The sequence below is a fragment of the Stenotrophomonas sp. YJH_SMC_65 genome, from assembly GCF_059369475.1.
This window is the reverse complement of record NZ_JCAFSR010000001.1, coordinates 567,500-623,840: the sequence shown is the minus strand read 5'-3', so window position 1 is coordinate 623,840 and position 56,341 is coordinate 567,500. Positions and strand designations below refer to the sequence as shown.

At 66.6% G+C, this 56,341-nt stretch carries 50 protein-coding genes, 1 tRNA gene and 1 pseudogene (1 of these 52 only partly in view); 23 read left to right on the top strand and 29 right to left on the bottom strand.

The window, feature by feature from the left end:
• The 3 genes from acuI to AC5P7A_RS02805 all read left to right on the top strand — a co-directional run.
• Nucleotides 1-529 carry the 3' portion of an acrylyl-CoA reductase (NADPH) gene (gene acuI, locus AC5P7A_RS02815; protein ID WP_014647607.1) on the top strand. The gene continues 461 nt to the left of window position 1, outside the view, so the window shows 529 of its 990 coding nt (coding positions 462-990); its start codon lies beyond the left edge, outside the window; the stop codon is at nt 527-529.
• A gap of 150 nt (nt 530-679) precedes the next feature.
• Nucleotides 680-3,433 carry a UvrD-helicase domain-containing protein gene (locus AC5P7A_RS02810; protein ID WP_495219866.1) on the top strand — a complete coding sequence of 918 codons (2,754 nt, stop codon included), beginning with the start codon at nt 680-682 and terminating at the stop codon, nt 3,431-3,433.
• 127 nt (nt 3,434-3,560) lie between these two features.
• Nucleotides 3,561-3,947, top strand: coding sequence for a DUF6713 family protein (locus AC5P7A_RS02805; protein WP_111207074.1), 387 nt, complete (start codon nt 3,561-3,563; stop codon nt 3,945-3,947).
• A gap of 43 nt (nt 3,948-3,990) precedes the next feature.
• Here the strand turns inward: AC5P7A_RS02805 and AC5P7A_RS02800 are convergent.
• A tRNA-Ser gene (locus AC5P7A_RS02800) sits at nt 3,991-4,080 on the bottom strand.
• A 150-nt stretch (nt 4,081-4,230) separates the two neighbouring features.
• On the opposite strand from AC5P7A_RS02800, the gene AC5P7A_RS02795 reads away from it, so the two are divergent.
• Nucleotides 4,231-5,577, top strand: a complete 1,347-nt coding sequence (locus tag AC5P7A_RS02795; protein WP_111207054.1) for a DUF7256 domain-containing protein — start codon at nt 4,231-4,233, stop codon at nt 5,575-5,577.
• Between the two features lie 72 nt (nt 5,578-5,649).
• Here the strand turns inward: AC5P7A_RS02795 and AC5P7A_RS02790 are convergent, their stop codons facing one another.
• A complete protein-coding gene (locus AC5P7A_RS02790) occupies nt 5,650-6,642 on the bottom strand; it encodes a LysR family transcriptional regulator (protein WP_005410175.1) in 993 nt (330 codons plus the stop codon).
• 128 nt (nt 6,643-6,770) lie between these two features.
• Between AC5P7A_RS02790 and AC5P7A_RS02785 the strand changes: the two genes are divergently transcribed.
• Together AC5P7A_RS02785 and AC5P7A_RS02780 are read left to right on the top strand one after the other, a co-directional pair.
• Nucleotides 6,771-7,358 (top strand): FMN-dependent NADH-azoreductase, encoded by a 588-nt coding sequence (locus tag AC5P7A_RS02785; RefSeq protein WP_481452836.1) that lies wholly within the window; start codon nt 6,771-6,773, stop codon nt 7,356-7,358.
• Between the two features lie 136 nt (nt 7,359-7,494).
• Nucleotides 7,495-7,857 (top strand): SH3 domain-containing protein, encoded by a 363-nt coding sequence (locus AC5P7A_RS02780; protein ID WP_134809051.1) that lies wholly within the window; start codon nt 7,495-7,497, stop codon nt 7,855-7,857.
• Nucleotides 7,858-7,923: 66 nt separating this feature from the next.
• On the opposite strand, the gene serS is transcribed toward AC5P7A_RS02780, so the two are convergent.
• The gene (serS, locus tag AC5P7A_RS02775; protein ID WP_014647612.1) at nt 7,924-9,204 is read right to left on the bottom strand and encodes a serine--tRNA ligase; all 1,281 of its coding nucleotides are present in this window, start codon (nt 9,202-9,204) and stop codon (nt 7,924-7,926) included.
• Between the two features lie 113 nt (nt 9,205-9,317).
• On the opposite strand from serS, the gene AC5P7A_RS02770 reads away from it, so the two are divergent.
• Nucleotides 9,318-9,956: an energy transducer TonB gene (locus AC5P7A_RS02770; RefSeq protein ID WP_111207052.1), complete on the top strand. Its 639-nt coding sequence runs from the start codon at nt 9,318-9,320 to the stop codon at nt 9,954-9,956.
• A gap of 119 nt (nt 9,957-10,075) precedes the next feature.
• A complete protein-coding gene (locus tag AC5P7A_RS02765) occupies nt 10,076-10,648 on the top strand; it encodes an energy transducer TonB (RefSeq protein ID WP_046431429.1) in 573 nt (190 codons plus the stop codon).
• 186 nt (nt 10,649-10,834) lie between these two features.
• Here the strand turns inward: AC5P7A_RS02765 and aroA are convergent, their stop codons facing one another.
• The 4 genes from aroA to AC5P7A_RS02745 all read right to left on the bottom strand — a co-directional run bounded on the left by aroA (nt 10,835) and on the right by AC5P7A_RS02745 (nt 15,834).
• On the bottom strand, nt 10,835-12,142 hold the full coding sequence (aroA, locus tag AC5P7A_RS02760) for a 3-phosphoshikimate 1-carboxyvinyltransferase (protein ID WP_032961653.1): 1,308 nt from the start codon (nt 12,140-12,142) through the stop codon (nt 10,835-10,837).
• A gap of 76 nt (nt 12,143-12,218) precedes the next feature.
• Nucleotides 12,219-13,418 carry a prephenate dehydratase gene (pheA, locus tag AC5P7A_RS02755; protein WP_111207050.1) on the bottom strand — a complete coding sequence of 400 codons (1,200 nt, stop codon included), beginning with the start codon at nt 13,416-13,418 and terminating at the stop codon, nt 12,219-12,221.
• A gap of 51 nt (nt 13,419-13,469) precedes the next feature.
• Complete coding sequence (gene serC, locus AC5P7A_RS02750) at nt 13,470-14,555, bottom strand: 3-phosphoserine/phosphohydroxythreonine transaminase (protein WP_014647617.1); 1,086 nt, start codon at nt 14,553-14,555, stop codon at nt 13,470-13,472.
• Nucleotides 14,556-15,027: 472 nt separating this feature from the next.
• A complete protein-coding gene (locus tag AC5P7A_RS02745; protein WP_495219865.1) occupies nt 15,028-15,834 on the bottom strand; it encodes an FHA domain-containing protein in 807 nt (268 codons plus the stop codon).
• Between the two features lie 125 nt (nt 15,835-15,959).
• Between AC5P7A_RS02745 and AC5P7A_RS02740 the strand changes: the two genes are divergently transcribed.
• The 3 genes from AC5P7A_RS02740 (at nt 15,960) to AC5P7A_RS02730 (ending at nt 18,048) form a co-directional block, all read left to right on the top strand.
• A complete protein-coding gene (locus tag AC5P7A_RS02740; protein WP_005417302.1) occupies nt 15,960-16,235 on the top strand; it encodes a polyhydroxyalkanoic acid system family protein in 276 nt (91 codons plus the stop codon).
• Nucleotides 16,236-16,315: 80 nt separating this feature from the next.
• The gene (locus AC5P7A_RS02735) at nt 16,316-16,807 is read left to right on the top strand and encodes a phasin family protein (RefSeq protein WP_241887394.1); all 492 of its coding nucleotides are present in this window, start codon (nt 16,316-16,318) and stop codon (nt 16,805-16,807) included.
• Between the two features lie 236 nt (nt 16,808-17,043).
• Nucleotides 17,044-18,048 carry a restriction endonuclease gene (locus tag AC5P7A_RS02730; RefSeq protein ID WP_495219864.1) on the top strand — a complete coding sequence of 335 codons (1,005 nt, stop codon included), beginning with the start codon at nt 17,044-17,046 and terminating at the stop codon, nt 18,046-18,048.
• A gap of 146 nt (nt 18,049-18,194) precedes the next feature.
• On the opposite strand, the gene AC5P7A_RS02725 is transcribed toward AC5P7A_RS02730, so the two are convergent.
• The 4 genes from AC5P7A_RS02725 to AC5P7A_RS02710 all read right to left on the bottom strand — a co-directional run bounded on the left by AC5P7A_RS02725 (nt 18,195) and on the right by AC5P7A_RS02710 (nt 21,000).
• Nucleotides 18,195-18,587: a type II toxin-antitoxin system HicB family antitoxin gene (locus tag AC5P7A_RS02725; protein ID WP_041863589.1), complete on the bottom strand. Its 393-nt coding sequence runs from the start codon at nt 18,585-18,587 to the stop codon at nt 18,195-18,197.
• Between the two features lie 8 nt (nt 18,588-18,595).
• A complete protein-coding gene (locus AC5P7A_RS02720) occupies nt 18,596-18,778 on the bottom strand; it encodes a type II toxin-antitoxin system HicA family toxin (protein ID WP_495219863.1) in 183 nt (60 codons plus the stop codon).
• 94 nt (nt 18,779-18,872) lie between these two features.
• Nucleotides 18,873-19,601, bottom strand: coding sequence for a histidine utilization transcriptional repressor HutC (hutC, locus tag AC5P7A_RS02715; protein WP_032957259.1), 729 nt, complete (start codon nt 19,599-19,601; stop codon nt 18,873-18,875).
• 28 nt (nt 19,602-19,629) lie between these two features.
• Entirely contained in the window at nt 19,630-21,000 is a 1,371-nt protein-coding gene (locus tag AC5P7A_RS02710; RefSeq protein ID WP_049442480.1) for a formimidoylglutamate deiminase, read from the bottom strand.
• A gap of 67 nt (nt 21,001-21,067) precedes the next feature.
• Here AC5P7A_RS02710 and hutI point away from each other — a divergent pair, with 67 nt between their 5' ends.
• The 4 genes from hutI to hutU are packed head-to-tail and all read left to right on the top strand — an operon-like array spanning nt 21,068 to nt 26,344.
• Nucleotides 21,068-22,291, top strand: a complete 1,224-nt coding sequence (gene hutI / locus AC5P7A_RS02705) for an imidazolonepropionase (RefSeq protein WP_046431452.1) — start codon at nt 21,068-21,070, stop codon at nt 22,289-22,291.
• Nucleotides 22,288-23,829, top strand: a complete 1,542-nt coding sequence (gene hutH, locus AC5P7A_RS02700) for a histidine ammonia-lyase (RefSeq protein ID WP_495219862.1) — start codon at nt 22,288-22,290, stop codon at nt 23,827-23,829. Before hutI ends, hutH begins: the two co-directional genes overlap by 4 nt.
• On the top strand, nt 23,826-24,680 hold the full coding sequence (gene hutG, locus AC5P7A_RS02695) for an N-formylglutamate deformylase (RefSeq protein WP_049442479.1): 855 nt from the start codon (nt 23,826-23,828) through the stop codon (nt 24,678-24,680). The genes hutH and hutG overlap by 4 nt, the downstream gene beginning before the upstream one ends.
• Entirely contained in the window at nt 24,677-26,344 is a 1,668-nt protein-coding gene (gene hutU, locus AC5P7A_RS02690; protein WP_262224705.1) for a urocanate hydratase, read from the top strand. The genes hutG and hutU overlap by 4 nt, the downstream gene beginning before the upstream one ends.
• A 130-nt stretch (nt 26,345-26,474) precedes the next feature.
• On the opposite strand, the gene AC5P7A_RS02685 is transcribed toward hutU, so the two are convergent.
• Nucleotides 26,475-27,068 carry an Imm30 family immunity protein gene (locus AC5P7A_RS02685; RefSeq protein WP_141098640.1) on the bottom strand — a complete coding sequence of 198 codons (594 nt, stop codon included), beginning with the start codon at nt 27,066-27,068 and terminating at the stop codon, nt 26,475-26,477.
• A 224-nt stretch (nt 27,069-27,292) separates the two neighbouring features.
• Between AC5P7A_RS02685 and AC5P7A_RS02680 the strand changes: the two genes are divergently transcribed.
• Together AC5P7A_RS02680 and AC5P7A_RS02675 are read left to right on the top strand one after the other, a co-directional pair.
• The gene (locus AC5P7A_RS02680) at nt 27,293-28,729 is read left to right on the top strand and encodes a serine hydrolase (RefSeq protein ID WP_262224706.1); all 1,437 of its coding nucleotides are present in this window, start codon (nt 27,293-27,295) and stop codon (nt 28,727-28,729) included.
• A 194-nt stretch (nt 28,730-28,923) separates the two neighbouring features.
• The gene (locus AC5P7A_RS02675; protein WP_495219861.1) at nt 28,924-31,035 is read left to right on the top strand and encodes a TonB-dependent receptor family protein; all 2,112 of its coding nucleotides are present in this window, start codon (nt 28,924-28,926) and stop codon (nt 31,033-31,035) included.
• Between the two features lie 46 nt (nt 31,036-31,081).
• Here AC5P7A_RS02675 and AC5P7A_RS02670 read toward each other — a convergent pair whose 3' ends face one another.
• Both AC5P7A_RS02670 and AC5P7A_RS02665 read right to left on the bottom strand, forming a co-directional pair.
• Nucleotides 31,082-31,600, bottom strand: a complete 519-nt coding sequence (locus tag AC5P7A_RS02670) for a hypothetical protein (RefSeq protein ID WP_014647630.1) — start codon at nt 31,598-31,600, stop codon at nt 31,082-31,084.
• A gap of 204 nt (nt 31,601-31,804) precedes the next feature.
• Nucleotides 31,805-32,286: pseudogene (locus AC5P7A_RS02665) on the bottom strand (hypothetical protein); the annotation flags it as partial.
• 205 nt (nt 32,287-32,491) lie between these two features.
• On the opposite strand from AC5P7A_RS02665, the gene AC5P7A_RS02660 reads away from it, so the two are divergent.
• Nucleotides 32,492-32,815, top strand: coding sequence for a hypothetical protein (locus tag AC5P7A_RS02660; protein WP_075076612.1), 324 nt, complete (start codon nt 32,492-32,494; stop codon nt 32,813-32,815).
• 34 nt (nt 32,816-32,849) lie between these two features.
• On the opposite strand, the gene AC5P7A_RS02655 is transcribed toward AC5P7A_RS02660, so the two are convergent.
• Nucleotides 32,850-33,425 (bottom strand): TetR/AcrR family transcriptional regulator, encoded by a 576-nt coding sequence (locus tag AC5P7A_RS02655; protein WP_495219860.1) that lies wholly within the window; start codon nt 33,423-33,425, stop codon nt 32,850-32,852.
• 69 nt (nt 33,426-33,494) lie between these two features.
• On the opposite strand from AC5P7A_RS02655, the gene AC5P7A_RS02650 reads away from it, so the two are divergent.
• Complete coding sequence (locus AC5P7A_RS02650; protein WP_012511531.1) at nt 33,495-34,040, top strand: thioesterase family protein; 546 nt, start codon at nt 33,495-33,497, stop codon at nt 34,038-34,040.
• Nucleotides 34,041-34,043: 3 nt separating this feature from the next.
• On the opposite strand, the gene AC5P7A_RS02645 is transcribed toward AC5P7A_RS02650, so the two are convergent.
• The 3 genes from AC5P7A_RS02645 to AC5P7A_RS02635 form a co-directional block, all read right to left on the bottom strand.
• On the bottom strand, nt 34,044-34,721 hold the full coding sequence (locus tag AC5P7A_RS02645; RefSeq protein ID WP_495219859.1) for a hypothetical protein: 678 nt from the start codon (nt 34,719-34,721) through the stop codon (nt 34,044-34,046).
• Between the two features lie 139 nt (nt 34,722-34,860).
• Nucleotides 34,861-35,643, bottom strand: coding sequence for an SGNH/GDSL hydrolase family protein (locus AC5P7A_RS02640; protein ID WP_049442475.1), 783 nt, complete (start codon nt 35,641-35,643; stop codon nt 34,861-34,863).
• Between the two features lie 49 nt (nt 35,644-35,692).
• Nucleotides 35,693-36,658, bottom strand: coding sequence for a DUF2268 domain-containing putative Zn-dependent protease (locus tag AC5P7A_RS02635; RefSeq protein ID WP_049442474.1), 966 nt, complete (start codon nt 36,656-36,658; stop codon nt 35,693-35,695).
• Nucleotides 36,659-36,796: 138 nt separating this feature from the next.
• On the opposite strand from AC5P7A_RS02635, the gene AC5P7A_RS02630 reads away from it, so the two are divergent.
• Nucleotides 36,797-37,780: a hypothetical protein gene (locus tag AC5P7A_RS02630; RefSeq protein ID WP_495219858.1), complete on the top strand. Its 984-nt coding sequence runs from the start codon at nt 36,797-36,799 to the stop codon at nt 37,778-37,780.
• Between the two features lie 13 nt (nt 37,781-37,793).
• Here AC5P7A_RS02630 and AC5P7A_RS02625 read toward each other — a convergent pair whose 3' ends face one another.
• The 4 genes from AC5P7A_RS02625 to AC5P7A_RS02610 form a co-directional block, all read right to left on the bottom strand.
• Entirely contained in the window at nt 37,794-38,114 is a 321-nt protein-coding gene (locus AC5P7A_RS02625; protein ID WP_126411130.1) for a hypothetical protein, read from the bottom strand.
• A 118-nt stretch (nt 38,115-38,232) separates the two neighbouring features.
• Nucleotides 38,233-38,931, bottom strand: a complete 699-nt coding sequence (locus AC5P7A_RS02620; RefSeq protein ID WP_235319615.1) for a hypothetical protein — start codon at nt 38,929-38,931, stop codon at nt 38,233-38,235.
• 169 nt (nt 38,932-39,100) lie between these two features.
• Nucleotides 39,101-41,563: a S9 family peptidase gene (locus tag AC5P7A_RS02615; protein ID WP_111207043.1), complete on the bottom strand. Its 2,463-nt coding sequence runs from the start codon at nt 41,561-41,563 to the stop codon at nt 39,101-39,103.
• Between the two features lie 168 nt (nt 41,564-41,731).
• Nucleotides 41,732-42,061, bottom strand: a complete 330-nt coding sequence (locus AC5P7A_RS02610) for a hypothetical protein (RefSeq protein ID WP_014647641.1) — start codon at nt 42,059-42,061, stop codon at nt 41,732-41,734.
• Between the two features lie 467 nt (nt 42,062-42,528).
• On the opposite strand from AC5P7A_RS02610, the gene AC5P7A_RS02605 reads away from it, so the two are divergent.
• Together AC5P7A_RS02605 and AC5P7A_RS02600 are read left to right on the top strand one after the other, a co-directional pair.
• Complete coding sequence (locus tag AC5P7A_RS02605; protein ID WP_046431494.1) at nt 42,529-43,305, top strand: HipA family kinase; 777 nt, start codon at nt 42,529-42,531, stop codon at nt 43,303-43,305.
• Nucleotides 43,283-43,675 carry a DUF3037 domain-containing protein gene (locus AC5P7A_RS02600; protein ID WP_495219857.1) on the top strand — a complete coding sequence of 131 codons (393 nt, stop codon included), beginning with the start codon at nt 43,283-43,285 and terminating at the stop codon, nt 43,673-43,675. The genes AC5P7A_RS02605 and AC5P7A_RS02600 overlap by 23 nt, the downstream gene beginning before the upstream one ends.
• A 16-nt stretch (nt 43,676-43,691) precedes the next feature.
• Here the strand turns inward: AC5P7A_RS02600 and AC5P7A_RS02595 are convergent, their stop codons facing one another.
• From AC5P7A_RS02595 to AC5P7A_RS02585, 3 genes are all read right to left on the bottom strand, one after another.
• On the bottom strand, nt 43,692-45,068 hold the full coding sequence (locus AC5P7A_RS02595; protein ID WP_229653780.1) for a serine hydrolase domain-containing protein: 1,377 nt from the start codon (nt 45,066-45,068) through the stop codon (nt 43,692-43,694).
• Nucleotides 44,989-45,681, bottom strand: coding sequence for a DUF4952 domain-containing protein (locus AC5P7A_RS02590; protein ID WP_495219856.1), 693 nt, complete (start codon nt 45,679-45,681; stop codon nt 44,989-44,991). The genes AC5P7A_RS02595 and AC5P7A_RS02590 overlap by 80 nt, the downstream gene beginning before the upstream one ends.
• Nucleotides 45,682-45,743: 62 nt before the next feature.
• Nucleotides 45,744-46,649, bottom strand: coding sequence for a LysR family transcriptional regulator (locus AC5P7A_RS02585; protein ID WP_032962018.1), 906 nt, complete (start codon nt 46,647-46,649; stop codon nt 45,744-45,746).
• Nucleotides 46,650-46,767: 118 nt separating this feature from the next.
• Between AC5P7A_RS02585 and AC5P7A_RS02580 the strand changes: the two genes are divergently transcribed.
• Complete coding sequence (locus tag AC5P7A_RS02580) at nt 46,768-47,757, top strand: zinc-dependent alcohol dehydrogenase family protein (protein WP_134966558.1); 990 nt, start codon at nt 46,768-46,770, stop codon at nt 47,755-47,757.
• Between the two features lie 51 nt (nt 47,758-47,808).
• Here AC5P7A_RS02580 and AC5P7A_RS02575 read toward each other — a convergent pair whose 3' ends face one another.
• The 4 genes from AC5P7A_RS02575 to gyrA form a co-directional block, all read right to left on the bottom strand.
• Nucleotides 47,809-49,440, bottom strand: a complete 1,632-nt coding sequence (locus AC5P7A_RS02575; protein WP_142234951.1) for a peptidoglycan-binding domain-containing protein — start codon at nt 49,438-49,440, stop codon at nt 47,809-47,811.
• A 47-nt stretch (nt 49,441-49,487) separates the two neighbouring features.
• Nucleotides 49,488-50,576: a lysozyme inhibitor LprI family protein gene (locus AC5P7A_RS02570; RefSeq protein ID WP_142234952.1), complete on the bottom strand. Its 1,089-nt coding sequence runs from the start codon at nt 50,574-50,576 to the stop codon at nt 49,488-49,490.
• Between the two features lie 124 nt (nt 50,577-50,700).
• Nucleotides 50,701-53,229, bottom strand: a complete 2,529-nt coding sequence (locus tag AC5P7A_RS02565; protein WP_495219855.1) for a membrane-bound PQQ-dependent dehydrogenase, glucose/quinate/shikimate family — start codon at nt 53,227-53,229, stop codon at nt 50,701-50,703.
• A 131-nt stretch (nt 53,230-53,360) separates the two neighbouring features.
• The gene (gene gyrA / locus AC5P7A_RS02560; protein WP_142234954.1) at nt 53,361-56,087 is read right to left on the bottom strand and encodes a DNA gyrase subunit A; all 2,727 of its coding nucleotides are present in this window, start codon (nt 56,085-56,087) and stop codon (nt 53,361-53,363) included.
• Between the last annotated feature and the right edge of the window lie 254 nt (nt 56,088-56,341).

The following is a 56,341-nucleotide window of genomic DNA, read 5'->3' as shown; positions in this document are numbered from 1 at the left end:
TACCGGTGCCAACGGCGGCGTCGGCTCGATTGCGGTGGCGATCCTTTCAAAGCTGGGTTATCGCGTGGTGGCCGCCACCGGGCGGCCGGAGCACGCCGAGTATCTGCACAACCTGGGTGCGGCCGAGATCATCGATCGTGCGCAGCTCTCGGAGCCGCGCGAGCGGCCGGTGAGTGCCGAGCGATGGGCCGGCGTGGTGGATGTGGCCGGCGGCCCAACGCTGGTCAATGCCATCGCCGAAACGAAGTACCGCGGTGCCGTGGCCGCCTGTGGCCTGGCCCAGAGCGATGCACTGCACGGCTCGGTGCTGCCCTTCATCCTGCGCAATGTGACCCTTGCGGGCGTGGATTCGGTGAATGCCCCACAAGAGGTTCGCCAGCGCGCCTGGGATCGGCTCGCGACCGACCTGGACCCGCAGAAGCTGGAAAGCACCGTGCAGCAGATCGGCCTCGCCGAGGTGCTGGATGTCTATGAGCAGATCATCCCCGGCAAGGTGCGTGGCCGCATTGTCGTGGATGTGAACGCCTGACGCCTGCCGCGCCGGCGAGGGTGCAATGCCATCGCTGGCGCGCGTGCGCGAGTGACCGGAATCCCAGCGCGCCATGCCAAGCCGCCTTATCATGGGGCGGCAAGGGCACTTTACGCCCGGTGACGTACGCAAGGCAGTATCTGGATGTCTATGGAATGGCGCCCCTCGGGCTGGGGCCAGCGTGTGACCCGCTCGCCGGACTGGCAGTTGCAGCTGGATGGCGAACAGCTCGCGCTTTTGATCGACGGCAGGCAGTACCGCCAGCAGGTGGCGAACGAACACAGCGTGCGGGTCGTTCGCGGCGTGCTCTGGTCCCGGGTCGAACTGACGACCGAGCACGGTGAAGCACTGTCCGTGGATGGGCTGCCCAACAGCCAGGGCTCCCGGCTTGCGGCTGCCGTGCAGCATATGCTTTTCGCGCGCTCCAGGCGTGGGCGCAAAGCACTGTTTGAGCGCGCTCTGGCGGAGATCCAGGCGTGGCTGGCCGAAGCAGACGCGCTTACCGACCGAGGCACCACCGGCCGCCGCTGGATCACCCACGAACAGCAGCAGGCGTTGCTGGCCGACCGCCCCGCCCTGCCCCTGCCGCCCGCCGAGCTGGAGCAGCTGTTCCTCGACGAGGAGGTGCACGACGACCTGCACGCGCCCGGCCACCGCATGGCGCTGGACGCCCTGCACGACTGGCAGCTGGATTGGCCCGCCGTCTGGGCCGAGGCCAACGCGACCATGGCAGAGCGCGAGCGGGTGCTGGCCAAGGACTTCCTGGACCGGGTCGAGAGCAAGCCCCTGACCGAGGAACAAGCCCACGCCGTCATCTGCTTCGACAACCGGGTACAGGTCGTGGCCGCGGCCGGCTCTGGGAAAACCGCCACAATGGTCGCCAAGGCCGCTTATGCCATCGACCGCGGCTTTGTCGAACCCGAACGGATCGTGATGCTCGCCTTCAACAAGGACGCCGCCCAGGAGCTGGAGGAGCGCGCGCAGCGATGCTTCGACCGGCTCGGCAGGGGCGACACCGTGGTGGAAGCCCGGACTTTCCACGCCCTGGGCCTGGCCATCATCGCCAAAGCCACAGGGCGCAAGCCGGATATCCCGGAATGGGCGATCGACGCCACGCTGGGCTTCAACAAGCTGGCCGAACTGGTGGACGACCTGAAGGACCGCTCGACCCATTTCCGCACCCAGTGGGACATGTTCCGCCTGGTGTTCGGGCGCGACCTGCCGCCGTTCGGTGCCGACATGATGGCCGATGGTTACGACCGCGATGGCACGCCCTACATCCGCACCCTGAAGGGTGAGCGGGTGAAGAGCCTGGAGGAGTGCGTCATCGCCGATTGGCTGTTCTACAACGGCGTGGCGTACGACTACGAGCGGCGCTACGAATTCGATACCGCGACAGACACCCATCGCCAGTATCGCCCGGACTTCTACTATCCGGACGCCCAGCTGTATCACGAGCACTTTGCGCTGGATGCCGATGGCCAGCCGCCGAAGCACTTTGCCAACTACAGCGAAGGGATGCACTGGAAGCGCCAGCAGCATGTGGCGCGCGGCACCGCTCTGGTCGAGACGACGTCGTTTGGCCTGCGCAGTGGACAGGCCCTGCAGCATCTTGCCGAGCGGCTTGGCGCGTCTGATGTCGAGCTCGACCCGAACCCGGACCGCGAGCTGCCTGATCAAGGCGCCAAGCCGATGCCGGACGCAGACCTGATTGGCCTGATGCGCACCTTCATTGCCCATGCCAAGAGCAACTGCCTGACACTGGACGATATGGCGGCGCGCCTGCGGCAGATGCCCGAGGATCAGTTCAAGGAACGCTACCGGCGCTTCCTGGAGATCGCCGGGCCGGTTTTCCAGGCCTGGGACAACGCACTGGCTGACGAGCGCAGCATCGACTTCGAAGACATGCTCAACATGGCGGCCGGGCTGCTGGAACAGGGCCACTATGAATCGCCCTACGAACTGGTGATGGCCGACGAATTCCAGGACGCATCGCGCGCCCGCGCGCGCCTCTGCCGTGCCCTGGTCAGCCAACCGGGCCGCCATCTGTTTGCGGTGGGCGATGACTGGCAATCGATCAATCGCTTCGCTGGCGCCGACGTTGCGGTGATGACTGGATTCCGCGAATGGATGGGCCATGGCCAGGTGCTGAAACTGGAGCAGACGTTCCGCTGCCCACAGGCACTGTGTGATGTGTCCAGCCGCTTCATCAGCCGCAACCCCGCGCAGATCGCCAAAAACGTTCGCTCTGCTGCGCCGACAATGGGCCCGGTGCTGCAGGCGTTCCAGGTGAACCGGCGCGAGGAGGTGCAGGATGGCGTTCGCCAGTTCCTTGCGAAGCTGCACCAGCAACTGTTGTCAGGTGCAGTGCCGCAGGGCCGCACCGGGCGCGTGACGGTCTTTGTTCTGGGGCGGTATCGCGCGGATCGCGGTGCGATGCCTTCGGATTGGAAGACGGCCTTCGGCAGCACGATGGACGTCGAGTTCCTTACCGCACATCGATCGAAGGGGCGCGAGGCGGACTACGTGATCCTGCCGGGCATGATCAACCGCAGCTTCCCGAGCCTGCGCGCGGATGACCCGGTGCTTTCGCTGGCAATGCCGGACGGCGATACCTATCCGCTGAGCGAAGAACGGCGCCTGTTCTATGTCGCGCTGACGCGTGCGCGACGGTCGGTCGCGATGTTCACCCTGCAGGGCAAGCACTCGCCATTCCTGGATGAGCTGGTGAAGGACGGGGCAGTGGAAGTAACCGCGATTTCAGGCGCGGCCATCCACGATGAGCGCTGCCCGGTGTGCAAGGTGGGCGTATTCGTGGACCGGAATGGGCCACATGGGGCTTTCCGGTCGTGCTCGAGTTACCCGTTGTGCCACAACAAGCCTAAGGGCGGGCGTAGGGGGTGAGCGCATTTTCTGCGCTTTCCTGGCGATGTGCGCACTGCCCTCACCGTCACCGTGAGCTTCGCCCAGGCCGGAGATCGACCACTCACTCCGGCTGCTAGACTTTGCCGACATTCAAATGGACGACCCCATGGAACGGTGGTATCTGGCAACACTGCTGGCGTTGGTCCTGCACCAGATTGATGCAGCGTTCTGGCACGAGTGGACCCTGTTCGGCCTTCCCGGCGGCGTCCAGGGGTTTCTGGCTTTCAACCTGATCGCTGTGGGCGCCCTGCTGCATGGCTATCGCCAGGTTGTGCTGGCCAAGCCCTCCGCGCGGGCGTATGCCAGCCTGTGCGGGACAGTTGGCGCCGGCACCGCCATGATTCATGCGGGCTTCGCCGCGGCCGGTCGTGACGAGTTCCTGCTTCCGTTCTCCATCGCAACGTTGGCGGCCTGCCTCGTGGCCGGCGTCGGGCTCCTCATGCAAGGCCGCCGTGCTACCCCGGCTCGCGTGCAGATCGATGGCGTGGACTGACGAGACGAAAAAGCCCCTGAATCCAGGGGCTCTTTGAATCAACTGGCGGAGAGAGTGGGATTCGAACCCACGGAAGGTTTGACCCTTCGCCGGTTTTCAAGACCGGTGCCTTAAACCGCTCGGCCATCTCTCCGTGTCGGCACAGCCTGCTGGCCGGGCACGCATTCTCGCACGGCCGGGCGATTTGCCCAAGACCCCTACGCCACGCCCATCTGCAACTAATCCGATAGCCTTCCCACGCCCCGGCTGGCTAGAGTGACCAATTCCCTCTGGTCCCCACCCCATGGACAACTCCAGCCTCCTGAACATACGCCCGGGCATGCCTTCAAGCGCCCTGGCCCAACTTCTGGGCACCCGATGGAAGGAGCCGGATGAACAAGGTCATCTGACTTGCCTGAGCAAGGACGTTTTCGTTCGACTGGATAGCGATCGAGCCATTGGATACGTCATTTTCGCCTGTTCAATGCCCAAGACGGTGCTGGTCGAGGGCCTGCGTACAGGCATGGCCATCGGCGACGCTCTCGCCAACAATCCTCGCCTCGCTGTACTGCCGGAAGAGCCAGAGGACTCATGCGAGGGATGGGCGACCTTCGGCTTCATCACGGATGACGGATTGCAGGTGGCCGCGAACGTGAACACGCGGGACAACACGGTAAGGAGCATTCGCCTGGAGAACCCGAATGCCACCTACTGTGAACCTGCAGCGCCCATATTCGATCCGACGTTGACCAAGGCCTTTGACATCGCGCTTGGCCCTCAGCGCGTGCTCCCCAAAGCAGGCCGGGGCAGCGAATGGGCCGGAGGCTGGACACTGGGCCTTCCCCCAGGCATCACCGCTGAACAATGGCCTTTGAGTTCCAGCAACGGGCACCCGCTGCGGCACGCCTTTACGTTGCACCTGCCCTCGGAGTACCGAACCAAGGGAAATGAGCTGGTTGCTCTCTCTCTGTTCGTCGACGACCAGCAGGAGGAGCTCTGCACCGTCGAGGAAATCGCGGAATACTTCACCTCTCCCCTTTCCATGACCCCGCCAGAGGGCCGCGACCTGCTTCCCTTCTGGCAGCATCGCCAGGCCAAGCATGCGCACAGCCACAGCATGGAAGACATCCTTGGAACGCAATTCTGCGCCATCTGGCTTACACAGCAGGAGTTTGATGGTGAGCTGAGCCTGCCGCCCAAGCTGAATTCAGCCCTGCTGGGTGCCCCTCCGAGCTGGATCGGACAGGACTACGCGAGCTATTTCTACGAGCGATGGCTGTACACCAGGAACGGAAATGCCGTCATCCCGGGCGCAGGAATCGGAGGCGCCTCCAGCGAGGCCGTTGCATTGCCGATCAGCACAGGCATCCGCGCTGACGATCCCAACGTTGGGAGATCACCGCGGGAGTGGGAAAGCGAATGCGCCATCAGTGGATACATCGAAGCATTCAGCGAGCGCGGTGAGGAACTGAACCTGAGTCGCTGGGATTCCATTGCCCACCTCGGCGGAACAATGCAGCCCCAGCAGGGCTACCCTGAGTTCGGCCCCTACTACCTCGAATTCGAGGAGGGTTTTGGCGGCTTCAATTTCGGTGGCGGCAACGCACAGTTGGATCTGCAGCAGATGAAGATCGACTGGGCGTGCGGATGACACCGTCGCATTGAAGTAAAAAGCCCCGGAACGTCGCCGGGGCTTTTCTTCACGGAAGCGGTGCAGCAGCTCTCAGCCCGCATCCACCGCCAGCGCACCCAGTGCACTGGCCTTGATCCGCTCCTTGGCCTTTTCACAGGCGCCACCGCAATCCAGGCGCGAGGCCTCCAGCTGCGGCGGCAGGTGCTCGGCCAGGAAGTCGATGAACACGCGCACCGCCGGCAGCAGGCCGCGGCGCGAGGCGAACACGGCGTGGCACACGCCCTGCGGCAGCGACCAGTCCGGCAGCACCACTTCCAGCTCGCCATTACGCACGGCGTCGGCGCACACGGTTTCCGGCAGCATGGTGATGCCGAAACCGTCCTTCACCATGCTCTGCAGCAGCGGGAAGTCGAAGCCGGCCACGCGCGGCTGCAGGTCGACCCGGCGCACTTCGCCTTCCGGGCCATGCAGTTCCCAGCGCTGGCGGGCTTCGTCTTCGCTGATGCTGAGGGTCACGTGCTGGGTCAGCTCTTCCGGGTCCTTGGGGCGGCCGGCGCGGTCGAGGTACTTCGGGCTGGCCACCAGCAGTTCCTGCACCTGGCCGAAGCTGCGCATCACCAGGCTGCCGTCGTCGTCCAGGCGCGAACGCACGCGCAGGGCCACGTCGTAGCCTTCGTTGATGATGTCCACGCGGCGGTTGCTGATGTTCAGCTGCAGCCGCACCTTCGGATACTGCTCAAGGAACTTGGGCAGCAGCTTGGGCAGCTGCATCTGCGCCAGTGACACCGGCACGCTGGCGCGCACCACGCCGCGCGGTTCGGCGCTGAGGCGGTCCACCACTTCGCGGGCGGCCTGGGCCTCGGCCAGCATCGTCTGCGCATGCCGGTGCACGCTGGTGCCGACATCGGTGACCGCGAAACGGCGCGTGGAGCGCTGCAGCAGGCGCACGCCCAGGTCGGTTTCCAGCTGGCTGATGCGGCGGCTCAGTCGCGACTTGGGGATGCCCAAAGCGCGCTCGGCGGCGGCGAATCCGCCGTGGTCGACCACCATCGCGAAGTAGTACAGGTCATTCAGGTCATGCATGCCCGAGTTCCATATCTAGAACAATACGTGGCATTCAATCACCTTTATTCCGCCTTTGCAACAACCTATCGTTCTCTCCGTCGGCGGGGCCACCCCGCCCCCTTCCTCCCAGAACATAGGTGACTGCCATGAAGCTTCTGCATCTCGACGCCAGCGTGCTTGGCGACAACTCCGTCTCGCGCCAGCTGTCGGCCGCCGTGGTCGCCCGCCTCGCCAGCCAGATCGACAGCCTGCAGGTCGATTATCGCGATCTTGACGCCAATCCGGTACCGCACCTGCGCAGCAGCTCGCTGGCCAAGACCGACGCCGCTGAAGCGACCGATGCTGAACAGGTGATGCAGCAGTTCCTGGAGGCCGACATCGTGGTGATCGGCGCGCCGATGTACAACTTCAGCATCCCATCCACGTTGAAGGCCTGGATCGACCGCGTGGCCGTGGCCGGCCGCACCTTCAAGTACACCGAGAACGGCCCGGTGGGCCTGGCCGGTGGCAAGCGGGTGATCATCGCCAGCAGCCGTGGCGGCATCTATACCGACTCGCCGGCCGACTTCCAGGAGCCGTTCCTGCGTCAGGTGTTCGCCTTCATGGGCATCAACGAAGTCGAGTTCGTGCGCGCCGAGGGCATCGCCTACTCGCCGCAGCACCGTGAAGACGCCATCGCCGGTGCGCTGGCGGCGCTGCCGTCGCACGAAGCGGCCGAAGCCGTCGCGGCGTAACGCGTTCCAACGTTCGGCGCCCCTCTCTCCTCGTCTGGGCGCTGAACGCGGGCCGGGATCCCCTCCCCCTCCCGGCCCACCCTGGCGGCCCCGCTGTGCGGGGCCGTTTTCTTTTGCGGCGCGCTAGGCTGGGGGCATGAACTACATCGTGACGGCTGCGCACCGCAGCGAATTTCCGCACCCGATCATCCTGCGCCGCGGCCAGGCGCTGGTGGTGGGCGAACGTTATGAAGGCCCGGAGGGCTGGGACGACTGGTTCCTCTGCGAGGCCGAGGGGCAGCAGCCCGGATTCGTGCCGGCGCCGGTGATCGGCCGCGATGCGCAGGGTGGCGCGTTTGCCACGCAGGATTACTGCGCGCGCGAACTGGATGTGGACCCCGGCCAGACGCTGCGCGGGATGCGCACGCTCAATGGCTGGGCATGGTGCGTGCCGGAGAACGGCGAACCGGGATGGGTGCCGTTCGAGAAGCTGCGGGCCATAAAGGAGAGCCGAGCATAGGCTCGGCTCTACACAGATCTGTAGCGCCCGAGCCCATGCTCGGGCGGCGGCGCGAAGCGCCGGCTATCAGCCAATGGTTTCCAGGCCACCCATGTACGGGCGCAGGGCCTCCGGCACGGTGATGCTGCCGTCGGCATTCTGGTAGTTCTCCATCACCGCGATCATCGCGCGGCCAACGGCCACACCCGAGCCGTTCAGCGTGTGCGCCAGCTCCGGCTTGCCGGTGGCCGGGTTGCGCCAGCGCGCCTGCATGCGGCGGGCCTGGAAGTCACCACAGTTCGAGCACGAGGAAATCTCGCGGTAAGTTTCCTGCGACGGCAGCCAGACTTCCAGGTCGTAGGTCTTCACCGCCGAGAAGCCCATGTCGCCGGTGCACAGCAGCACCTTGCGGTACGGCAGGCCCAGCTTTTCCAGCACCACTTCGGCGCAGCGGGTCATGCGCTGGTGTTCGGCGTCGCTGTCTTCCGGGCGGCTGATCGAGACCAGCTCGACCTTCTCGAACTGATGCTGGCGGATCATGCCGCGCACGTCGCGGCCACCGCTGCCGGCCTCGGCACGGAAGCACATCGAGTGGGCGGTCATGCGCAGCGGCAGGCGCTCGGCGTCGACGATCTCATCGCGCACGATGTTGGTCAGCGGCACTTCCGAGGTCGGGATCAGGTAACGCGTGGAGTCGCCCACGGCGGTCTTGAACAGGTCGTCCTCGAACTTCGGCAGCTGGCTGGTGCCGCGCAGCGAGTCGGCGTTGACCAGCAGCGGCACGTTGGTCTCCTCGTAGCCGTGCTCGCCGGTGTGCAGGTCGACCATGAACTGGGCCAGGGCGCGGTGCAGGCGCGCGATCGGGCCACGCAGCACGGTGAAGCGCGAGCCGGACAGCTTGGCCGCGGTCTCGCCGTCCAGCCAGCCGTTGCGGGCGCCCAGTTCGACGTGGTCGAGCACCTTGAAATCGAACTGGCGCGGGGTACCCCAGCGCGCCTGCTCGACGTTGTCGTTCTCGTCGGCACCGGCCGGCACGTCGTCGGCCGGCAGGTTCGGAATGCCCATCGAGATCGCTTCGATCTTCTCGCGCAGCTCGTCCAGCGCCACTTCCGAAGCCTTCAGCTCGTCGGCGAAGGCAGCGACCTCGGCCATGATGGCCGAGACGTCCTCGCCCTTGGCCTTGGCCTGGCCGATGGCCTTGGAACGGCTGTTGCGCAGGCTCTGCAGCTCCTGGGTCCGCACCTGGATGCGCTTGCGATCCGCCTCCAGGGACTCCAGGGCAGACACGTCGAGCTCGAAGCCGCGGCTGGTGCGCAGGCGTTCGGCGAGGTCGGCGGGCTGGTGGCGGAGCAGGGCTGGATCAAGCATGGCAGGTGTCGTGGTGGGTATCAGGGATGGGATTATCGCTTGTTATACGGATTTCTGCCGCCCGGTTCATTCCTGGCGTGGCAGAATCGGGCTATTCCGTACTGGTCCGGTCCATGTCTGCACCCCGCTCGTCGTCCGCCAAGTCGTTCACTGTGCATATCCCGCGCAACGCCCTGAAGATCGCCGGCATCGCTTTCGGCGTGGGCGTGCTGTTGTTCGTGCTGGTCTGGTTGACCGGCCGCGACAAGGAGTTCTTCCGTGCCGATCCGGCCGCGCAGACCCCGCAGGAGACCGCGCAGGTGGAACCGCTGCCGGAACCGCTGGCCGCCGCCGCAGGCTCCAGCGACATGCCCGATGCCAAGCCGGCCCCGGTAGAGGACGACGCCCCGAAGCTGGTCGAAACCGCCCCGCCGCCGCCGGCGCCCATCGCTGAACCGGCCCCGGCCACGCCGGCCCCTGCGCCAGCCGCCACCGGCAACAGCCAGCCGATGCCGATTGCCGGCCAGTCGCCGCCGCCGGCCTACCCGGCCGCGGCCCTGCGCGCGGGCGAGACCGGCAGCGTGGTGGTGCGCGTGGACGTGGATGCCACCGGCTACCCGAACAATGCCACGGTCATCCAGCGCAGCGGCTCACGCGAGCTCGACCGTGCCGCCACCGACGCCGTGCGCCGCTGGCGTTTCACCCCGGCGCAGAGCAACGGCCAGGCCGTACCGGGCAGCATTGAAGTGCCGTTCGACTTCAAGACCCAGTAACTGAACGTTTCCCGGCAGGCAACCTGAACCCTGCCGGTGACGTTGACGCAACGCTGACACTTCCAGCCACTGGCCCGCGCAACACTCTCCCCGTCGTCCATTGACGGAAGGAGTTTGCGATGACCGCCACCACCCACGAAGACCTTCATTCGCCGCAGCTGCAGCAAGACGCCAGCGAACAGCACAAGCCCACGTCGCCCTGGATGTGGATCGCGCTGATCGTGGCGATGTTTGCCGCCGCGCTGCTCTGGCTGCGTCACTCGAATCAGGAAGACGTGGCGCCGGCACCGGTCGGCGAGCGCATGCTGCCCGCCCCCGAGCAGGCGCCGGTGGCCGACGCGCAGGAGCCGGCGGCCCGCCAGGCCGCACCGGTCGGCAACCAGCGCAAAGCCGCCCCTGCGGTACGCAATCGCGAGGCGCGCCCGCTGGCAGGCAACATCAAGCCGACCTACCCCGCCGCCGCGCTGCGTAATGGCGTACAGGGCAGCGTGATCGCCAGCCTGAATGTCGATAGCCGCGGCCAGGTGACCAATGCCGCGATTGTTTCGCGCAGCGGCGAACGCAGCCGTGACCTGGATCGCGCGGTGCTGAGCGCCGTGCAGAACTGGAAGTTCCAGCCGGCGATGCATGAAGGCCGTGCAGTGGCCAGTGTGGTGCGGGTCCCGGTGGATTTCCGTACCGAACAGCGTTGATCGCGGACGAGGGGTTCGTGATGTTTAGACGGAGGCTTCGGCCTCCGTCCTTTTATCGGGAGAGGCGTGCCAACCAAGGTTGGCACCTACCGGGCGATGTGAGCGTGCCAACCAAGGTTGGCACCTACCGGGTGATGTGAGCGTGCCAACCAAGGTTGGCACCTACCGGAAAACGCGATCCGCCGATCAGGCCAGGTTGAAGCCGGCGCTGCGCGCCAGGCCATCGAAGTCCGGGAAGGACGTGGCGACGTTGGCGATGTCGTTGATGCGCACTTCGCCGTCGCTGATCTGGCCGGCAATGGCGAATGCCATGGCGATGCGATGGTCGCCGTGGCTTTCGATGGTGCCACTCCCCAGCCGAGCCCCGCCGTGCAGGGTGGCGCCATCCTCGGTCTCGTCCACCTGCATGCCCAGCGCGCGCAGGCCAGTGGCCATCGCCGCAAGACGATCGGATTCCTTCACCCGCAGTTCGGCAGCACCGCTCACCACGGTCTGGCCTTCGGCGGCGGCGGCGGCCACGAACAGCGCCGGGAACTCGTCGATCATGTCCGGCACCAGTGCTTCGGGAATACGCGCGCCCTTCAGCGGAGCGTAGCGCACCACCAGATCGGCCACCGGCTCACCGCCCTGCTCGGCCGGATTCTCTTCGGTGATATCCGCCCCCATCAGGCGCAGCGCGTGCAGCAGGCCGGTGCGACGCGGGTTCAGGCCGACCTGCTTCAGGCGCAGCTCGGAGCCGGGAATGATGCTGGCGGCGACCAGGTAGAACGCCGCCGAGGAAAAATCGGCCGGCACCACGATGTCCGTGGCGCGCAGGCGCTGGCCGCCCCGCAGGCGCGCCTTGCCCGGCGAGAATTCGATGTCCACGCCGAACGCGGACAGCATGCGTTCGGTGTAGTCGCGGGTCGGGTGGGGTTCCACCACGCGGGTTTCGCCCTGCGCGTACAGGCCGGCCAGCAGCACGGCCGACTTGATCTGTGCGCTGGCCACCGGCGAGGCGAAGTCGATGCCATGCAGCGTCTGGCCGCCATGCACGTGCAGCGGCGGCGTGCCGTCGTCCTGGGTATCGATCCTTGCGCCCATCTGCGACAGCGGGCCGGTGACACGGCGCATCGGGCGGCCGGACAGCGACTCATCGCCGATCAGCGTGCAGTCGAACGCCTGGCCCGCCAGCAGGCCGGCCAGCAGGCGCATGCCGGTGCCGGCATTGCCGCAGTCCAGCGGTGCCTCCGGCGCTTTCAGGCCGTCGATACCGACGCCGTGCACGATGCGCTGCGACGGGCTGGGGGTTTCGATGCGCACACCCAGCTGGCTGAAGATGCGCGCGGTGGCGCGGGTGTCCTCGCCTTCCAGGAAGCCTTCGATATGCGAAGTACCATCGGCCAGCGCGGCGAACATCACCGAGCGGTGCGAGACCGACTTGTCGCCGGGAATGGTCAGGCTGCCCTGCAGCGGCTGGCCCTTGCGGGCGATCCAGTGTTGCGCGTTGCTCATCGTTCGATCGTTCCGTAAACGCCGGCAGCGCCGGCGATGCATCAGGGAGCGGCGGCCAGGGCCGCCACAGCAGCACTCAGGGCACGGCCACCGGGTAGGAGCCCAGCACCTTGATCTGCGCCGAGTGCGCTTCCAGTTCGGCCAGCGCCGCCTGCATCGGCGCGTCGTCGATGTGGCCGGCCAGGTCAATGAAGAAGCCGTATTCCCACTTGCCGTGGTGCGACGGCCGCGACTCGATGCGGTTCATGCTGATGCCGTGGCGGGCGAACGGGCTGAGCACATCGAACAGCGCACCGGGCTTGTCATGGATGAACACCAGCACCGAGGTGCGGTCGTGGCCGGAGGTCGGGAAGATGTTGCGGCCCACCACCAGGAAGCGGGTGGTGTTGTCGGCATCATTCTGGATCGGCTTGGTGACCACCTTCTTCAGGCCGTACACGTGGCCGGCACTCTCGCCGCCGATGGCCGCTGCGTCGTCGGCGTTGCGCGCGCGACGCGCACCCTCGGCATTGCTCGACACCGGAATCTTCTCGGCCTTCGGCAGGTTGGCGCGCAGCCACGCCGAGGTCTGCATGAACGACTGCGGGTGTGCGTAGATGCGCTCGATGTCCTCGATGCGGCCGCTGCGCGACATCAGGTACTGCTGCACGCGCAGTTCCACTTCGCCACAGATCTTCAGGTTGGAGGTCAGGAACATGTCCAGGGTGATCTGGATGGTGCCCTGTCCCGAATTCTCCACCGGCACCACGCCGAAATCGGCGTTGCCCGCTTCCACTTCCTGGAACACTTCCTCGATGCTGGCCATCGGCAGGCCCAGCGCGGAGCGGCCGAAGTGCTTGAGCACGGCCTGCTGGCTGAAGGTGCCTTCCGGGCCGAGGTAGCCGATCTTCAGCGGCTCCTGCTGGGCCAGGCAGGCCGACATGATCTCGCGATAGACATGCACCAGCAGCTCGTCGCTGAGCGGGCCTTCATTGCGGTCCACCACCATGCGCAGCACCTGCGCTTCGCGCTCGGGGCGGTAGTAGTCGACAGCGGCGGCCAGCTTGCCCTTGGCCTTGCCGACCTGGTGGGCGAAGCGCGCGCGCTCGGCGATCAGGCTCTGGATGTCACGGTCGATCTGGTCGATCTTCGAGCGCACATCGGCCAGCGCCAGCGGTGCCAGGGTGGGTGCCGGGTTCGAGGCGGCCTTGGCCTTGCCCTTCGCCTTGCTGGGCGCGCTGTCCTTGGCCGGTTCGGCCTTCTTCGGCGCCTTCTTGCTGGATTTGCTGCTTGCCATCGGAATTCCTTGTTGCGGGACCCGCACCCGACGGTGCGCGCCGTTCATTGCTCAGCCGTGACGCTGCTGGAAATCGGCCATGAAGGCGACCAGCGCCTCGGCCCCGGCCAGCGGCATGGCGTTGTACAGCGAGGCACGGATGCCCCCGACCACCTTGTGTCCCTTCAGCGCCAGCAGGCCGGCAGCCTTGGCTTCGGCGACGAAGCGGGCATCAAGCCCGGCATCGGGCAGGAAGAACGGGATGTTCATCCGCGAGCGTGCCGCATGCGCGACCTCGTTGCGGTAGAAGCCGCCGGAGCCATCGATGGCGCCGTACACCAGTGCCGCCTTGGCGGCATTGCGCCTGGCGAATTCGGCCACGCCGCCTTCGGCCAGCATCCACTTGAACACCAGGCCGGCCAGATACCAGTTCCAGGTCGGCGGGGTGTTGAGCATCGAATCGCGGGCGACATGCGAGCGGTAATCGAAGATGTCCGCACGCGGCTGGCCAGTACGCTCGAGCAGGTCGCGGCGGACGATCATCACTGCGATGCCGACCGGGCCCAGGTTCTTCTGCGCGCCGGCATAGATCACACCGTAGCGGCGTACATCCAGCGGCTCGCTGGCGATGGATGAGCTGAAGTCCGCCACCAGCGGCACATCGCCGGTATCCGGCACATCACGGAACTCGACGCCGTGGATCGTCTCGTTGGCGGTGATGTGCACATAGGCGGCGTCGGGCGAGAGCTGCCAGTCGGCGCGGGGCGGCAGCGTGCGATAGCCGTCGGGCTCGCTGCTGGCGGCAATGTTGACGTCGACGTAGACGCCGGCCTGCTTGACCGCAGTCTTTCCCCAATGGCCACTGACCACGTAGTCGGCGCGCTGGCCGGGGCTGGCGAAGTTGAGCGGGATCAGCGCCTGCTGGGTGGTGGCGCCACCGGACAGGAACAGCACCGCGTAGTCGTCGGGGATATCGAGCAGGCGGCGCAGGTCGGCCTCGGCCTCGGCGGCCACGGACATGAATTCCGCGCCGCGATGGCTCATTTCCACGATCGAGGCACCACTACCGTGCCAGTCCAGCATTTCCGCCTGCGCCTGGCGCAGGACCGATTCCGGCAAGGTCGCAGGGCCGGCACTGAAGTTGAACGCGCGCGTCATGTCACACCTGTGGGGCAAGACCCCTAGTATGCCGCAGTGCACCAGCCTTGCGGCCTAGTGCGGCAAGGGAAATTTGGTTTCATTGGAATCCATTCGCCGCAGGCGTGCCGCCGGTAGTCGCCGACCTTGGTCGGCGTACGCCGTCAGGCGTCATGCCCGCCGAAAAAGCGTGCCGACCAAGGTCGGCACCTACCAAAGCCGTGTGCTGCCAGGCGTCAAGCCCGCCGACGGAGCGTGCCGATCAAGGTCGGCACCCACCAGCGCGCGGACCCAGCGGATTCAGATCAGCAGCAAAGCCCCGGTAGTCGCCGACCTTGGTCGGCGTACGCCGTCAGGCGTCATGCCCGCCGAACAAGCGTGCCGACCAAGGTCGGCACCTACCAAAGCCGTGTGCTGCCAGGCGTCAAGCCCGCCGACGGAGCGTGCCGATCAAGGTCGGCACCCACCAGGGCGCGGACCCAGCGGATTCAGATCAGCGCGCGCCGAACCAGAGCAGCAGGCTGAGCAGTGCGGCCAGCAGCAGCGCACTCACCAGCAGCCACGGCCAGCGCCGGACCCTGCGCGGCGCGGCCGGCAGCACCGGCGCCTGCTCGGCCTCGTGGCTGGCGTCGTCCTCGGCGGGCAGCGGCCGCCGGCGCGGATCGTGCGGCACTTCCAGCACGAACCGGTGCTGGCCATCGAACACGACCTGGTCGCCGGCCTGCAGCCAGCAGTGGCGCACGGCCACGCCGTTGACCCGGGTACCGTCGGCGCTGCCCAGGTCGCGCAGCAGCACGCGCTCGCCGTGCACTTCCACGCGGGCATGCTGTTCGGCGAAGGCCGGGTCATCGATGGCGATGTCGGCCTCGTTGCCGCGGCCGATCAGGCGGGCCTGCGACAGGGTGAAACTGCGGCCATGGTGCAGGCCACCGACACCGCGCAGCAGTCGTTGCTGCTCGTCGCTGCCATCCTCGCTCTTCGGCGCAGGCGCCTGCAGCAGGCTCTCGACTTCGCCCTGCAGCACCATCTCCACGCCATCCACGTATACCGCATCGCCCGCGCGCAGCAGGGCCATCCGGCGCACCGGTCGACCATTGACGTGGATGCCGCGGATGCCATTGCCGACCTGCAGCCAGAGGCCGCGATCGTCCATGCAGAACTGGGCCAGCAGCAGGGCGCCGTGGCCGGCATCACCGAGCCGCACGCTGCCGTTGGCCTGGCGCACGATGCGCTGCACCCCGGGCCGCAGGGGCTGGTCGGGCTGTTGTTGCTGACTGAAGTGAACTAGCAGGTTCTGCACGCGGCGCAGCCTAGCAGGTTGGTCGCCAACGAAGAAGAACCCACGATGAGTGCTTGGCGCGGCGGCCCTTGATGCGCACAATGCTCGCCCTCTTTGATCATCCCCGCCCTGCGCCAGGAGCCTGCATGTCCACCATCGATGTCCGCCACGCCCACGCCCTGCCCGACGCACAGGCGCGCGCCGCGATCGAACAGGTCGCTGCCAAGCTGTCCGAGCGCTTCGGCCTGAAGTCGTCCTGGACCGCCGACGTCCTGAACTTCTCCGGCAGCGGTGTGGACGGTGCGATCGAACTGCAGCCGGGCGCCGTGCGCGTGACCGCCAAGCTCGGTTTCCTGCTGTCGGCGATGAAGGGCATGGTCGAAGGCGAGATCCAGCGCGTGCTGAAGGAAAAGCTGGGCTGAATCCTGGCGGCGGCCATCACGGCCGTGCAACGCCACCGCGCGCTACTCTCGGGGCAGGCCCAACTCCCACGGGAAGTGCGATGAACCACTACGAGAACGACGACCGCCGCAACGACGACGCCTCTTTCGGTGACCAGGCCGAGCGCTTCTCGCGCAAGCTCAGCGATTCGGCGCAACAGGTCTGGCTGGCCGGGCTGGGTGCGCTGGGGCGCGCGCAGGCCGAGGGCAGCCGCTTCTTCGACGGCCTGGTGAAGGAAGGCGAAGCCTGGGAAGCCCGCCGCCGTGAACGCAGCGGCGAACAGGGCCCGGGCTGGCGTGACAACGTCGAATCGTCCCTGGATGAAGCCCGCGAGAAGGCCTCGGGCACCTGGAACAAGGTCGAGAAGGCCTTCGATGACCAGGTGCAGGGCGTGCTCAAGCGGCTGCATGTGCCCACGTCCGACGAGGTGACCGCGCTGGAAGCCCGCATCGATGCCCTGCACGCGCGCCTGGCCAGGCTGGAAAACCGGGCGGCTTCGGGTGCAGATGCCCCCGCACCGGGCAGCCATCAATCGCCGGACAGCATTCCCTGAGCGCAATTGTTGCAATGCAATAAATTTTGATTGACAATCGCGAGCAACCCGCCAATCGCTTCGGCTGCCGTTTGTTCCCTCCCCTCACGGCTTCAGGATTGGCGGGTTTTTCGTGTCCGTCGTATACCGTTCTGCGCGCTCCATCACGCTTCCTGTCAGGAACATCCTGACCCAGCCGGGCACCGCGACCTTTACACTGTCGCTCTCCGCTTTCGCCCCTTCCGCCCTACTCCTGCATGCTCCCTTGGATCCTGGCCCTGCTGTCGGCCCTGCTTACCTGTTCCCTGGCCGTTGTCTATCTGTGGTGGATCAAGCGGCGGCAGAAGGAGATGCAACTCGGCCTGCAGGCTCTGGGAGGCATGCACTGGCGCGAATTCTCGGTTCTGGTCAAGCGCATGCTGCGCGAACAGCGCGGCCTGCGTGAGCTGATCGATCCGGCCGAAGATGCCCGCGAGCCGAGCAGCGACTTCCTGCTCAGCGATGGCCCCAATCAATGGCTGGTGTCGTGCAAGCACGGCCTGGCCTACCGCATCGGCACCGCCGCAGTGAACGAACTGGGTGCGGCCGCGCGCCTGGCCGGCGCCAAGGGTGGCGTACTGCTGACCGAAGGCCGTATCGAGCGCGACGGCCGTGGCGCCGCCGAGAAGCAGGCGGTTGAAGTGCTGGACGGGCCGCGCCTGTGGCCGTTGCTGCAGCCCTACCTCCCTGCCGATATCGAAGCGCGCGTGCGCGCCAGCGCCCGGCACGAAGCGCTGCGCCGCATTGCCATTGCCGCACTGGGTGCGGCCACGCTGGGGCTGCTTGTCGGCTTGGGTCTGCAGGGCCTGCATGTGGAAGAGGCCACTCCGGTCGCTGCGGCGCCGGTGGTGGCAACGCCTTCGGCCGCGCCTTCAGCCGCACCCGCCCCGATCGAAGCAGTCCCTGCGGTCGCCCCCGCTCCCACGCCTGCCGTCGCCCCCGCGACCGACGCGCGCAGCAATCCCGACCCCGATGCCGCCACGCTGGAGCGCTTCCAGGCCGATCTGGCCCGCGCCCTGGCCGGCAAGCCCGGCATCGCCAGCGGTGTCTGGCTGACCCGGCAGACACTGGCGATCAACCGCACCGGCGAACTGGACGCGGTGTGGCCGCTGGTCTGCGAGGAAGTGCTGCACTACCCCGCGCTGCGCAACGTGCGCATCCAGCTCAACGCCCGCCCCGGCGTGGATGAGCCCGTACGCTGGCGGCAGTGCGCTACGTATTGATGGCGCAGCATCCGCGCATGGCGTGGATCTACTGAATCCCGATGCGCGACCCCTTGGTAGATCCACGCCACGCGTGGATGCCTTTGCAGAGTTGAGCCACGCGCGAACAGCAGCCGAGCATGGGCTCGGCTCCACATGGCGCCTGCTCAGCCCAATGCCGCGAGATGGGCGATGTAACTGGAGCGCGATTCACCCGCCGCTCTGGCCTGCGCATCCAGCCTCGCCAGGATCCGGCGTGGCAGGCTGATATTGACCCGCTCGATGGTGTCGTCCAGCAGAGCCGGATCAACGCAGATGTACGCAAGAATCCAACAGATGTCCTTGGATGCCTCGGCGGCGATCTTCTGCGGCGCTGAAGGTGTCGGAATCGAGCGCCCCTCATCCAGGGCCACATCAATCCAGGCGAGCGCCGCCTCTTCCGCCGCAGTGAGCGCATCATCAAGCGTGTCGGCCGCTGAGAAGCACCCCGGCAGATCTGGAACGACCACACCCCACGCGGTGCGCTCATCGCCCGCCTCGATCAAGACTGGATATCGCATGGGCCCTCCTACGTCAGTCCTGCGAGCTTCCGCAACGCCTGCACCAGCCCTTTCCCCAGATCCTTCCTTGGGTGAGGAACGGTGATGATGTGAGGGTGCTGCGAGTGCACGAATACATGATGGGATCCGCGGATCCGACGACAGATCCAACCTGCCGCTTCCAGTTTCCGGATGAGGTCCCTGCTCTTCATGCAGGGACGATACACATCGTACACACGCCCCGACAGAGTTCAAGGCGACAGTCGTTTCGGCAGAGTAGATCCACGCCATGCGTGGATGGAATCCCTATCGCGCGCCCGGCGCGAAGCGCGCCACCAGGTCCCAGGCATCCCCCAGGAACACCTGGCGAACGCGGGTGATCGGCTGTTCGCCACGCCAGGTCAGGCGTTCGATCACCAGGCAGGCGGTACCGGGCTTCACATCCAGCAGCCTGGCGGTGGCAGTATCCGCGCCCCAGGCACTGATGCGATGCTGGGCACGGGTCCAGGACACGTTCTGCAGCAGCCAGCTGCCCGGGGCGGTGGTGCTGAAGTCGACCTCCAACACCTCGGGCACGCCCACCGGGCTGATCAGGCGGTGCTCCAGTGCCAGCGGGCGGCCATCGGCCAGGTGCAGGCAGCGCATCGCCAGCAGCATTTCGCTGCCGGCCAGCTCGACTTCGCCGGCATTGCCGGCATCGGCCAGGCGCAGGTCGCGCTGCAGCAGTCGATAGGCGTACTGATGTCCCCGCGAGCCGACTTCCATCGCGATATCGGGAATCTCCAGCGCCACCTGCTCCAGGTGCGGTGGCTGCCGCGCCACGAACGAACCCGCGCGACGGCGGCGCTCGATCATGCCGCTCTCGGCCAGTGCGGTCAGCACCTTGTTCACCGTCATCCGCGAGCATCCGTACTGCTCCATCAACTCGTGCTCGTACGGAATCCGGAAGCCCGGCGCCCACTCTCCACTGAGGATGCGGCTTTCCAGATCGCTGCGGATACGCTGGTTGAGCGTGGCGGACTTGCTGGCCTTCACGTAATGGGGTCTCGGTGGCGGGAGGCGATCAGCCCAGCACGCCGCGCAGGGCGGCAGCGAAGGCGCTGGTGATCGCCTCGCGCTGCAGGTGGCGGCCCTCGGCCACGCACTGGCGGCCATGGCGCCAGACCGATCGCAGCGCGCCATTACGTGCGGCGAACACCCAGCTGTCAAGCCATGCGTCATCCTGTCGCGCCTGCAGCGCCGGGTGTGCGGCGTCCAGTTCAACCAGGTCGGCACTGGCGCCGACCTGCAGGCCGGCGGCCACGCCCAGCGCCTGTGCGCCACCGTGCAGTGCGCCTTCGAACAGGAAGCGGCCGGTGCTGCGGGTGGCATCCGGGGCCAGTACGTTGCGACCGCGCAGGGTCAGACGCTGGCCGTATTCGAGCAGGCGCAGTTCTTCGGCCGCGTCGATCAGCACATTGGAATCGGAACCGACGCCGAAGCGCCCGCCCTCGCGCGCGAACGCCTGCATCGGGAACAGGCCGTCGCCCAGGTTGGCCTCGGTGATCGGGCACAGGCCGGCCACGGCTTGGCTGGCCACAATGGCCGCGCGCTCGTCATCGGTGATGTGGGTGGCATGCACCAGGCACCAGCGCGCATCCACCGGCGCATGGTTGTACAGCCACTGCACCGGGCGCTGGCCGCTCCAGGCCAGGCAGGCCTCCACTTCGCGCACCTGCTCGGCGATGTGGATGTGCACCGGGCCGTCGGTCAGCGGCAGCAACGCACTCAGTTCCTCGCCGGTGACCGCACGCAGGCTGTGCGGTGCGATGCCGAGCACCGCGTCGGGCAGCGCGGCCAAGGCCGGCTTGGCGGCCTCCAGCAGCTGCGCGAAGCCGTCCACGTCGTGGATCAGGCGCCGCTGCGCTGGATTCGGCGCCGCCCCGCCGAAATCGGCATGTGCATAGAACACCGGCAGCAGGGTCAAGCCAATGCCGGTCTGGTCGGCGGCGGCGGCGATCCGCGCACTCATCTCGGCGCGGTTGGTATACGGCCGGCCGTCGGCATCGTGGTGCAGGTAATGGAACTCGCCGACGCGGGTGAAGCCACTTTCCAGCATTTCCATATAGGCCTGGGCGGCAATGGCCTGCACCGCGTCTGGGCGCAGGTGGGCCAGGAAACGGTACATCAGCTCGCGCCAGCTCCAGAAGCTGTCACCGTCGCCGCCGCCGATCTCGGTCAGCCCGGCCATGCCGCGCTGGAAGGCATGGCTGTGCAGGTTGGGCAGGCCCGGCACCAGGATGCCGACCCGGGTGTCGCCCGCCTGCGCGCCCTGCCCCGTGCTGATGGCCGCGATGCGACCGTCCTGCACCTGCAGGCGGACATCGCGGACCCAACCCTCGGCCAGCAGGGCGTGGGCGGCATGGAAACTGTGCGGGGAACGCGAATCGGACATGGCTGGACAACCCGAAATGGACGCCTATATTGTATAGACATATAAGCACAGCCGCGTTGTGGATGCCATGCACGTCGATACCCTCTGGTCCAACGTCCACCTGATCACCCTTGATGGCGAAGGGCTGGGTGTCATCCGCGATGGCGTCCTGGCCTGCGCCGACGGCCGCATCGTCCATGTCGGCGCGGCCGGCAGCGATGCCCACCTGCAGCCGACCACCCGCATCGACGGCGAAGGCCGTTGGATTTCGCCCGGCCTGATCGACTGCCATACCCACCTGGTCTACGCCGGCAACCGCGCCAACGAGTTCGAGCAGCGCCTGCAGGGCGTCAGCTATGCCGAGATCGCCCGTGCCGGCGGCGGCATCGTTTCCACCGTGCGCGCCACCCGTGCCGCCACGCCGGAACAGCTGGCCCGCGAAAGCCGGCCACGCCTGCTGGCGATGCGCGCCGAGGGCGTGACCACCCTCGAGATCAAGTCCGGCTACGGCCTGACCCTGCCCGACGAGCGCAAGCAGCTGCAGGTGGCGCGTGCGCTGGGCGAGGAATGCCGGGTCAACGTGGTGACCACCTTCCTCGGCGCGCACGCGGTTCCGCCAGGCCGCGAAGCACAGGAGTACACCGACGAAGTGTGCGAGGTGATGATTCCGGCCATCGCCGCCGAAGGCCTGGCCGAAGCGGTGGATGTGTTCTGCGAGAACATCGCCTTCTCGCCGGCGCAGGCGCGCCAGGTCTTTGAGGCGGCGCGCGCCAACGGGCTGTCGGTGAAGATCCACGCCGAGCAGCTGAGCAACCAGCATGGCGCCGAACTGGCGGCCCGCTTCGGGGCACTGTCGGCCGACCATATCGAACATCTGGACGACGCCGGCATCGCCGCGATGGCCGCTGCCGGTACCGTCGCCGTGCTGCTGCCCGGCGCCTTCTATTTCACCCGCGATACCACCCTGCCGCCGATCGCCGCGCTGCGTGCGGCCGGCGTACCGCTGGCGCTGGCCACCGACAGCAACCCGGGCACTTCGCCGCTGACCAGCCCGCTGCTGGCGATGAACATGGGCGCCACCCTGTTCCGCCTGACCGTGGACGAGTGCATCGCCGGCTTCACCCGTGAAGCGGCGCGCGCACTGGGCCATGGCGAGCGCATCGGCCGCCTGGCGGTGGGCATGGACTGCGACCTGGCGATCTGGGACATCGATGCCCCCGCCGACCTGGTCTATCGCATTGGATTCAACCCGCTGCACGCGCGCGTGGTGCGCGGACAGCCCGACCTGCCTGCCTCCTGGAGCAACACATGAGCAACACCCTGGTTCTTCGCCCCGGCCATGTCACTCTCGCCCAGTGGCGGCAGGTCTATCGCGGTGCGCCGCTCGCACTGGACCCGGCCGCGCTGCCGGTGGTGCGCGCCAGTGCGGCGGCGGTGGCCGCCATCGTCGCCAAGGGCGCGCCGGTGTATGGCATCAACACCGGCTTCGGCAAGCTGGCCAGCGTGCGCATCGAGCGCGAAGACCTGGCCACCCTGCAGCGGAACATCGTGCTCTCGCATGCCGCCGGCGTGGGCGAGCCGGTGCCGGCCAGCGTGGTGCGCCTGATGATGGCGCTGAAGCTGGTCAGCCTGGCGCAGGGTGCTTCGGGCATTCGCGAGGAAACCCTGCTGCTGCTGGAAGCGATGCTGGTCAAGGGCGTGCTGCCGGTGGTGCCCGCGCAGGGCTCGGTGGGTGCCTCGGGTGACCTGGCGCCGCTCTCGCACCTGGCCAGCGTGATGCTGGGCGTAGGCGAAGCCTTCATCGGTGACGAGCGTCTACCGGCAGCCGACGCACTGGCACGTGCCGGCCTGCAGCCGATCGAACTGGGCGCGAAGGAAGGCCTGGCGCTGCTCAACGGCACCCAGTTCTCCACCGCCTATGCGTTGGCCGGCCTGTTCGAGATCGAGACCGTGTTCCAGGCCGCACTGGTCACCGGCGCGCTGTCGGTGGAAGCGGCCAAGGGTTCGGACACGCCCTTCGACCCCCGCATCCACGCGATCCGCGGCCAGCGCGGGCAGATCGCCACCGCCGCCACCCTGCGCACGCTGATGCAGGGCTCGGACATCCGCGAATCACACCGTGACAACGACGTGCGCGTGCAGGACCCCTACTGCCTGCGCTGCCAGCCGCAGGTGATGGGCGCGGCGCTGGACATCCTGCGCCAGGCCGCGACCACGCTGGAAATCGAAGCCAACGGCGTGTCCGACAATCCGCTGGTGTTCACCGATACCGGCGAAGCGCTGTCCGGTGGCAACTTCCACGCAGAGCCGGTGGCCTTTGCCGCCGACATGCTGGCGATGGCGGTGTGCGAGATCGGTTCGATCAGCGAGCGCCGCCTGGCGATGCTGGTCGATCCGGCGCTGTCCGGCCTGCCCGCCTTCCTGACCCCGCGTCCCGGTTTGAATTCCGGTTTCATGATTCCGCAGGTGACTGCTGCTGCACTGGTCTCGGAAAACAAGCAGCGCGCCTACCCGGCCAGCGTTGACTCGATCCCGACCTCGGCCAACCAGGAAGACCATGTGTCGATGGCCGCGCATGGCGCACGCCGGCTGATGCAGATGGCCGAGAACGCCGCCAACGTGATCGGCATCGAGCTGCTGGCCGCTGCGCAGGGTTGCGACTTCCACGCCCCGCTGCGCTCCAGCGCCGCGCTGGAAACCGTGCGCGCCACCCTGCGTGCGCAGGTGCCGACGCTGGAAGAAGACCGCTACTTCCATCCGGACATGGTGACCGCCACGAATCTGGTGCGCAGTGGCGCGCTGGCGCAGGGCCTGACCGACCTGCTGCCAACCGTGGAACCGCAGGCATGAATACCCATCCCGAATGGCTGACGGTGCACGAAGGCGACGCCCCCCTCATCGTCAGCTTTCCGCATACCGGCAGCGAGCTGCCGCACGACCTGATCGGCGACTACCACTCACCGTGGCTGGCCCGCCGCGACACAGACTGGTGGGTACACGAACTGTACGACTTCGTGCGTGGCATGGGCGCGACCACGGTGCGCTCGGCGATCTCGCGTTCGGTGATCGACCTCAACCGCGATCCCAGCGGCGTGTCGCTGTACCCGGGCCAGAACACCACCGGCCTGTGCCCGCTGACCACCTTCGACAACCAGCCGCTGTACCACGCCGGGCGCGAACCGGACGAAGCGGAAATCGCCCGTCGCCGCGACACGTATTTCCTGCCTTACCACGATGCGCTGGCGGCGCAGATCACGCGCCTGCGCGCACGCCACGCTACCGTGGTGGTGTACGACGCGCACTCGATCCGCTCACACATCCCGCACCTGTTCGAAGGCGAGCTGCCGCAGTTCAACCTGGGTACCGCCGGCCCCTCCGGTGCACCGGACACCTCCTGCGACAACGCCTTGAGCGATGTGGTGGAGAACCTGCTGGCGCTCAGTGGCATGAGCCAGGTGCGCAACGGCCGCTTCAAGGGCGGCTGGATCACCCGCCACTACAGCAACATCCCGGGCGGCGTGCATAGCCTGCAGATGGAACTTGCCTGCCGCGGCTACATGCACGAGCCCCTGCCGGACCAGGTGGACGAACACAGCTGGCCCACCCCGCTCGACCCCGACCTCGCCGCACCACTGCGCCACACCCTGGCGCAGGTGCTCAACGCCTGCCTTGAATTCGCTACGAACCGGAGCGCCGCATGACCCGCAACGACCCATCCCGCACCGTCGCCGCGCCGACCGGCACCACGCTCAATGCCAAGAGCTGGCTGACCGAAGCACCGCTGCGCATGCTGATGAACAACCTGCACCCGGACGTGGCCGAGCGCCCGCAGGAACTGGTGGTGTACGGCGGCATCGGCCGCGCCGCGCGCGACTGGGAAAGCTTCGATGCCATCGTCGAGACGCTCAAGCGCCTGGACGACGACCAGACCCTGCTGGTGCAGTCGGGCAAGCCGGTAGGCGTGTTCCGCACCCACGCCGACGCGCCGCGCGTGCTGATCGCCAATTCCAACCTGGTGCCGCGCTGGGCCAACTGGGACCACTTCAACGAGCTGGATAAGAAGGGCCTGGCCATGTACGGCCAGATGACCGCCGGCAGCTGGATCTACATCGGTGCGCAGGGCATCGTGCAGGGCACCTACGAGACCTTCGTGGAAATGGGGCGCCAGCATTTCGGCGGCGACCTGACCGGGAAGTGGCTGTTCACCGGTGGCCTCGGCGGCATGGGTGGTGCACAGCCGCTGGCTGCCGTGATGGCCGGCGCCTCCTGCCTGGCCGTCGAGTGCCGCAAGAGCAGCATCGACATGCGCCTGCGCACCGGCTACCTGGATACCTGGACCGACAACCTGGACGAAGCGCTGCGCCTGATCGACGAGTCGTGCAAGGCCGGCACGCCGAAGTCGGTGGGCCTGCTCGGCAACGTTGCCGATGTGCTGGCCGAACTGCTCAAGCGCGGCGTGAAGCCGGACCTGCTGACCGACCAGACCTCCGCGCACGACCCGGTGAACGGCTACCTGCCGCAGGGCTGGACGGTCGAACAGTGGGATGAGAAGCGCGCTTCCGCCCCCAAGGAAGTGGAGAAGGCTGCGCGTGCATCGATGGCCAACCACATCCGCGCCATGCTCGGCTTCCACGCGCTGGGCGTGCCCACCGTGGACTACGGCAACAACCTGCGGCAGATGGCGCTGGAAGAAGGTGTGTCCAATGCCTTCGATTTCCCGGGGTTCGTGCCGGCCTACATCCGCCCGCTGTTCTGCCGTGGCATCGGCCCGTTCCGTTGGGCGGCACTGAGTGGCGACCCGGAAGACATCGCCAAGACCGATGCCAAGGTGAAGGAACTGATTCCGGACAACCCGCACCTGCACCGCTGGCTGGACATGGCCGCCGAGAAGATCAAGTTCCAGGGCCTCCCGGCGCGCATCTGCTGGGTCGGCCTGGGTGATCGCGATCGACTCGGCCTGGCGTTCAACGAGATGGTCGCCAACGGCGAACTGAAGGCGCCGGTGGTGATCGGTCGCGACCATCTGGACAGTGGCAGCGTCGCCTCGCCGAACCGCGAAACCGAAGCGATGGCCGACGGCTCCGATGCGGTGTCCGACTGGCCGCTGCTGAACGCCCTGCTCAACACCGCCAGCGGCGCGACGTGGGTGTCGCTGCACCACGGTGGCGGCGTGGGCATGGGCTTCTCGCAGCACGCCGGCATGGTGATTGTCTGTGATGGCACCGAAGCGGCGGCGAAGCGGATTGGCCGCGTGCTGTGGAACGACCCGGCCACTGGCGTGATGCGCCATGCCGATGCGGGGTATGGCATCGCGATCGACTGCGCGAGGGAAAAGGGACTGGATCTGCCGGGCATTCTCGGCTGATCGAGGTCTGGGTAGTGCCGGCCGCTGGCCGGCACCGCCCAAGCATTGCCCGTGCCGCCGGCCGCCGCCCGCCCCCCCCCTGGTGCGGGGACGCTCTGGTAGATGCCGACCTTGGTCGGCGCTCACTCCGCTACATCAGTGCCGAAGCGACCACCGATGCCTTTGCTCGAATACAGTCCGACGTATCAGCCTTGAGCGCTTCGATCAAGGAGACGACTTCTGCTGCACCCTTCGTCGAGGCCATGCTCTTCAAGTAAGCAATCAACATATTTCTGTGTAGATCACTGTTAAGCAATCTGCAGATGAAAGTCTCCAACCATTCTGGTGCCACGCGAAGCATGTACGGAGCTGATTGGACAAGCGCGGAAACCATGCTGTCGCCGTCACTTGCCTCGACAAGATGAAGAAGGCCCCACATGACGTCATGATGCGGAGTGTCATCGGCGAACATCGAGAAGAGAACTCCTAGCTCCCGACCGGAAAACTTCAGACCTGATAGCGCCTGAACCGTGCGGTCAAATACCGCAACCTCTTCTGAAGTGAGCATTTGCGAAGCCCGCAACAGCTCGTCCAGAAGTTGGCTCTTGATCAAAGCGTCGTTGGTGGCAGTTGGCACTGCTTGCACCTGTCCATCAATGGAGTGGCATTCGATTGTACGCGCGCACCAGGACAACTCTGATACTGGAGTGAAATGCCGCCGGGCGTCGATCGAATCGATGCTCAAGCCAGAGCCTGAAAGTTCGCCGCATGGGTGGAGCCGTCTAAATCCACTTAAGGCTATTACGTCGGTGTGGGCTGAGGCGCTCTTACATCTGATGCCTCATCAGTCGCAAAGAGCTGTTTACGACAGGTCATTGGGAACTCACGCATTCACATAGGTGCTCGCCCCGCTTGACCCAGTGCCCGCCGCTGACCAACATGCGCCATCACCGCTGATGGATCGCCGCGATGTACCGCACCTTTGTTGCTGCATTGCTCTGCGCCCTCTTCGTCGTTCCGATCGCTTCGGCGCGTGGCCTCACCCCTGACCTCTCCACTCAGCTCGACGCCCAGCTGCAGGCCAACCGCGACCGCTACGGCATCGCCGGCCAAGCGGTACTGGTCGCACACAACGGCCAGGTGCTGTACCAGGGCGCCAGCGGTGAACGTGATCCCGCCACCCATGCGCCCGCCACCGTCGATTCCATCTTCGCCGCGCAGTCGATGGCCAAGCTGCTGACCAGCACGCTGGTGATGCAGCTGGTCGATCACGGCAAGGTGGATCTGGATGCACCGGCCAGCCGCTATGTGCCGGACTTGCCCGCAGCATGGCGGGCGATCCGTGTGCGCGATTTCCTCAACCACAGCTCCGGCATCGGCGAGTACTACGACCGGGTGGATAACCGCTGGGTGAGCAAGGGCTACCCCGGTGTAGCGCCTGACCTTGGCGCGGCACTGAAGGTGGCCGGTGCGGCACCGATGCAGTTCGCCACCGGCAGCCGCATGCAGTACACCCAGGCCAACTACCTGGTACTGACAGCGCTGCTGGAAGCACACTACCGCACGCCCTACCCGGCCATCGCGCGCGAACGCATCCTGCAGCCATTGAAGATGACCAGCACGTCATGGGGCATCGCCAACGTGCCGGTCGAGCGCGCGGCGGTGCCGTACATCGGCAAGGATGGCGCGTTGCAACCGGCCAATGAAGATCCCTGGCCCAACTACGGCTGGGGGCATGCCGACCTGCAGACCACCGTGGGCGACATGAACCGTTTCCTGCAGGCGCTGGCGACCGGCAAGCTGGTGCGCACGGCGACCCTGGAAAAACTCTGGCAGCCGCAGAAGCTGAGCGGTGGCGGCAGCAACTTCTTCTCCACCGGCTGGGACACCACCCGCAGCGACGGCTACACCCAGGTCGGCCACGATGGTGGCACCCGTGTACGTGCGCGATTGGCCTACAAGGGCACGCTGGCCAGCGGCTACTGGGTGTTCGTGTACCTGACCAATGGCAGCGCCCGCAATGTCTGGTCCAGCACGCTGGTGGAGAGCACGATGGCGGTGGTTGCGCCCGGGGAGTTTCCGCATGCGGTGTTGTCCGAGCGGCTGATCGGCTATGCGCTGGATGACAGCACCGATGCGAAACCGCAGATGCGTAGCTGGCTGCGCGACAGCAATGGCGTTCCCACCGGCGAACTGGAGCGTGCGATCAACGGTGATGGCTATGCCATCCGCGAGAGTCTTGGTGCCAGCAAGGCGCTGAAAGTGTTCGCGCTCAACGCCGAGCTGTATCCGGATTCGGCCAACGCGTGGGACAGCCTGGCCGAGTGCCATGCGGCATTGGGCGATAGGGAAGCGGCTGATCGGCTGTACGCGAAGGCCAAGAAGCTGGCGAAACCCTCGCCATAAACCCTGCTGTAGCGCCGAGCCCATGCTCGGCTGCTCTTCGTTGCGATGGCAAACAACCCGCGCTGCGCGCGATTAGCCGAGCGTGGGCTCGGCTCTACAGGAACACGGCGGGCGGCCATACGCCGCCGGCGGGTGACGCGGCGCTGTCGACCTGTTAACTTGCGCGCCACTTTCGTGGTTTACAGCATTCCCGCATGTCGCTTCCGTCGTACCGCCCTCACCCGTCGCTGCTGTTCCTGGCTGTTTCCCTCGCCCTGGCTTCCACCGCCGCCGCCGCCCCGCAGGCCACCACCCTCGATGCCGTGCAGGTCACCGCTGCCGCCGATGCCAGCGCGCAGGCGCGCGAGGCCCTGAAGCGCATCCCCGGCGCCAGCAACGTCATCGACGTGGCCAAGGCCGACAGCCGACTATCCACCAGCGCCGATGTGTTGGCCTACCAGCCGGGTATCAGCGCGCAGTCGCCGGGTAATGAGGGCACCAAGATCTCGATCCGTGGCTCGGGCATCAACCGGGGCCCGGGCGCGCACGCCTCGGGCATTGCGGTGTCGATCGACGGCCTGCCACTGACCGGCCCGGGCGGCACGCCCTACGAGCTGCTGGAACCGCTGTGGCTGTCGCGCGTGGAAGTCCTGCGGGGCGCCAACGGCTTCGAGCGCGGTGCGTTGGCGCTGGGCGGTGCCATCGACTACGTCAGCCGCAGCGGTCGTGATTCGGCGGGCGTGCAGCTGCACTACGAAGCCGGCAGCCGTGGCTACCAGAAGCGCGGCATCAGCTGGGGCGGCGTCAGTGGTGATGTCGACTACTTCCTGGCCTACACCGATACCGAATTCGACGGTTACCAGCGTCATGCGCGCGGCGACGGCAAGGGCGCGATGGCCAACATCGGCTGGCAGATCACGCCCGACCTGCAGACGCGTTTCTTCGTGCGCTACCGCGAAACCAATCATGAAACGCCCGGTCGCCTGACCCGCGATCAGATCCGTAACGATCCGCGTGCCGCGAATGCGGCCAACCTGGCCATCGATGCGCGTCGCCCGCAGCCGGGCAGCACCTGGGTGGGCAACGTCACCACGCTGCAGATCGATGAAGACTCCTCGTTGCAGGCCGGGCTGGTCTATCACAAGTACCCGATGGACTTGAACGAGAGCCTGTACCGGCAGCAGCTGGACTACGCCAACCTCAACGCCACGCTGGACTACCGCCGCCGCCACCGGCTGTTCGGCCTGGACAGCGAAACCACGGTCGGCCTGCGCGTCACCCACGATCTGGACGCCGATGTGCGCGAGTCGCTGCGCTTTGCCAGCACCGGCTATGCCGCCGGCACGCGCACGCGTGACTTCCGGCACCACGGCACCGACAGCACGCTGCACGTCGGCAACACCCTCACCTTCAATGACCGCCTGCGCATGCAGACCGGGCTGGCACTGATCAACACCCGTCGCGATGTGCAGGTGACCTGGCCGAGCAGCGGTGGCCGCCTGCGCGACCACGACTGGGACCATGCGCCGCGACTGGGCTTCACCTGGCAGCACAGCGCCCGGACCCAGTGGTTCGGCAACCTCAGCCGCTCGGTGGAGGCGCCGCACCCGTGGTCGATGATCTGGGGCTCGAACCAGTACTTCGGGCCAGGCAATGGCCCGTCTACCGGCCGCCAGCGCGCGCCGGTGCCGATGCAGAACCAGACCGCCACCACGCTGGAACTGGGCGCGCGCGGTGACGCGGCGCTGGGCCGCTGGGAACTGACCGGCTACTACGCGCACGTGAACCACGAACTGCTGAGCGTTGAACTGCAACCGGTGCCGAACCTGTTCATCGCCGAGAACAACGCCAGCCCCACCGTTCACCGCGGCATCGAGGCCGGATTGGACAGCACGCTGTGGCGGGCTGCACCGGGCCGGCTGTCGCTTCGCCAGGCCTATACCTTCAGCGATTTCCGCTACCGCCACGACGCGCGTTTCGGCAGCAACCGCCTGCCCGGCCTGCCGCGCCACGCCTACCAGGCCGAGCTGCGCTTCGATCACGCATCCGGCCTGTACGCCGCGCTCAATACCGAATACGCCTCGCGCATCGCCGTCGACTACGCCAACAGCTACTGGGCCGACAGCCACGTGATCTTCGGCAGCCGCATCGGCTACGACGCACCCGGTGGCCGCTGGCAGGCCTGGGCGGAGATGCGCAACCTCGGCAACCGCCACTACACCGCCACGGTCACGCCGGGCTACGACGACGTAGGCAGGGATATTGCCCGCTCGACGCCGGGCGAAGGCCGTGGCATCTACGCTGGTGTGCGTTTGCGGTTTGACTGATGACCGCAGGCGGCGCCGGGTGTGATCCGGCGCCGCCGTTCCAGTGTCAGCCGATACGCCAGGCCGGCAGGCGCTCGCTGCGCTTCCAGATGGAAGGCGCCAAGCCGATCAGCACCAGTGCCGCCAACCACTTCGGCGAGGTACTGAGCAGTGTCGAGGTGAGCGAGCCATCGGCGGGGGCGGCCATTTCCTGCCACGGGTTGTAGCCCAGGTAGACGACGCTGCCAGCCCACCACAGCAACGCCAGACCGACACCCACCAGCAGCAGGGCCAGCGTGCGGCAGGTCCAGCGCTGCGAGGTAGTGCCCCATTCCCGCGACGCCGCGGTCAGCAGGCCCACCACCAGCAGCGACACCAGTGCCACCAGGCCGATATCGACCTTGGTTCCAATGCGCTCATAGGTACAGGCGCGGCACTGCGCCTCTTCCGCGGCGGTGGCGGCTTCGGCGCCATCGGCCTGCCCGGCTGCGGGCTGCGCCAGTGCTGCAAACGGCAACAACGCCGCCAGCAGCGTCACCATGATCCAACGAAACAACGTCCTGTTCCTGCGTGCAGCGACATCCATGCGCTCTTCCTCGTCAGTGGTTGTGTGTCCCAGTGGGCGTCCGGCCATCCAGCGCCCCTGTTTCAGATGCAGTACGACAAGCTCCCGATAGGTGACACCGCCGGGACACGAATCCCGGCCGACCGCGATCATAGCCTACTGTTCAGTGCAGCTGAAAACGGGGCGGGTCCAGGCGACATGAAGGAGCCAACCGCACTCCCCCCCCTGGATGACCTGCAGCAGATGGCTCGCACCCGGCACGCATTCCTGCGCGAGCCAGCCCAGTACGGCGAAAAACAGCAGCAGGCCGAGCAGCGGCCAGATCGTATGCGACACGCATACCCGCCACCATCCCTGTTCCTGCATGCCCTGCATGCGAGGCGATGGGCTGCCACCGCCCACATCCGGCGACAGTCCCTCCAGTACGTTGCCCAGCGCCAGCGGATCCAGATCCACACCAGCAGCAGGAACACGCCATAGGCCAGCAACACGGCCATCGGGTAGCGAAGCAACATCGCGTCGATGCCGGCCAGGCGCAGCAGGTACGAGGCAAGGAATCCGGCCGCACCGGTCAGGGCGACGATCAGGGCCATCTGCAGGCGTGGCCAACCCCGCTGCTGCAGGTGCTGGCGCGCACGCACGACTTCGCTGCCGTGGTTTACGGGCAATTTCAGTGGACTGCGTGAAAAATGGCGTGAGCGCTTCATTCCGCCGCCGGGGGCCGGAGGCAGCGCGGCCAGGGACTTCGGGAACCTGATGCTGCATGCGGACATCCTTGCCGGGCACGCGTAGGCGGTGGTGGACGGATTCCAGCGCGATGGGGCCGTGGGTCCATCACCCACAGGCCGCACTGGCGCCGGCCTTGTACCCGCGCGCCGGCGGCTGGATCATGACTTTCCGCTACGAAAAAGTATGCTCTACGGCATGCACGTCTCCCAGCTCACCCGCTCCACCGCCCTCGTGATGTTCGTTCCAATGATTGGCCTCGCCGGTTGGGGTTCGTGGTTTGGTAGCCGCTGCATCAGCGATGGCTGCCTCGGCGTCCTGGTGGCATGGCTTGCCGCCGTGGCCACCTTTGCGGTGCAGGCGTTGCTGGTGCTCCCGACGCATGCCTGGGCCCTCAAGCGGCAGGGATCCCCCGCCTCCCGCAGCTACCTGCGATGGTTGGGCGCGTCGGCCATCGCCGCCTTCCTGCCCATCGTGCTCGGCTGGGGCTATCTGATGATCTTCCGATGACCTGCTGCGCGTCTTCCGCACGCGGATAGCCGGATCAAGGACGCGCGGCCTCCTTCAGCAACTGCGCTGCCACCTGGTCGAACGGGGCGATGTCCTGCAGTGCGCGGCACATCGCCACTGCGCCTTCCACGCTGGCAATCACCAGGCTGGCCAGTCCATCCGCCGCCGCAGGTTCGTGGCCTTCGGCAATGAAGGCTCCGGCGAGATGCCCCTGCCAGCGCGCGAACACTTCGGCAGCGGCAACACGTGCCTGGCTGGGCACGGCCTCCACCGGCTCTTCCACTGCCGCGGCCAGCACCGGACAGCCCGCGCGGAACCCGGAACGCAGCAAGCGCTCACGCCACATCGCCAGGAACTGCTGCAGGCCCTGCACCGCCCCACCCTTCAGCAGCTCCACCAGCAGCGTTTCTACCTTGTCGCCAGCCATGTGGGTGGCGCGCGCCAGCAACTCCTGCTTGCCGCCGGGAAAGTGGTGATAGGTGGAGCCCAGCGGCGCCTCGGCCAGCTTGGTCACCTCACGGATGCTGGTGGCATTGAGACCCACGCGCGCCAGCATCTGTGCCGCAGCATCAATCACGCGTTGTGGCGCATCAGAGGGGCGCGGGCTCACGGCAGGCTCCTTGCCAGGACAGTCGTCATAGATTAGCTTACCGGCGATTCTATAACAGTCGTCATAACCATGAATCTCTGGTTCCGCCTGCTCCACCTGCTGCTGTGCAGCCTGTTCCGGCCGAAGCTGGAGGCGCCGTTCGGGGTCTCGCGGCTGCAGTTCCGGGTGCTGCCCAACGACCTGGACAGCAACCTGCACATGACCAACGGTCGCTACTGGAACATCTTCGACCTGGGCCGGCTGGACCTGATCCTGCGCATGGGCCTGGGCCGGGTTGCGCTGCGCGAGAAGTGGGCACCGATCGTCGGCGCCGGCACCATCCAGTTCCGCCGCGAGCTGAAGCCGTTCCAGCGCTTCACCCTGGAAACGCGCCTGGTGGGCTGGGTCGGCTCGCGCGGCATCATGGAGCAGCGCGTGCTGATCGGCGCCGAGCAGAAGATCGCCACGCGCGCGCTGCTGGTCACCGGCATCTACGACCGGCGTGCGCGCCAGTTCCTGGGCATGCCGAAGATGATGGAAGCGATCGGCGTGGTCGCCCCGCCGTCGCCGCCGCTCAGTGCGGCCGCCGAAGCGTTGCTGGCCGCCGATGCGGCGTTGAAGCAGGACGACGCCTGAGCTTCAGGGGGCCGCCACCGGCACCGCGTGCGGTTCGCGCGACACGACCTGGGTGCGCCCTCCCACGTGCAGCACGTACTCGAAGGACTGCCGCATGCGGCTGTATGCGCCGCCATCCGGCACGCCGTAGTTGGCACCCACGCTCAGGGTATGCCGGCCCGGCGGCAACGGCTTGAGCATTACCCAGTAGCCGTCGGCGGCGGCCAGCCGAGAGTGTTCGTCGTCGGCATCCATGCGGAAGCAGCCTTCGCTGCGGACCCGATGCCTGCGCATGTCGCCCAGTGGCTGGCCGTCCAGCAGCACCACCGCGCTGATCAGGTAATCGTTGTTGACCGCCGCCCCCGCCTGGAGCTCCTTGCAGGACACAGCCTCATCCATCTGGTAGTGCGCCATGTTGATGATCGGCAGCAACAGGTACTTGCCAGCCGGCACCACGCATTCGCGATGTGGCCGGAAACGGCCATTGGTGCCGGCCAGGTTCCAGACCGGGCCTTCCTGGCCCAGATCACACACACGGCCATCCGGGTCGAGATAGGGCGCGCCGCCCTGGGCGTCGGCCCAGCGCCACCAGCGGGCGGTCCATTCGGCCAACGAAACGCCGCCCACCGGTTCACGCGTCAGCGGCGAAGGCACCGCCGTGTCTGCACTGGACGCCGGCACGGCGGCCAGCAGCAAGGCCATCGTTGCGCCACTGCGGCAAAGCCATCCCTGGATTCCCTTCCGCATCACCCACCCCATCGTCCCTGGCGGCCACGCGGCGTGGCCAGCTTCGGCGCCACTGTACCTTGGCGGGCTGGATCCTGTGCAGTGCGGGTTGTGCCTACTCCAGCGCCATTGCGCGCTTGACCGCCGCCTCGGCCAACGGCGCCATCACCGCATAGCCCTTCGCGGTGGGATGCACGCCGTCGTCGGCCAGCTGCGGATCCAGCCCTCCGGCGGCATTGGCCATCGGCGTGTAGTAGTCCAGATAGACCAGCTGCTTCGCATCGGCATAGCGCTTCAATGCCGCGTTCAATGCGCGCACCTTGGGCGCAGGTGCCGTGCCCGGCAACCACGGGTAATCGCTGACCGGCAGCACCGATGCCAGCACCACGGCAATGCCATGTGCACGAGCCAGGTCCACCATCGCGTGCAGGTTGTCTTCGATCATCGCCTGCGTGGACGGGCCGGTGTTGCCGGCGATGTCGTTGGTGCCAGCCAGGATCACCACCACCCGCGGCTTGAGTGCCAGCACGTCCTGCGGGAAACGCACCAGCATCTGCGCCGTGGTCTGGCCGCTGATCCCGCGATTGAGCCAACCCTTGCCGGGAAAGAACGTCGCGCTGCCCTCCCTGCCCCAGCCTTCGGTGATCGAGTCACCGAAGAGCACCACGCGTGGTTGCCCCGGTACGGCGGCAGGCAATCGCGCGTTGGCATCGCGGTAACGCTGCAGTTCCGGCCAATCGGCCAGGCGCTGCTGCATGAAGCGCACCTCGTCCGGGCGCAGTCGCTCGACAGGTTCCACCAACAACGGGTTGATGGCGGGCACGTCGGCCGCCATCCCATGGGCGCTCATCGCGCTACCGAGGGCAACCGCGGCCAGGCCAGCGGACAAGGAACGCATGGGGTCTCTCCGTTGAATGTCTACGCCAGTCTAGCGCGCGGCCCCGCGCTCAGCGTGCCGCCGACCGCGCCGCCACGCCGGTCACCTTGGCCGGCATCCACATGCCTGGCGTCCAGCCACTGGCGGCCAGGATCGCCTTCGGGTTGTCCTGCTGGATCAGCGCACGCACCGCGTCACGCTTGTCCTCGGCCTGCAGGTAATAGGCCTTGGCGATGCGATAGCCCACCCAGTAGCCCAGATCATAGGGTTCCTGCGAACCGGGCTTGTAGTTGTACAGCCACGGCGACAGATCGGTGCTGTCCACATCCAGTGCGAAGGCGCTTTCGATATGTACTTCCCGGCCACGGGTCCAGGCCGCGTGGCGACCGTTGCCGACATTGCCGGAAATCAGCTCGCCGATGAACTCGGCGATGCCTTCGCCCAGTGAAACACGCAGCACCGTCGCATGCGGGTCGCCCGGCTCGACGTCGGTCAGGCCGGTCTGCTGGATGTGCACGTACTCGTGCGCGATCACGTGCACGAAGCGGTCCTGCACATTGGGATTCATGAAATCGGCTGCGCACAGCGCTTCCAGGCCGATGATCACCCCGCTCTTGGAGGTCAACCCGACCGGTCGGCCGCGGCCGACCGCGATGGTCACCGGCGGAAACGCGGCCTGCGGATAGATCGCCTGCAGGTTGCCGAACACCTGCACCAGGCGCTGCTTCACCGCCGGCAGCTCTGCAAGGCAACCGCGTCCCTGCGCATACACCCCGGGCTGGCTGGCAATGGCCTCGGCCATACGCTCGGGCGTGACCCGGCGCGCCTTCGCCAGTTCACCCAGGCCCGGACTGCCTTCGGCCAGGTAACCGGCCAGCTGGGCGATGCTGGGCTTGCCGCCGGTGCTGTCGTAGAGCGCGTAGAAGCGGCTGGCATCGGTGGTGAGGATCTGCGGCCCCGGCGGGGTTCCCGCCGACGCCACGCCGACCGCCCCGGCACAGGCCAGGGCAAGCAGGCAACGCAGGAAACTGGACATCGCTCCGTCCTTGGTGGAGTGCATGCGAAGCGCGCAATCTACCACTCCGCCCCGGCCACCGCAGCGGGCACATGCAGGCCTTTCGGGGCTGTGCCAGACTCACTCAGGCACCTGCCATGGATGATGGAGCACCGCACGATGATGATCGTTCCCGCGTACTGGGCCGAAGCCCGCCTGCAGGCCCGTTTCCGTGGCCGGCCGATGGTCGTGCGCCGCTTCGGCTGGTCCGACGAGGGGCCTGCCCACGCCCAGGCCCACGCCGACGCACGTGCCCATGAAGCCCTCAACGCCATCATCGCCGGGCAGGTGCTGCCGCGTCGCGAAGTGCGCAGCAACTACGGTGTGGATGGCGTGCCGATCCGCGAGCAGATCGTGCAGCGCGATGGCGATGTCATCATCACCCGCAACAGCTATGGCGCGCTGTGCCTCAACAGCCCCGACGTGCTGTTCGCCGACATCGACCATGCGCAGCCACCGGCTGGATGTGTGATACCGGCCATCGTCGCGGCGGTCGTGCTGCTTGCCGGCGCCGTCATCGGCACCGTGCTCTGGCATTGGCTGATGGGCCTGGTACTGGGTGTGGCGGCAGTGCTGCTGGTCAACGCGGCACTGCTGATGCGGCGGAAGCAGCGCCTGGCCGCTGCCGGCGGTGCTGAAGGGCTTGCGCTGAAGCGCGTGGACGCCTTCAGCGAGCAGCATCCCGATTGGCATCTGCGCGTCTACCGCACCCCGGCGGGGCTGCGCGTGCTGGCGATGCATGCCACGTTCTCACCCGAGGACGAGCAGCTCCAGTCATTCTTCAAGGCACTGGGCACCGACACCCTGTACGCGCGCATGTGCCGGCTGCAGCATTGCTTCCGTGCGCGACTGACACCGAAGCCGTGGCGCGTCGGTCTGCGTTATCGCATCAGGCCACCGGTGGCTGCGTGGTCAGCCGAACAGGCCAACAACCCGGACCGGTTGGCCTGGATTGCCGATTACGAAAAGAAGAGTGCCGGCTTCGCCGCCTGCGCCTACCTGCGCAGCTTCGGTGATACCACCCGGGTGCATGCCAAGGCCGAGCATGTGCGTGACCTGCATGACCGGCTGTCACGCGCGCAGGATCGCCTACCGCTGGCGTGAGAGTGGCAGACGCTCAATCAGCGCCCTGCACGAACGGCTGCCCTGCCAAGGTAGTGCCCAGCTGCACCGCGATCTGCTGCCCGCCCTTCTCGAAGGTTGTCGCGCACTGCTTTCCGCCCTTCTGGCATCCGACTTCGGGAAAGCCCTCAAGTGACTCGGGGGCGCCCTGTGCCGGACTCGCCTGCCAGCCTGCCGCATCCAGCAGGCGCTTGGCCTTGGCATAGGGCATGCCGGCGATGATGCCCAATTGCGTCAGCTCAGCAGGAAACGACTGGGCATGGGCGGTTGAAACCAGGGCCAACGACAACGTTGCAGCAAGGAGAATGGCTTTCATCGCAGTGACCTGAAACGAGCTATCAGGTTCAGCCTAGATCATTTGCGTGGCGTGCGAATGTGCCGGTAACACGTCGTTACCGAGTCTCCACAGTTGATTGCAGGGCATGTGCGATTGATCACATGGCGGAATCCCTGCCCCTGGCGCCACAGTCCAGCGACTCCATCGCGAGATCCCTGCGCAGCCGGTCATGCAACCAGCGAGTCTGGAAACGCCTGCGTGAGTCTTCCCCTTCCGGCAGCAGGGCAATCACCGCTTCGCTCAGTTCCGGGTGCCACTGCTCCTGCGCGTTGTCCAGGTCCTGCTGCTCGAAGACCACCGAGGGCAGGCGTTTCCAGGGCAGCATCATTACCTTCTGTGAGGTCGACACCAGCACCACATCCGGACGCCCCGGCCGGCTCACGACAACCGTCATCATCGGCACATCATCGGTCCAGAGCCCGGAGAAATGCCGGTCGACACGCGACTGCAGGCTCCGTCCGGACAGCGCCTTGCGCGCCCACGCGCGCTGCTGTGCGAACGAACAGGCATCCGTGTCCAAGCTGTGCAGCCCCGGGTCCAGGGACAGTATTTCGGCGCGATCCAGCCGCGAAGCGATCCGCTGCACCGCGGCCGCCCTGGTCAGCGGGGCGGTCTGCAGCGCGGTGTCGAGCGCCGCCATGGCGCCAAACGGCAGCAGCTCCGGCAATCGCGCCTTGCCGTCGGGCGTCTCCACCACCTGCACGCGGGTGGTCAGGCCATAGGCATCGCGCCGGATCACCCAGTGCTCTGATACCGAGCCCCAGCCGTACCAGTCGTATCTCACATCGACGCTCATCTGTGGCTGTGCCGCCATCGCCGCAGACGATGCGCACACCGCTGTCAGTCCCAACAACCAAGTCTTCATGGAGCTGCCTTGCCTCTGGGGTTCCGACGAGCGGCAGCCGAGCATGGGCTCGGCTCTACAGAATGCAGGAAGGCCGCTCTGAGGCGGCCTTCCTGTTCCTTCACTTGGCGTTCTTCACGTAGGTATCGAACCAGTTCAGCATTTCCGCCACCAACTGTTCGTTCGATTCCAGCGCGGTGTACCAGTGGGGCTCGTTCGGCAGCATCACCAGCCGGGTGGTGCCGCCGTTGCCGCGGATCGCCTGGTACAGCTTGCGCGACTGGAACGGCTCGGTGCCCGGGTTGGCGTCGTCCTCGCCGTGGACCAGCAGCAGCGGCAGCTTGATCTTGTCGGCATAGAAGAACGGCGAGGCCTTCAGGTACACGTCCTGCGCCTGCCACACCGAGCGACGCTCGTTCTGGAAGCCGAACGGGGTAAAGGTCTTGTTGTACGAACCGCTGGTCGCCACACCGGCCTTGAACAGCTTGGTGTGCGCGATCAGGTTGGCGGTCATCAGGCCGCCGTGGCTGTGGCCGGTCACGCCGATGCGGTTGCGGTCAACCACGCCCATGTCCACGGCCTTGTCCACCGCCGCCTTGGCGTCGGCTTCCAGCTGCTCCAGGTAGGTGTCGTAGGCGTTCTTCGGATCGCCCACGATCGGGAACGAGGCGTTGTCGATGATCGCGTAGCCGGCCAGCAGCATCAGGCGGTACGGCTGCAGGCGGGTGAAGGTCTGCTGCGAACCGGACACCTGCCCCGCCTGCGCGGCGTTGGCGAAGTCGGCCGGATAGGCGTACAGGATCGCCGGCACGCGCTGGCCTTCCTTGTAGCCCGGCGGCGTGTACAGGGTGAACGACAGGTCCACGCCGTCGGCGCGCTTGTAGGTCACCAGCTGCTTCTTGATCTGGCGCACTTCCGGTGTCGGGTCGACCAGCTTGGTCAGTGCGGTCGCGGTGGACGCGAACTGCGCCTCGCCGGCCTTCGCATCAGCCACCGCCTCACCCTGCTGGCGGACGAAGGCATTCGGCGGATCGATCACCGACTGATGCCAGGTCAGGTAGCGGCCCGGCGTGTTGCTGAAACCGAGGAACTGTTCGTAGGCGTCTGCACTGCTGCGGAACAGGCGCTCGCTCTTCAACGTGGCCAGGTCCAGGCGGTCGAGGAACGGACGGTCGCCCTGCGGCGAGGCACCGCGGCCGCTGAGGAACACATGGTTGCCCTCACGGCGCACCACCTGCGCGCCATTCGGCAGGCGGGTGAAGACCAGATTGCCAGGGTTGCCGTACAGCTCATCGCTGGACATGTCCCACAGCAGGCGGCCTTCCTTCTTCGGCTGGTCCACATCCACGATGCGGGTCTGCATCCAGTGACGATTCTCGTCGTTCTCGTACTGGAAGGCCACGGCCGGATCGGCGGTCCACGCGAAGCCTTCGAAGCGCTGCGCGGTGCGGGTGATTTCGGTCGGCTTGCCGTTGAACGGCGCCTTCAGCATCAGCACGCGATCGCGATGCGGCACGTTGACCTTCCAGTCGCCCTTGTCCAGCGCTTCGGCGTAGACCAGGGTAGCCGGATCGGTGGCGCGCCAGTCGAAACCGCGCGGGCCTTCCGGCACGCCGTGCACCGGCACGCGGTCGGCCAGCGGGAGGCTGGCGATCGGCGTGCTGCGGCCACTGCTGATATCCAGCACGGCCACGTCGTTGGCGAAACGCTGGTAGGTCACCGCGTGCGAATACGGTGCCTTGATCGATTCAGTCAGCACGTGCACGCCATCGGGCGCGGCGCTGACTTCGTTGAACAGTGCCGGCTGCCCGACCGGGCGCACGCTGCCTGCGGCGGTATCTACCACGGCCAACTGCGAGGCACCGTAGTAAGCGAACAGCTTTTCGTCGTGCACGCTGGTCAGCGTGTCGCGGGCCTCATAGGTGCTGCTCTCGCCACTGCTGCCCAGCGACTCCTGTGCATCCGGGCCGGTCGGTACGCCGCCGTTGGAAGGTGCCGGGCCCTGGTTGGCCGGTACCAGTTTCACCAGCAGGTTCTGGCTGCCGCCCAGCCACTGCACGGTGTAGCCGAAGATCGGGTTCAGCTGCACGTTCGGCACCTGCTTCACCTGCCCGGTGGCCGCATCGCCCACCCACAGCTGCACGCTGGTATCGACCGCATTCTGGAAGGCGAAATGGCTGCCATCGGCCGACCACAGCGCGCCGGTGGCACAGCCCTGCGGCAGGTTGACCTTGGTCTCCTTGCCACTGCCGATGTCGACCAGGGTGAAGTCGGCCACGCAGGCCGGAATGCCGTAGCCACCCGGGGTGTCATGGCGGCTGCGGTTCTTCGGCTCCAGCCGCACGCCGGCCAGCTTCAGGTAGGGCTGGGCCACGCGGCTGATCGAGGGGTAGGTCTGCGCGGTGGTCAGCAGCAGGCGCTGGCCGCCCGGGGCCACGTTCGGCGCCGGCGGTGGCGGTGCCTTCAGCACCTTGAGCAGGTGTTCCGGCGGCTTGGCGTAGTCGGCCAAGGCCGGGCCAGCGGCCAACAGGCCGACGGTGGCAACGGCAACAGCCGCCGCCAGAGAGGTTCGACGGATCAGCATCCTTATCCCCTGGGTGTGAATGGGTACCCGGAATCGGGCATGGACCCGAATCTAGCACCGCAGGGGATGGGATGAATGGGCCGGAAGGGCTAGAGGCCGGATGGGGCAAAGTGGGACACGCCCGGAGAGGCCGGCGATGGACCGGCATCTGCCAGGCGTGGTCTGTCGTCACTGCTGGGCGTGCAGGTCCCAGGCGGTCAGGTAATCGGGGTCGACCACGATCATGCCACTGTTCCGCATGCGGTATTCGCCTGGCTCGGCCCGCTGGTACTGGTCGAGCATGGGCGGCAGGTAGCGCTCATGACCATCGTCTTCGTCGGCCAGCACCACGCCTTCGTCGGCGCTGATGCGCAGCACGGTGCCCGCGTACTGCTCCAGACCCTGCACTTGGCCGTCGCCACCATAGCGGGTGACACCCACCAGCACGACCTTGCCGATCATTTCCTCGGCCTTGGCATCGTCCAGTGGGGGCAGCATGGCATTGAATTCGTCGTTCATCGGTGCACCTCCAAAGCCTGTGGGGATAGCGTGGGTTCGGCGGTCCCACGCTGCCAGCGTCGACGGCAACGCAGGAATCTCTCTCGGGGCGCAAGTAGCTGGATCGCAGGCCCGACCGGGCAACGCGGGGGTGCGATGGGTGAAAGGTGTCTGGAACTTGGCTGGAACTGCGGCGGATGGCCATCTGCGCCGATGGCGGGACCGTGTCAGGTCAAGATCAACACCACGCGTTGCGTTGCATACACGGTGAAGCGTGACAGCTGCACTGTAGTGGCATGAGCGCCTCCTGTTGAAGGTCACACGCGGGTGCGTTGCTCCGTTGGAACGAATGCTGCCACTCCACGCGGAAGGAACAAGTGAAGATTGCAGGCGACCTGCAACAAGCGGTTCGCGCGGTACCCGTTCATTAAGCTGGCGCCCCGCTCTGCTGCGGCACGCCTGCCCTGGCAGGACGCTAGAATGCGTCCATGCGCACCGTACATGCCCTCCGCTACATCACCCCGTTACGGGAAGGCGGCTCCCTGCCCGCCGTGGTCGAGACCGACGACGACGGCATGGCCGTGCTGAAATTCCGTGGAGCCGGCCAAGGCCCGAAGGCGTTGATCGCCGAGCTGATCGCCGGCGAGATGGCACGCACGCTGGGCCTGCCGATTCCGGAAATCCTGTTCGTCGAGCTGGACCGCGAGTTCGCCCGCACCGAGCCCGACCCGGAAATCCAGGAGCTGATCCGCGCCAGCGAGGGCCTGAACCTGGGCCTGGACTATCTGCCCGGTGCAATCAATTACGACCCGGCCGCGATGCCTGTGGATGCCGAGCTGGCCTCGCGCATCGTCTGGTTCGATGCATTCACCAGCAACGTCGATCGCACCACCCGCAACCCCAACCTGATGGTATGGCATCGCAAGCTGTACCTGATCGACCACGGTGCGGCCATGTACTTCCACCACGACTGGGCCAGCGCCGGCGATGCCTGCGAGAAGCCGTTCGTGCTGATCCGCGACCACGTGCTGCTGTCGTTCGCCAGCCGCATTGCCGAGGTGGACGCAGAACTGGCTGCGTGCCTGACCGATGCCGAAATCGAGCGCATCGTTGGCCTGGTGCCGGACAGCTGGCTGGTGGACGAACCGGCGTTCGACAGCCCACAGGCCTATCGCCAGGGCTATATCGACTATCTCAAGCACCGCCTGAAAGTGCGTGCAGTGTTCGTGCAGGAGGCCATCCGTGCCCACGCTGCACACGTATGACTATGCGGTCATCCGCGTCGTGCCGCGGGTGGAACGCGAGGAATTCATCAACGTCGGGGTGATCGTCTCCTGCCCTGGCGCGCGCCATCTGGAGGCGGCCATCGAAATCGATCCTGAGCGCCTGCGTGCCTTCGCACCGGCGCTGAACCAGGACGCGCTGCAGCCATGGCTGGATGCAATCGTGGCCATCTGCCGTGGCGACGCCAGCGCCGGACCCATCGCAAAGCTGCCCGCGCGCGCCCGCTTTCATTTCCTCACCGCCAAGCGCAGCTCGGTTGTACAGATGTCGAGCACGCATGTCGGCCGCACTGCGGACCCGGCGGGTGTGGTGGAACACTTGATGACGAAGATGGTGCGGGTACCGGAATGAACGGCACCTGCCGCGTTCACAGTGGCAACCTTCGCGCGATGTAGTTGACCACATTGCCGATCGCATCCGGATCGACATTGGCCAGGCCAACGATCACGTAGCCCTGCGCCGGCAGCACCACGATGGCACTGTTCGATCCGGGCGCACCGCCTTCGTGGCCGTACTGATGCTCCCTGCCCTCGCCCTGAACCACGAAACCAAAGCCATACCAGCCCTTGTGGTTCTGCGCCGTGGTGGCCTGCTGCAGCAATGCAGGTGAAACCAGCTTCCCGCCTTGCAGTGCCTCGGCGAATTTCACCATATCGGCCACTGTGCTGTAGCCACCACCGGCCGACATGCCGCGCCAGGGCAGCGACTTCGTTTCACGGACCCATTGCCCATCGTGCTTCGTGTAAGCGACGGCACGCTTTGGAACGCTCGCTGTTTCCGGCTCGAAGCCGGTGCCGGTCATGCCCACCGGATGCAGGATGTGCTCCTCCACATATGCGTAGTACGACTGCCCCGATACCGCCTCGATGATGCGTCCCAATACGATGAAGCCATAGTTGGAGTAGCTGTCCTGGCTGCCGGGCGTGAACTGCGGCGCATCCCTGGCGAACCGCTGCACGTAGTCATCCAGCGTCTTCAGGGACGCGGAATACTGTTCGAAACCATCGCCAAAGAAGTCCCCCAGGCCACTGGTGTGTGACAGCAACTCGCGCACGGTCACGCTGCTGGCGACAGCCTTGTTCGGATAGTCCGGCAAGTGCTTGCCGATCGTGTCATCGAGACTGAGCCTGCCATCCTGCACCAGCTGCAGGATGGCCACGGCGGTGAACATCTTGTTGGAGGACGCAAGGCGGAACTGCGTCTCCACGCCCACTGCAATTCCAGTGCTGCGATCGGCATCACCACCGCGCCAGTCCAGCAGCACCTTCCCATTCTGTGCCACCTGCAACGCGCCCGACAGCGCGTCCTGTGCCCGCAGCGCCTCCAGCTTTGCTGTGACGTCGGCCATCAGGGCAGGCAATGCAACCCGTGCCGGCTTGTGCTTGTCCGGCGTTTCAGTGCCCTCGATCTGGAACTGCATCAGGTGCGACGGATTGGCCGGGTCCATGACGGCGGTCACCCACATCGCGCGTTCGTTCATCTGGCCCATCACCAGCAGCTTCGCTTGGCCGGGTGCACTCTCGGTTGATTCGAGTACGCGCAAGGGGCCTGTGCTTTCGCGGAACTCGAGATAGTCCTTGGGACCGCTGCCTTGCTTCTTCGCGTATCTATCGGCGAATGCCTGCAACCCCTCGAGGCTGCCCGCATTGAAGGCCGCAAGCCAGTCACCGATGGCGTCCTGCGCACGCGGATGTGCACGCACGCTGGAGGCGGCGCCCACTGCCGGAACAGCCCAAAGCGTCATCAGCACCGAACAGGCCAGTACTTTGCAGAGCAGCAGGCATCCAACAGCCTTCATGGCAGTTCCTTTGCGGGTATCCCTGGGCGCATCCTAGATCATGGAACCGCCCGCTGCATCCACGCCAGGGACCCTGCCGCAGCACCTCAACCGTGACGATGAACGCCTCGATGCGATGCCAATCGCCCCGCTCATGCGGCAGCGATTCCACGCCCATGCCGATCTGGTACCTCACCGCATCCGGGCCGTCGCGCCAGTAGTACGGCGCGCCATTGCTCCAGCCGCAACAGGCGTAGCGCAATGCAGGCATGCCAAAGGTCTCGCGCAGATAGGCTTCCACCTTCACTGCCTGGGTACCTGGAACGCGGTAGTGGGCCTGCATGGGTTTCATGCAGGACGCGTCGTCCTGGCTGCAGCCGCTGTATTCCAGTCCCGCAGGCTTCCGGCCCATTGCCTGCAGGAAATCCTGGCATTCGATATCCGGTCGCGCCAGGCCATCCGCACGCCCCTGCGCTTCCCACGCGGCCAGCGCCTGCGCAGTCGTCTGCTGCGCAATCACGTTGGCGGCGAACAGCAATGCCGCCAGCCCCAGCAGCAAGCGCGCGCTACGCAGCGGCAACCGGCCAATCGTCTCAGGGCGATCCTTCGCAGGCAGTCACAGGAATGCCAACCGATGCCGTGCTATCGCCGTGCCATCGTCTGCTCGCTGAAGCGAGCCACGCAGAAGTCCAGGAAACTGCGCAGCTTGGGCGTCAGCTGGCGGTCGCGCGGGTACACCAGGTTGATCCACGTCGATACCGGCACGTAGTCCGGCAGCACTTCCACCAGTTCACCACGCGCCAGCGCGGCGGCAAGCATTTCATGGGGCTGCAGGATCAACCCCAGCCCTCCGACTGCCGCGGTCAGCAGCGGCTCGGCCTGGTTGACCATGAAGCGGCTGGACACCGGCACGCTCAGCACGCTGCCGTCAGCATCGCGGAAACTCCAGCGCGTGCGGATGATCGAATGGGCGAAGCCCAGGCACTCGTGCCGACTCAGATCGGCCGGATGGACAATGGCCGGGCGCGATGCGAGGTACGCCGGCGATGCACACAGCACCAGCGGATACGGCCCCAGCCGTCGCGCCACCAGCCCACTGTCGGCCAGATCACCGGTGCGGAATACCAGATCAAAGCCGTCCTCGACGATGTCCACCAGGCTGTTGGACAGGTTCAGATCAACCTGCACGTCCGGGTACTGCTGCAGGTAGGCCACCACCGCCGGTCCCAGTGCATGCACGCCGAAGGTGACCGGTGCGCTGACGCGCAGGCGCCCCATCGGCCGCCCGCGCGCCACTTCGGCCAGCTGCTCGGCGCCTTCCACCTCCTCCAGGATCACCCGCGCACGGGCCAGATAGGCCTGGCCGAAGTCGGTCAGGCTCTGCTTGCGCGTGGTGCGGTTGAGCAGGCGCACGCCCAGGTGTTGTTCCAGCGACTGCACGTGTTTGCCGACCAGCTGCGGCGACAGGCCCAGCGCGTCGGCGGCAGCGGCGAAGGAGCCAACCTCGGCCACTTTGACGAAGGTCCGCAGGGGAGCGATCAGGTCCATTGCAAACAATTGGTTTTCAATGAAACGCCAGATTACCCCTTATTCTGGAGGCAGGCCACGCGCACAGTAGCCTCCACCTTTCCGCCGGCCCCAGCGCCGGCCTTGCCCAGGAGCCCCCATGAGCCAGGTTGTCCGCATCCACGAATATGGCAGCGCCGATGTGCTGCGCATCGACGACATCGATGTTCCCGCCCCCGCCGCCGACGAGGTCCAGATCCGGGTCAAGGCCATCGGCCTGAACCGTGCCGAGGTGATGTTCCGCAACGGCGCCTATCTGCAGGAGGCGCAGTTCCCCAGCCGGCTGGGCTATGAAGCGGCCGGCATGGTCGAGGCGGTCGGCAGTGCGGTGAGCGGATTCGCTGCTGGCGATGCGGTGAGCGTGGTGCCGCCGCTGGACATCGCCCGCTGGGGCACCTACGGCGAGCTGGCCAACGTGCCGGCACGACTGGTGGTCAAGCACCCGCAGGCGCTGGGCTTCGAAACGGCGGCTGCGGTGTGGATGCAGTACGTCACCGCCTGGGGCGCACTGTTGGAGCAGGCGCAGCTGGCCGCCGGGGATTCCGTCATCATCACCGCTGCCAGCAGCAGCGTCGGCCTGGCCGCGATCCAGATCGCCAATGCAGTGGGTGCCACGCCGATTGCGGTGACCCGTGGCCCGGGCAAGCGCCAGGCCTTGCTCGATGCCGGTGCCGCCCATGTCATCGCCACCCAGGAGCAGGACCTGGCAGCTGAGGTGGCGCGCATCACCGGCGGTGCCGGCGCCCGCGTGGTGTTCGACCCGATCGGTGGCCCGCAGTTCGTGCCGCTGACCGAGGCAATGGCCCGTGGCGGCATCCTGCTGGAATACGGCGCGCTGAGCAGCGAACCCACCCCGTTCCCGTTGTTCAACGTGCTGGGCAAGTCGCTGACGCTGAAGGGCTACCTGTACTCGGAAATCGTCTCCGACGATGCCGCGCTGGCACGTGCTAAGGCGTTCATCGTCGATGGCCTGGACAAGGGCACGCTGGCGCCGAAGATCGCGAAGGTGTTCCCCTTCGCACAGATCCAGGACGCCCACCGCTACCTGGAATCGAACGAACAGATCGGCAAAGTGGTGGTGACGCTGTAAACACCCTGCCGGCAGCGACGGACCCACTGCGGGCACGTCGCTGCCGCAGGCTCAGGCCATTGAAGGCCCGCGGTTCTCATGGTGACGGCTTTCGAGGGTGAGCTGGTGCTCGCGCTGCCGGTTGTCACCGGCCAGATCATTCACCGTTTCCTCCATCGAGCGCGCGGGCTGTGCCGTATCCACACTGGCGCGCTCACCGGGAATCAACCCGGCAACCCACAGGCGATCTCCGGCCATCATCACCCGGTCGACGCGCGCGGCATCATCGATGCCGTTGCGCTTGGACTCCAGCACTGCCTGCATGACGTGCTCGTCGCCGATGGTGCCAGGTACCCCCTGGCGGATGCGCTCGAACAGCGCGGCGTCCCTGGGCGACAGCGATTCCATGCCATTGGGCTGCGGTGCGGGCTCCGGCGCGGCCGGACCAGCGACCGGTGCATTCGCCGCTGCCTGCTGCCGCGCCTGCACCTGCTCCGGCTGGAACTCCGCCCGCGTATAGGGCGGACGCTGCGGCGGCCAGTTCTCCGCGCGGTCGAACTCGGTGGTCGGCGCATGCTCGCGAGCGACGGCGGCATCGTTCAACTGCCGGCGCGCATCCGTGTCGATGACGCCGCCGGGGCGCAGCGGCAGGCCATAGTCCTGCTGGAAGTTGCGCATGGCCGCCTGCATGCCGGCATCAAACGTGCGCGCATCGCGCTCGGCACGTGGGTTCGGTTCGGTCAGGTACCCCAACGCCTCCAGCTGCCGGCGCATTTCGAACACCGGCTCGCCCTTCTCACCGGGGCCCAGGTTGCCGTCGGCCAGCGGGCCGGTCAGGTCGGTCACCGTCCGGCGCTTGAAGTCCGGATCGACCGCCAGCGTGTCGCTGCGCATGCGTTCCAGCAGCGCAGCGTCGATGCGGCCATTGGCCGGGCTGATACCCCGCTCGGTCTGGAAGCGGCGCACGGCCTGCTCGGTGGAGGCGCCGAAATCACCGTCGGGCTTGATCGCGGCATTGGCGTTGTTGCGGATGTCCAAGCGCTGCAGGTACTGCTGCGCTTCCAGCACGTGCTGGTTGGCGTCACCCCGGTGCAGGTCCATCGCCCCGGTGGGCGCCTGGGGGGTCGGCACCGGCATCTGGAAGCCTGGTTGCTGCACACGCTGGACCAGGCCGGCAACCTGGGATTCCCATTCAGTGGCCCGTGTGGCGATGGCGTCTGGATAGGGACTGCCGTTGTTCAGCTCACCGCCATTGACCGAGGCCCGCGCCTGCCGGTAGTCGGCATGGTTGGCGTTGACGTTGTCGGACAGCCGCGCACCAAACAGGCCGTCGCGCATCCCCACCACCAGCACCTTGGTGGCGATGTCTGCCTGGGCAGCCCGTTCCGGATGCTCGACCAGCTCGCGGCCGATCCCCAGCGCCTCGCCCAGCCGCTCGTAGTTGTTGACGTGGGTGAGGTGGGCAAAGCCCCGGCCGAAGTACTCCTCGCCGCCGAAGTAGCGCAGATCCACCGCCTGCTTCCTGCCCCAGTCTTCCTCGGGCGCGGCGAAATCACGCGATTCGTGCTGCGCCGTGGCCAGCACATAGGCAATCTGCCGATGGTCGGCAATGCCGTTGTCGATGCAGGTACGCACGATCATCTCGACCGACTGGTCCCGGGTCAGACCGAAGCCCGACCCACCTTTTCCATAGCCTTCGCTCATCCTTCAGCTCTCCAGTTCCGGAACGCATCCATTCGTCGGGGGAAGACCTACTTCAGCAGGTCCGGTTCGGTCGGGACCTCGCCCCTGCAGGTGTCATAGCGGCGCTGCAGCAACGTGCGCGTGCCGGTTCCGCGCAGCTGGATGACCTTGTCCTCGCGCTCGCACGGGCTGACCTTCGCGCGAAGCACGAACCGCCCATTGTCGATATGGTCGATGTCGCGCCCACCGATGGCCGCTTCCAACGCCTTGGCACGCACATAGCGGTTGCGCTTGGCATCGAACAGGTAGAACGCATGCACCGGAACGTTGTAGACACCGCTGTTGTCCTGCCACACCTGCAGGTCCGGCACGCCATCACCATTGAAATCCGAAACGGTCAGCAGCACGGCGGTCGCACCCTGGGCACCGGTGCCGGCGCGGGTCAGGCGCGGCTGCACGTCCGTGACCACCACGTTGCGCCCACCACGGGTCACGCCCATGCTCCGCACCTGGCAGGTCGTCACGTTGTCGGTGCCGCTGCAATCGGTCACCTGGAAGACCACCTGCAGTGCCGGTGTGAGCCTGCCCTCGCCGGGCCGCAGGACGATCCTGCCCTGCTTGTCGGGCGCGGCATCGGCGGCATGCACAGCGGCCTGCGCCGGCGCCGGGGCCGCCTTGGCTTCCGCCACCAGCGCCGCCGCACCGCCGCCCTGCAACTGGCGGGCACGCAGCAGGGTCATGTGCGTGCGGCACTGCTGTGAATCCAGCTGGGCAACGGCCGTGCTGCCTTCCGGGCACCGGCTGTCGCGCTGGTGCAGCCATTGCCGCTGCAGATCGCGCAGCACCTGCTGATCACTGGCGGTCAGTGTGGAGCGCGCCGCGCTGTAGGCGGCATTGAGTGCATCGTCGTGCACCTTGAGTTCAGCGTCGGCACAACGGCGACGGGCGTCCAGCGCGGTGCCTGCGGCCGCCATGCAGGGCGCATGGGCGGGGCTCAGAGAGCGCGCATCGCCTGCGATCAGTTCGGCACCGCTGGGCACCTTGCGTGCGGCGGGCTGGGGCGACGCCTGCGCGCTTGCCCACAGGCAAGGGCCAAGCAGAAGCAGTCCTGCCAGCAGCCGGGTGGCACGCCCCGGCAGGCGTTCGGAGTTCAGCATGCGTTTCCTTCCCTGGGGGCGTTGGCCGGCCCCGTCCTGTTCCGATGATGGATGCTGCCCGGTCGCCAGCGCAACTTCAGCGACCAGCGGTCACAGCCCGTAGGCCGCACTCAGGCCGGCAGCGCTATTTCGGCAGTGCGTAGGCCATCACGTAATCGCCCTTCGGCGTTTCCATGAAATGGTGGCCGCCAGCCATGATCACCACGTACTGGCGCCCGCCCTGCGCGTACACCATCGGATTGGCCTGGCCACCCGCGGGCAGCTTGGCATGCCACAGCTCCTTGCCGGTCTTCAGGTCGATGGCGCGCAGCAGGTCATCAGTGGCGGCGGCGATGAAGATCAGGCCGCTGGCGGTGACTACCGAACCGCCATTGTTCGGCGTGCCGATCTCGATGGGCAGGCCCGAACGGATGCCGAATGGTCCGTTGCCGCGCGCACTGCCGAACGGACGGTCCCACAGCAGCTTGCCGGTGCGCAGGTCGATGGCCCGGATGCCGCCATAGGGTGGCTGCTTGCACAGCAGACCAGTGAAAGGCAGGCGCCAACCGGCGTTCACCTGGATGGCGTAGGGCGTGCCCACCTGTGGGTCGCCCGCGCCTTCGGCGCCGCCCTTGTCGAACCGGACCTTCTCGCGTGGCAGCCAGCCCAGCCTGTCGGCCTCGGCGCGTGGCACCAGCCGGTTGTAGTTGGGCATGTCGTTGTAGTTGGCCACGATCACGCCGCGGCGCGTATCGATGGACACACTTCCCCAATCCGAACCGCCGTTGTAGCCGGGATATTCGATGGAATGGCGATCACTGCTCGGCGGGGTGTAGAAGCCTTCGTAGTACGCCTTGCGGAACTGGATGCGGCAGATCAGCTGGTCGACCGGGGTTATGCCCCACATGTCGCGCTCGGTCAGGTCATGCTCCCGGCGCAGCGTGTGATACAGCGAGAACAGCTGCGTGGGTGAGCGTTGTTCCGGTTCGACACCGCCGACCGGCACCCTGCGCTCTTCGGCGGCGGTCAGCAGCTGGCCGTTGCGGCGGTCAAGGATGTAGAGATCACCCTGCTTGGTCGGCAGCAGGAGCGCCGGCACCTTGCCTGCCGCCGTCGGATAATCGATCAGGCTGGCCTGCGAACCCAGGTCGTAGTCCCACACATCCTTGCGCACCGCCTGGAAATGCCAGGCCGGCTTGCCGGTGGCCACATCGATCGCCACCAGCGACGTCGCGTAGCGGTTCTGGTTTTCCGTGCGTGAGCCACTCCAGTAGTCGCCAGCGGAATTGCCCAGCGGCAGATAGACCAGCCCCAGCGCCTCATCACCGGTCGCGGTGGTCCACATGTTCGGCGTGCCGCGCGTGTAGGTCTGCTCATGCGGCGGCAGGCCGCTGCGTTCGGGCTGGTCCATGTCCCACGCCCAGCGCAGCTTGCCGGTGATCGCATCGTAGGCCTGGATCACGCCCGACGGCGCGTCGCGGCGCTGACCATCCAGCACCTGGTGGCCGGTGACGATCACCCCGCACACGATGGCCGGTGGCGAGGTGATCGACACATAGCCCGGTGGCACCTCGCCCATGCCCAGAGTGATGTCGACCTGGCCGTTGTTGCCGAAATTCGCACAGGGGCGGCCACTGTCGGCATCCACCGCGATGATGCGCCCGTCCAGCGTGCCCTCGATGATGCGCGCCCAGCATGCCGGACGACTGCCCGGTGCAGCGCTGCGGGTGGCACTGGGCGGCGGTTCCGGCAACGCCAGATCAGCAGCGGCATCGGCCAATGCGGCATCGGCGAGGATCGGCGTGGCCGGTTGCTCGTAATAACTCACGCCACGGCAGGCGGCGGTGTATGGAATCGAAGCGTCCTTTACCTTCGGATCGAACCGCCACACTTCCTTGCCGCTGGCCGCATCCAGTGCGATCAGGCCGTTGCGGGCGGTGCACAGGTACAGACGGTCGCCGATCTTCAGTGGCGTGGTTTCCGCACCCCAGCGCTTCTTCGGCATATCGCCGGTGCGGAACTGCCAGGCCAGCTGCAGCGTGGCCACGTTGGCCGGGGTGATCTGCTGCAGCGGCGAATAGCGGGTGGCGGCATTGCTGCGCCCCCACGCCGGCCAGTCCCCTTCGGCAGGCTGGTCGGCCGGCTGCAGGCCGGTGGTGTCGCGGGTCGGTTCCAGCCCGACGCTGGCCGCGCCTTCCGGGAACGGCTGGTGCCCGTCCACTTCGCCGTGCGGCGCGAACGCCAATCCGAAGGCAGCGACGAACACCAGCATCAGCACGCCGGCCACGCTGCGCGACAGGCGCCTGGAAACCGGTTGGTGGAGGGTGGGCGCCAGCAGCGCCAGCACGATGCCAAGCGCGGTCACCAGGCCGAGCCGCGGTACCCAGCGCCAGTAGTCGCTGCCCGACTCCCACCAGGTCCACAACAGCGTACCGGCGAACACCAGCGCATACAGCAGCGCGCCGCTGCGGCGATTGCCGAACAACAGGAGGCCACTGGCCAGCAGGCCGGCCCCGGCGATGGCGTAGTACGCCGAGCCGCCCAGGCTGAGCAGCCATGCGCCGAGCCCGCCGATGACCAGGCCGAGCAGGACCAGCAGCAGCGACAGCACGGTAACGAGAGGATGCCGGGAGGCGCGGACGGGAGCAGGAGCGGACGGCGGCGTGGCGGACATCGTCGATCTCCGGGGGCAGCATGCGCCGTTATCCCACCGCCGACGTGAAGCGCGCGCGTATGTGCGGCATCCGGATACGACGACGCCGGCACAGGGCCGGCGTCGTCGCGTAGCTCAACCTTGCGGCAGGATCACTCCTGCGCGGCGTCCTCGCTGCTGGAAGCCGCCGGGGCGCCATCGGTCGTGGTCGCGGCCGGGGCAGAGGCAGGCACTGCCACCTCATCCTCGTCCTCGTCGATCGAGGCATCCATGCGCTCCACCGCCTGCAGCTTCTCGTCCTTGGACAGGCGGATCAGGGTCACGCCCTGGGTGTTGCGGCCGACGCGGCTGATTTCCGAGCCACGCGTACGCACCAGGGTGCCACCATCGGAGATCAGCAGGACTTCGTCGCTGGAGCCCATCAGCACTGCGGCGACCAGCTTGCCGTTGCGCTCGGTGGTCTGGATGCCGATCACGCCCTGCGTACCACGGCCCTTGCGCGGGTAGTCCGGCAGCGGGGTGCGCTTGCCGTAGCCGTTCTCGGTGGCGGTAAGGATGTACTGAACGCTGGCGTCGTCGGCGCCGTCGATCACCGCGTCGCCATTGGCAGCGGCTTCCTCGACACCGCTGTCGTCCTCGTTCTCGTCCTCGCTGCCACCGGCACTTTCGGCCACGATCAGGCTGACCACTTCCTCGCCGGCCGGCATCTTGATGCCGCGCACGCCGGTGGCGGTACGGCCCATCGAGCGGACCTTGTCTTCACCGAAGCGCACGGTCTTGCCGTTGGAGGCGAACAGCAGGATGTCACGCTCGCCATCGGTCAGGCCGACACCGACCAGGGCATCGCCCTCGTCCAGGTTGATCGCGATCTTGCCGCGGGCCAGGCGGAAGGCGAACTCGCTCAGCGGGGTCTTCTTGACCGTACCGTTCTTCGTGGCGAAGAACACGAACTGGCCATCGGCGTACTCGCGCACCGGCAGCACGGCCTGCACGCGTTCGCCCGGCTCCAGCGGGATCCAGTTGATGATCGGACGGCCGCGGGCGTTGGAACCGGCTTCGGGCAGCTGGTAGACCGGCAGCCAGAACACCTTGCCCGAGCTGGTGAAGGTCAGCAGCGTGTCGTGCGTGTTGACCAGCCACAGCTGTTCGATGAAATCCTCTTCCTTGGTCGCCGCCGCGCTGCGGCCACGGCCACCACGGCGCTGTGCGCGGTACACGCTCACCGGCTGCCGCTTCACGTAACCGGCATGCGACACGGTAACCACCACGTCTTCCGGCGCGATCAGGTCGAGGATGTCCAGGTCTTCTTCGCTGTGGCGGATTTCGGTACGACGTTCGTCGCCGAATTCGGCCTTGACGTTGACCAGCTCCTCGCGGATCACCTGCAGCAGGCGGTCGGGATCTTCCAGGATGTGGATCAGCCCGGCGATCACTTCCAGCAGCTGCTTGTACTCGTCGGTCAGGCGGTCCTGCTCCAGCCCGGTCAGGCGGTGCAGCCGCATCTCCAGGATCTGGGTGGCCTGGATCTCGGTCAGCTGGTAGCCGCCCTCGATCAGGCCCACGCCCTTGGGCAGGTCTTCAGGACGGGAGGCCTCGGCACCGGCCGCACCCAGCATCGCACCGACCAGGCCCGGCTCCCACACGCGGGCCAGCATGCGCTCGCGGGCTTCGTTCGGGTTCGGCGAGGTCTTGATCAGTTCGATCATCTCGTCGATGTTGGCCAACGCAACGGTCAGGCCTTCCAGCACGTGGGCACGGGCGCGCGCCTTGCGCAGCTCGAACACGGTGCGGCGGGTGACCACTTCGCGACGGTGGCGGACGAACGCCTCCAGCATCTGCTTGAGGTTCATCAACTGCGGGCGGCCATCGACCAGCGCCACCATGTTGATGCCGAACACCGATTCCATCTGCGTCTGCTGGTACAGGTTGTTCAGCACAACCTCGGCAGATTCACCGCGCTTGATCTCGATGTAGATGCGCATGCCGTCCTTGTCGGACTCATCGCGCAGCTCGCTGATGCCTTCGATCTTCTTTTCCTTGACCAGCTCGGCGATCTTCTCGATCAGACGCGCCTTGTTCACCTGGTAAGGAATTTCAGTGACGATGATCGATTCGCGGCCGTTGTCGGCCACTTCGATATCGGCCTTGGCACGGATGCGCACGCGGCCACGGCCGGTGCGGTAGCCGGCGACGATGCCGGCAGTGCCGTTGATGATGCCGGCAGTCGGGAAATCCGGGCCCGGGATGTATTCCATCAGGCCGTCGACATCGATGTCCGGGTTGTCGATCAGCGCGATGCAGGCGTTGATCGATTCGCTCAGGTTGTGCGGCGGAATGTTGGTCGCCATGCCCACCGCGATGCCAGCCGAACCATTGACCAGCAGGTTCGGGAACCGGGTCGGCATGACCGTCGGCTCCAGTTCCTTCTCATCGTAGTTGGGCTGGAAATCGACGGTTTCCTTGTCGATGTCCGCCATCAGCTCATGCGCCAGGCGCGACATGCGCGCCTCGGTGTATCGCATTGCTGCAGCGGAGTCGCCGTCGATCGAACCGAAGTTACCCTGGCCGTCGACCAGCATGTAGCGCAGCGAGAACGGCTGTGCCAAGCGCACCAGCGTGTCGTACACCGACTGATCGCCATGCGGGTGGTACTTACCGATGACGTCACCGACGATACGCGCCGACTTGAAGTAGGGCTTGTTGCTGTGCGCGTTGAGTTCGTTCATCGCGTACAGCACGCGGCGATGCACCGGCTTGAGGCCGTCGCGCGCATCCGGCAGCGCGCGGCCCACGATCACGCTCATGGCGTAATCGAGGTAGCTCTTGCGCATCTCGTCTTCCAGGTTGACCTGGATGATTTCCTTGGCGGTTTCTGCCATTCGGGTTCCGTTGTCTGGTAGCGGTCCAGTCCGGCGCAGCCCTCTGCGGGAGGGGGTCGCGCCGGAACCTCGATTCAACCTGTGGATACTACCACAACAGGCCGTTTTCCGCCTCCCTTTACGGGGATTTTACCGGCACAAATCAGGAACTTAGGGCCCCATACCGCCCCTGTAGAGCCGAGCCCATGCTCGGCTGCGCGAAATCAGTAGATCCACGCCGTGCGTGGATGAGGCCTGCCTGGGGTCAGAGCCCT

Coding starts and splice junctions, on each gene's coding strand:
- AC5P7A_RS02810 (WP_495219866.1), top strand. CDS start 680: ATGGAATGGCGCCCCTCGGGCTGGGGCCAGCGTGTGACCCGCTCGCCG.
- AC5P7A_RS02805 (WP_111207074.1), top strand. CDS start 3,561: ATGGAACGGTGGTATCTGGCAACACTGCTGGCGTTGGTCCTGCACCAG.
- AC5P7A_RS02795 (WP_111207054.1), top strand. CDS start 4,231: ATGGACAACTCCAGCCTCCTGAACATACGCCCGGGCATGCCTTCAAGC.
- AC5P7A_RS02790 (WP_005410175.1), bottom strand. CDS start 6,642: ATGCATGACCTGAATGACCTGTACTACTTCGCGATGGTGGTCGACCAC.
- AC5P7A_RS02785 (WP_481452836.1), top strand. CDS start 6,771: ATGAAGCTTCTGCATCTCGACGCCAGCGTGCTTGGCGACAACTCCGTC.
- AC5P7A_RS02780 (WP_134809051.1), top strand. CDS start 7,495: ATGAACTACATCGTGACGGCTGCGCACCGCAGCGAATTTCCGCACCCG.
- serS (WP_014647612.1), bottom strand. CDS start 9,204: ATGCTTGATCCAGCCCTGCTCCGCCACCAGCCCGCCGACCTCGCCGAA.
- AC5P7A_RS02770 (WP_111207052.1), top strand. CDS start 9,318: ATGTCTGCACCCCGCTCGTCGTCCGCCAAGTCGTTCACTGTGCATATC.
- AC5P7A_RS02765 (WP_046431429.1), top strand. CDS start 10,076: ATGACCGCCACCACCCACGAAGACCTTCATTCGCCGCAGCTGCAGCAA.
- aroA (WP_032961653.1), bottom strand. CDS start 12,142: ATGAGCAACGCGCAACACTGGATCGCCCGCAAGGGCCAGCCGCTGCAG.
- pheA (WP_111207050.1), bottom strand. CDS start 13,418: ATGGCAAGCAGCAAATCCAGCAAGAAGGCGCCGAAGAAGGCCGAACCG.
- serC (WP_014647617.1), bottom strand. CDS start 14,555: ATGACGCGCGCGTTCAACTTCAGTGCCGGCCCTGCGACCTTGCCGGAA.
- AC5P7A_RS02740 (WP_005417302.1), top strand. CDS start 15,960: ATGTCCACCATCGATGTCCGCCACGCCCACGCCCTGCCCGACGCACAG.
- AC5P7A_RS02735 (WP_241887394.1), top strand. CDS start 16,316: ATGAACCACTACGAGAACGACGACCGCCGCAACGACGACGCCTCTTTC.
- AC5P7A_RS02730 (WP_495219864.1), top strand. CDS start 17,044: ATGCTCCCTTGGATCCTGGCCCTGCTGTCGGCCCTGCTTACCTGTTCC.
- AC5P7A_RS02725 (WP_041863589.1), bottom strand. CDS start 18,587: ATGCGATATCCAGTCTTGATCGAGGCGGGCGATGAGCGCACCGCGTGG.
- AC5P7A_RS02720 (WP_495219863.1), bottom strand. CDS start 18,778: ATGAAGAGCAGGGACCTCATCCGGAAACTGGAAGCGGCAGGTTGGATC.
- AC5P7A_RS02710 (WP_049442480.1), bottom strand. CDS start 21,000: ATGTCCGATTCGCGTTCCCCGCACAGTTTCCATGCCGCCCACGCCCTG.
- hutI (WP_046431452.1), top strand. CDS start 21,068: ATGCACGTCGATACCCTCTGGTCCAACGTCCACCTGATCACCCTTGAT.
- hutH (WP_495219862.1), top strand. CDS start 22,288: ATGAGCAACACCCTGGTTCTTCGCCCCGGCCATGTCACTCTCGCCCAG.
- hutG (WP_049442479.1), top strand. CDS start 23,826: ATGAATACCCATCCCGAATGGCTGACGGTGCACGAAGGCGACGCCCCC.
- hutU (WP_262224705.1), top strand. CDS start 24,677: ATGACCCGCAACGACCCATCCCGCACCGTCGCCGCGCCGACCGGCACC.
- AC5P7A_RS02680 (WP_262224706.1), top strand. CDS start 27,293: ATGTACCGCACCTTTGTTGCTGCATTGCTCTGCGCCCTCTTCGTCGTT.
- AC5P7A_RS02675 (WP_495219861.1), top strand. CDS start 28,924: ATGTCGCTTCCGTCGTACCGCCCTCACCCGTCGCTGCTGTTCCTGGCT.
- AC5P7A_RS02670 (WP_014647630.1), bottom strand. CDS start 31,600: ATGGATGTCGCTGCACGCAGGAACAGGACGTTGTTTCGTTGGATCATG.
- AC5P7A_RS02660 (WP_075076612.1), top strand. CDS start 32,492: ATGCTCTACGGCATGCACGTCTCCCAGCTCACCCGCTCCACCGCCCTC.
- AC5P7A_RS02650 (WP_012511531.1), top strand. CDS start 33,495: ATGAATCTCTGGTTCCGCCTGCTCCACCTGCTGCTGTGCAGCCTGTTC.
- AC5P7A_RS02645 (WP_495219859.1), bottom strand. CDS start 34,721: ATGGCCTTGCTGCTGGCCGCCGTGCCGGCGTCCAGTGCAGACACGGCG.
- AC5P7A_RS02640 (WP_049442475.1), bottom strand. CDS start 35,643: ATGCGTTCCTTGTCCGCTGGCCTGGCCGCGGTTGCCCTCGGTAGCGCG.
- AC5P7A_RS02635 (WP_049442474.1), bottom strand. CDS start 36,658: ATGTCCAGTTTCCTGCGTTGCCTGCTTGCCCTGGCCTGTGCCGGGGCG.
- AC5P7A_RS02630 (WP_495219858.1), top strand. CDS start 36,797: ATGATGATCGTTCCCGCGTACTGGGCCGAAGCCCGCCTGCAGGCCCGT.
- AC5P7A_RS02625 (WP_126411130.1), bottom strand. CDS start 38,114: ATGAAAGCCATTCTCCTTGCTGCAACGTTGTCGTTGGCCCTGGTTTCA.
- AC5P7A_RS02620 (WP_235319615.1), bottom strand. CDS start 38,931: ATGAGCGTCGATGTGAGATACGACTGGTACGGCTGGGGCTCGGTATCA.
- AC5P7A_RS02615 (WP_111207043.1), bottom strand. CDS start 41,563: ATGCTGATCCGTCGAACCTCTCTGGCGGCGGCTGTTGCCGTTGCCACC.
- AC5P7A_RS02610 (WP_014647641.1), bottom strand. CDS start 42,061: ATGAACGACGAATTCAATGCCATGCTGCCCCCACTGGACGATGCCAAG.
- AC5P7A_RS02605 (WP_046431494.1), top strand. CDS start 42,529: ATGCGCACCGTACATGCCCTCCGCTACATCACCCCGTTACGGGAAGGC.
- AC5P7A_RS02595 (WP_229653780.1), bottom strand. CDS start 45,068: ATGACGCTTTGGGCTGTTCCGGCAGTGGGCGCCGCCTCCAGCGTGCGT.
- AC5P7A_RS02585 (WP_032962018.1), bottom strand. CDS start 46,649: ATGGACCTGATCGCTCCCCTGCGGACCTTCGTCAAAGTGGCCGAGGTT.
- AC5P7A_RS02580 (WP_134966558.1), top strand. CDS start 46,768: ATGAGCCAGGTTGTCCGCATCCACGAATATGGCAGCGCCGATGTGCTG.
- AC5P7A_RS02575 (WP_142234951.1), bottom strand. CDS start 49,440: ATGAGCGAAGGCTATGGAAAAGGTGGGTCGGGCTTCGGTCTGACCCGG.
- AC5P7A_RS02570 (WP_142234952.1), bottom strand. CDS start 50,576: ATGCTGAACTCCGAACGCCTGCCGGGGCGTGCCACCCGGCTGCTGGCA.
- AC5P7A_RS02565 (WP_495219855.1), bottom strand. CDS start 53,229: ATGTCCGCCACGCCGCCGTCCGCTCCTGCTCCCGTCCGCGCCTCCCGG.
- gyrA (WP_142234954.1), bottom strand. CDS start 56,087: ATGGCAGAAACCGCCAAGGAAATCATCCAGGTCAACCTGGAAGACGAG.